This window comes from Rhizobium anhuiense, assembly GCF_003985145.1.
GTDB classification, from domain to species: Bacteria; Pseudomonadota; Alphaproteobacteria; order Rhizobiales; family Rhizobiaceae; genus Rhizobium; species Rhizobium anhuiense.
The window spans coordinates 223,823-281,017 of the sequence record NZ_ML133524.1; the positions used below are offsets into that span (position 1 = coordinate 223,823).

Below are 57,195 nucleotides of genomic sequence, written 5' to 3' on the forward strand. Positions count from 1 at the left end.
ACGGCATGACCGGCGTCATCGTCGTCGAGGACCCAGCCGATCCGGGGTTCGATGCCGAAGTGGTGCTGAACCTGCGTGACTGGCGGCTCGGCGGCGACGGGCAATTCATCGCTCCCTTCCGGCCGCGCGACGCGGCCAAGACCGGCACCTACGGCACGGTGCGCACGGCCAACTGGCACCAGGAACCGCAATATGACGCGCCGGCCGGCGGGCTGGTGCGGCTGCGCATCGCGATCACCGACGTGACGCGGATCTTCTCGCTGAAGATGGAAGGCGCCGATGCGACGGTGATTGCGATCGACGGCAACCCGGTGCCGAAGCGCTTTCCCCTAGACCTCCTGCAGATCGGGCCGGGTCAACGGCTCGATCTCGCCGTGCGCATGCCAGATAGCGAAGGCGTGGTCGCGACGCTGGAAGATATCCGCGGCACGACGCCGAAGACGATCGCCAGCCTGCGCGCGGTCGGATCATCATTGAAGCGCGATATCGGCGATCTCGGGCCGCTTGTCGAAAATCCGGTGCCGAAGGCCGATCTTTCCACCGCCGAACAGATCCCGCTGGTGCTGAGCGCCACCGCCGAGAATGCCGCCGTCGAAAGCATCTGCGGCACGCTCGGCTACAGTTTCTGGGCCATCAACAAGGTGCCGTGGCCGGGCGACACGCCCGATCCGACGGCGCCGCTTGCGGAATTGAAGCTCGGCAGGAGCTATGTCTTCAATCTGGAGAACACCACGCCGCATACGCATCCGATCCATCTGCACGGGATGAGCTTCACGGTGATCTCCTCCTCGACGCGGGAGGTGATGCCGCTCACCTCCGATACCTATCTCATCCAACCGGACGAGAAGGTGCAGCTCGCCTTCGTCGCCGACAATCCCGGCGACTGGCTGCTGCATTGCCATATCATCGAGCATCAGAAGACGGGGATGACGAGTTATCTCAGGGTGAGCTGAGACCGCGCGCCTTCACGATCGTGGTCGCGCGTCGCGCCGTGGTTCGCCCTTGCCTCAGTTTGGACGTGATTCTTCGCCAGCAATGCTCGAAGCGTATGCTGTTGTATTGACATATCGAACCGAAAGGAGAAGGAAGGTTCAACCGACCTTTTCCTTGCGAATGAAATGATATGATCGAAACCACCGCCGATTTGGCGGCCGCCTGCAAAGAGCTGGCCAAGTCCGACTTCATCACCATCGACACCGAATTCCTGCGCGAGACGACCTTCTGGCCGGAGCTCTGCCTGATCCAGATGGCAAGCCCGACGACCGAAGTTCTCGTCGATCCGCTGGCCAAGGGCATCGATCTCGCCCCCTTCTTCGAGCTGATGGCCGATACGAAGGTGCTGAAGGTCTTTCATGCGGCGCGCCAGGACATTGAAATCATCTTCAATCGCGGCAATCTCATTCCGCATCCGATCTTCGACACGCAGGTCGCCGCCATGGTCTGCGGCTTCGGCGACAGCGTCTCCTACGATCAACTGGTCAGCCGCATCAAGAGTGTCCATATCGACAAGTCGTCGCGCTTCACCGACTGGAGCCGCCGGCCGCTCTCCGACAAGCAGCTGGAATATGCGCTGGCCGACGTCACCCACCTGCGCGACGTCTACCTGTCGCTGAAGGCGGAGCTCGATCGCGAAGGCCGCACCTCCTGGCTCTCGGAGGAAATGGATATTCTCGAGGCGCGCGAAACCTACGACATGCATCCCGACGATGCCTGGCAGCGCTTGAAGATGCGTCTGCGCAAGCCGCAGGAGCTGGCGATCCTGAAATATGTCGCCGCCTGGCGCGAACGCGAGGCCCGCGCCCGCAACGTGCCGCGGTCGCGCGTGCTGAAGGATGATGCGATCTACGAGATCGCCCAGCAGCAGCCCAAGGATACCGAGGCGCTGGGCCGGTTGCGCACCATTCCGAAAGGCTGGGAGCGCTCGACCTCCGGCGCCGCTGTCATCGAGGCCGTCAACACGGCACTTGCTATTCCGAAGGCCGATATGCCGCACGCACCACGCCAGGCGCAGGCGCCCGAAGGGGCCGCTGCCGCCGTCGAACTGCTCAAGGTGCTGTTGAAGCTGATTTCGGAAAAACACGGCGTGGCGCCGAAGGTGATCGCCAACAGCGAGGATCTCGACAGGATCGCCGCCGAGGGCGAAAAGGCCGATGTCGCGGCCCTCAGCGGCTGGCGGCGCGATCTTTTCGGCGAGCCGGCGCTGCGGCTGATCCAGGGCGACATCGCTCTGCGCTTCGTCGACCGGAAGGTCGAAACCGTCAGCCTCTGAGGTTGGATAGATTATGCAGCACTTCCAAGTGCTGCATCGTGCTTCACGCGTCCGAACGACGCGGCGCCGTCCTTTCGAATTCGCTTGACGGTTGGTTCCGGCCGGAAACAATGGCTGGGTGAAACATCACGGCGCAGAGGCGGCATGCGGGAAATATCTCCGACGCAGAATTGGATCCTGATCGCGATCGTCCTCGCGGCCAGCGGCGTCATCTATGATTCCATGTTCTATTCCAACCAGACGCCCGTCATCGGAGCGATCTTCGCGCTTTTCATCGGCATGCCGATCATCGCTTTCGAGCGTAAGGTGCTGTTGCGCACGCTCTACAGGCGCATCCAAAAGCTGCCGACTTTCGCCTTCATCATCACCGAGCTGGTGATCTATGAGATCCTGATGAGCATCGGCTTTGCCTGCGCGGGCCTGCTGCTCTGGTCGGTCGGCATGCTGAAGCCGCCGTCGCTCCTCGATCTCGTCATCATGCCGTTCGAGGTCTTCCTCTATGCGCTGGCGGTCTGCGCCTTGATGATCTTCGTCCTGCGTGTGCGAGAACTGCTCGGCCGCGACGTTTTCCTCAGCATGCTCGTCAGCCGCTACCGCAATCCGGTCCGGGAAGAACGTGTCTTCCTGTTCATCGATCTGGTCGATTCGACGGCCTTTGCCGAAAAGCACGGTGACCTCAGGGCGCAGCAGCTGCTGAGCTCGCTGTTTGCGACCTTCGCCGAGCCCGTCAGGCGTCACAAGGGCATGATCAACGACTATGTCGGGGATGCCGCGATCATCACCTGGCCGCTTGCCCGTGGTGTCAAGAATGCGCGCTGCGTGCGCTGCATCTTCGACATTCTCGCCGATATCGACGCCAATGCCGCCGGCTGGCGGAAAAATTACGGCCAGGTGCCGAAGCTGCGCGCCGCCCTTCACGGCGGCGAGATCATCACCGCCGAAGTCGGCGTCGACCATCACAAAATCAGCTATTTCGGCGATACGGTGAACACCACCGCTCGGCTGGAAACCCTCTGCCGCAGTCTGAACCGGCCGGTGCTGATCTCCGCCGAGCTTGCCCGGCGCATGGAGTTTCCCGACAACATCTCCTGCGAAGATCTCGGCACCCATGCCGTCAGGGGCCGCGGCCAGGCGCTTGGCGTCATGGCGCTTTCCTCACGCGCGGTGACCGTCCTGAACACGCCCGCCGTCATTCTGCACGGCTGAGCAGCGGTTCGGCCGCACGTCACCAAAGCTTCACCCAACCGTCAATTCGCTGACATCAAAGCCCTGCTAAGCGGAAAGCATTCGCATCCGTTCCACGGGGATATTATGAAGACCGTCCTTTTTGCTTCCGTATCGCTTTTCATCCTGGTCGCGACCTCCGCTGCGGCCGACCAGCAGCAGTTTCCGGCCAAGCTCGCCGGCCAGGCGATCCTGCCTGCCAACACCATGGTTCCGGCACCGGCCGATGCCCCCGAATTCCTCAAGCATTCCGGCAAGTTCACGACGGCGGACCGCAAGCGCACCGAAGCGCTCGGCACCGTTCCCGGCAAGGACGGCGCCCGCATCACCGATCTGAAGCTTCACTTCAACGGCCAGCCGATCCAGGGTTTTTCCGGCATCAAGACGATGACCGACGGCACCTTCTGGACGCTCTCCGACAACGGCTTCGGCTCGAAGGCCAACTCGTCCGACTCCATGCTCTTCCTGCACCAGATGAAGTTCGACTGGGCCGGCAACAAGGCTGATGTCGTCAAGAACCTCTTCCTCTCCGACCCCAACAAGATCGCTCCGTTCCCGATCGTGCTCGAAGGCACCGACACGCGCTACCTCACCGGCGCCGACTTCGATATCGAATCGATCCAGCCGGTTGCCGACGGCTTCTGGCTCGGCGACGAATTCGGTCCCTACATCCTGAAATTCGACCCGTCAGGCCGCCTAACCGACGTCATCCCGACGACGCTCGACGGCAAGCCGGTGTTTTCGCCCGACAATCCGCTGATCCAGCTGCCGGGCAACCCGGCCGCGAAGATGCCGGTCTTCAACCTGAAGCGCTCCGGCGGCTTCGAAGGCCTCGCCATGTCGAAGGATGGTTCCAAGCTCTACGGCCTACTCGAAGGCGCCATCTACAAGGATGACGGCACGATGGAAACGGTCGATGGCCACACCGCCATCCGCGTTATCGAATTCGACGTCGCCGCCAAGAAGTGGACCGGCCGCAGCTGGCTCTATCCGTTCGAAGACAAGGGCGTGTCGATCGGCGACTTCAACATGCTCGACGACACGACCGCTCTCGTCATCGAGCGCGACAGCGGCGCCGGCGCCAAGGACAAGGCCTGCGCCGACCCCAAGCAGCCGAAGCCGGATTGCTTCGAGGCTCCGGCCGAACTGAAGCGCGTCTACAAGATCGAGTTCAACGATGCCAATGTCGGCAAGGCCGTCCGCAAGATCGGCTATATCGACCTCCTCAATATCCAGGACCCCGACAACAAGAAGAAGGCCGGCAGCAAGGACGGCGTCTACGACATGCCGTTCGTGACGATCGAAAACGTCGACCGCGTCGACGCCACGCACATCATCATCGGCAACGACAACAACCTGCCCTTCTCGGCCGGCCGCGCCGTCGACAAGGCCGACAATAACGAGTTCAGCCTGCTTGAGGTCGGCGAGTTTTTGAACGCGAAGTAATTCGGGTTTGATGTGAGATAGAGAGGGCGGTACGTAAGCGCCGCCCTTTTTTATCTGGTCGTGGGCATCTAAGTTTCTCCCTCATTCCTGTGCTCGTCACAGGAATGCAGTGCGCCCAAGTCGTTGGGCGCAAGAGACTTTTTCAACCCTCGCACTGAGTCGTTCACCGAGCGGACGCGCGGTGGCTGGATTCCTGTGACGAGCACAGGAATGAGGGAAGGCGGAGGGACGGCACGGTCAAAACAGCCCGCCGTAAAGATGCCTACCCTACTCGAACAGAAACGCCAGCCGCTTGTTGGTCAGTCTCGACAGCTGCTGCAGGCGACCGTCCAGGCGTTCGCCGGCGAAATCGCGGTACTCGGGAGGCACGACGAATTCGAGGTCGAGGTCCGGGTTCGGCGATTTGCGGAAGGTCAGGTTCTTGACGATGCCGGGCATCGAGGCCGAGAAGAGGTAGACGACACGCAGCATGCCGCCGAGCAGCTTGGCGCGCTCGATGAGCTGAGGCGTGGCGATCTGGGCCAGCGGGCCGGTGGCGCCGTCGTCATGCAGGCCTTCGAAACGGTAATAGTTGGAAAGCGCGATAAAGGCGCGGCCGGGATGACTGATGCCGACGAAGGAAGAGTGAGCGATGACGTTCAGCGCCTGCAGCCCTCGATAGTCAGGATGGGCGCGCCAGCTGATATCGGCAAGCAGACAGGCGGCCTGACGGTAGCGGCTTTCCTCTTCGGTTTCCTGGATGCCGAAGAGGGGCATCATGCGGCCGGTCCATTCGGCCAGCTCGCGAGCATGCTCCGGCGAGCGGGCACGCAGGATCGCCAGCTCGCCGGCAGCGGCAAGCAGCGGATCGGCGCGGCGCTCGGCCTCCGACAGCAGCGAATAGAGATATCCCTCGCGCACACCTTGCGCGGAGAAGGAAATCATCGACGGCTTCATCGCGCTCAGCACTTCCTTCATGGCGACGGCGCCGAAGGGCAGCAGCGACCGACGGTGCTTGGAAACGGCCTGCAGCGCCGGCTCCCTGGAGTCGCGCGCGGCCACCACCTGGTCGAGGAACTGCATCATCGCTTCGAGCGACACCTCATAGCCCTGCATCATGTGCAGCGGATAATGGGTGATTTCCATGTGCAGCTTGGCGATGTTTCGCCAGGTGCCGCCCACGGCGTAGAAGGTACGCCCCTCGCCTTTCGACAGCAGCTTTGCCGTCTTCAACTGCTTGCGGGCAAAGCTCTGGGCCTTGGAGAGCGAACCGCCGGCATATTCCGACAGGCGCAGGCCGCCGAGCGGCAGAGTGATGCCCTTGCCGAATTCCTTACCCTTGATATCGATCAGCTCCAGCGAGCCGCCGCCAAGGTCGCCGGCAATGCCGTCAGGATTGTAGAAACCGCTGATGATGCCGAGCGAGGCGAATTTCGCCTCTTCCTCGCCCGAAAGCACGCGGACTTTGCGGTTCAGGATGGTTTCTGCCTGGTGGATGAAATCGGGACCGTTGCTCGCCTCGCGCGCGGCTGCCGTTGCCAGCACATACATGGTGGCGGCGCGCGCCTGGTCGGACAGAGCCTTGAAACGATGCAGCGCCGCCAAAGCCCGCGCGACGCTGTCTTCATCCATCTTGCCGGTAAGGGCGACGCCCTTGCCAAGGCCGCAGAGGACCTTTTCGTTGAACAGGACGGTCGGCGAACGGGACATGCCTTCGTAGACGACTAGACGAATGGAATTCGATCCAATATCGACGACGGAGACCGGAGCGATCCCCGGAAGGCGCCCCTGGGCTTCAGATTCAACCATTTAGGTCCAGTTTTACTTGTTGTTGCGGCCTTCGAGCAGGCCGGCGATCAGCTTCGGCGCACTGGACTTCAGAGCTTCACCACGGCCCGACAGGCTCGGATTGGTCATGAAATACTGCTGCGCATTGAACGGTTCTTCGCCCCTGCGCACTTCCATGCGTCGCGACGTACCGTCGGGCAATATCTCGTAGCTTTGTTGATTGTCAATCACGTTGCCGAGCATAATCTGTGACAAGACTTGCTCGTGAACGGTCGGATTCGTCAGCGGAACCATGGTTTCGACGCGGCGATCGAGGTTTCGTGGCATCATGTCGGCCGAACCGATGTAAACCAGCGCCTTATCGGACGGCAGGCCGTGGCCGTTGCCGAAGCAGAAGATGCGGCTGTGTTCGAGGAAGCGGCCGACGATCGACTTGACGCGGATCTTCTCCGAAAGGCCGGGCACCTGCGGGCGCAGGCAGCAGATGCCGCGCACCACCAGATCGATCTCGACGCCGGCATGGCTGGCGCGATAGAGCGCATCGATGATGTCGGGATCGACAAGCGCGTTCATCTTCATCCAGATCGCGGCCGGCGCGCCGTTCCTGGCATGCTGGATCTCCTCCTCGATGTGGCGCAGGATGCGCGGGCGCATCGTATAGGGCGAGATGGCGAGCTGCATGCCCTGTTCGGGCTCGCCGTAGCCGGTGATGAAGTTGAAGATATTCGCCATGTCATGGGCGATGACGGGATTGCAGGTAAAATAGGAAAGGTCGGTATAAATCTTCGCGGTGATCGGGTGGTAGTTGCCCGTTCCGAGGTGGCAATAGGTGCGCAGCTTGCCTTCCTCGCGCCGGACGACCATCGACATCTTGGCGTGGGTCTTGAGCTCGATGAAACCGAAGACGACCTGCACGCCGGCGCGTTCGAGATCGCGCGCCCAGCGGATGTTCGCCTCTTCGTCGAAGCGGGCCTTGAGCTCGACCAGCGCCGTCACCGACTTGCCGGCTTCGGCGGCGTCGATCAGGGCGCGGACGATCGGGCTGTCGTTGGAGGTACGGTAAAGCGTCTGCTTTATCGCCAGGACGTCAGGATCGCGCGCAGCCTGGAGAAGAAACTGGACCACCACGTCGAAAGATTCGTAGGGGTGATGGACGACCATGTCCTTTTCGCGGATGGCGGCAAAGCAGTCGCCGGCATGTTCGCGGACGCGCTCGGGAAATCGCGCATTGTAGGGGGCAAACCTGAGATCCTCGCGCGGCGCCTTGGTGATCTCGGACAGGGTGTTCAACGCCAAAAGACCCGGCAGAACGGCGACGCGATTGTCCGGGATATTGAGGGCCTGAACGACGAACTGGCGCAGCGAGGCCGGCATTTCCGAGTCGGTCTCGATGCGGATGACCTTACCGCGGCGGCGGCGCTTCAGCGCCGTTTCGAAAAAGCGGACGAGATCCTCGGCCTCTTCCTCGACTTCGATATCGCTGTCGCGGATGACGCGGAACGTACCGGAACCCTGCACCTCGTAACCCGGGTAGAGCCGATGGATGAAGATGTTGGCGACATCTTCCAGCGTGATGTAGCGGATCGTGTTTCCATCATCCGGCAGACGAACGAAGCGGTCGAGCGCCACCGGCAGGCGCAGCAGCGCCGTCATCGGCTCGCGGCCGTTCTTGCTGACGAGCTGCAGGCCGATCGAGAAGCCGAGATTCGGAATGAAGGGGAACGGATGGGCCGGATCGATCGACAGCGGCGTCAGGACCGGGAAGATCGCCTGTTCGAATTCGGCGGCCAGCCACTGGCGGTCGGCATCGCTCAAGGCGCCGGGGCGCACGATCAGGATGTCTTCCTTGGCGAGATATTGCTGCAGGACGGCGAGCGAGGCCTGCTGCTCCATCTGCAGATGGTCGATCTCCTGCAGGATCGAGTCGAGCTGCTCGGCCGGCGTCTTGCCGTCGGGGCTGCGGATGGCGATGTTCTGGCGCACCTGGCCCTCGAGGCCGGCGACACGCACCATGAAGAATTCATCGAGATTGGCGGCCGAGATCGACAGGAAGCGGACGCGCTCGAGCAGCGGATGCTCGGTATTCAGCGTTTCTTCGAGGACTCGGCGGTTGAACTGCAGCCAGGAGAATTCCCGGTTGATGAAGCGCTCGGGGCTCTTGAGCAGCTCTTCCAGCGGGGGAGTGTTGTCGTTGATCTCGGGAGCGAGTTCTTGATGTTCTGCGACTGCACTATCCATTGTCCGCTTACCCCGTTCTCAATCGCCAAAGGCAATTATATCAGTTTGACGACGGAACTGTGACAGTCAATCGGCCGGTTCTGAATTTCCCAATTCATTCAATACTTCGGCCGCAAGAGACCGGGTGATTTTCGTACCCCGCGACAGGGCCAGCCGGTCAAGCCTTTCGACGATCGTCTGGGCCGCGTTCAGCGACCGCTCCATCCGGTTGACGATATAGAGCACGAGTTTGTCATCTATATAAAGCTGCCGGTCGGCGAAGAGCTTGACGATCACCTGCGACAACAGCGCCTCATCGGGTTCGCCGATCTCGACGACGGTTGCCGCTTTCAGGCGTGAGCGCAGATCGGGCAGCGAAACCGGCCATGACATCGGCCAGAGACGGCTGGTGATCAACAGGCTGGTGCCGTTTTCGCGCACGCTGTTGATGACGTGGAATAGCGCGTTGTCATCGAAGCCGAGGCGATCGGCGTCCTCGAACAGCACCGGGCCGGCGGCGGCGGCAACGGCGGCATCCGAGCCGAGCTCGGGATGGATGTCGACGGCGCCGCTCAAGTCCCGCCAGATGCGGGCAAGATGCGATTTACCCGAGCCGACCGGGCCGGCGAGCACGACGACCGGCGATGGCCATGCGGGCCAGGCATCGACGATCGAAACGGCGGCGGCGAGACGCTCCGAGATCAGGAGGTCGTCGCGCCCGCTTGCGGCATCGTGCGAAAAGACCAGCGGCAACTGCTCTCCGGCCTTGCGCTTCGGATCAGCGTTCTTGACGTCATTCATTGGGAACTGATTTCGTCTTCCTGGCGCGGCCGCTTGATGACCCGCCAAAATAAAGATCGCTCTGAAGGTAGCGTGAAAGCGCGAAGCGAACAAGGACGCCGACGGCTGCGGCGGCCGGCACGGCGACCAAAAGACCGACGAAACCGAAGAGCGCGCCGAAGGCAAAAAGCGCAAACATCAGCCAGACCGGATGCAGGCCGACGCTGGAACCGACGAGCTTCGGCTGCAGAATGTTGCCTTCCAGGAACTGACCACTGAAGAAGACGACGAGCACCAGCCCGATCCAGGGATAATCCGGCCAGAACTGCACGAGCGCCACGCCGATGGCGAGGACGAGGCCAACCATCGAGCCGACATAGGGAATGAAACTGATCATGCCGGCGAAGAGGCCGATCAGCAGGCCGAAATTCAACCCGACGAGAGAAAGGCCGACGGCATAATAGATGCCGAGGATAAGGCAGAGCGAGCCCTGGCCGCGGATGAAGCCCGCGATCGCCTGGTCGATCTCCTTGGCGATCTGGCGGACATCGCTGACATAATCGCGCGGGATCCACTGATCGACCTTGGCAACCATGCGGTCCCAGTCGAGCAGGATATAGAAGGCGACGACGGGGGTGACGACGAGCAGCGATATGACGTCGACGATCGCCTTGCCGGAATTCCAGATCTGCGCGAAGAGCCCGGTGAGGAACCCCATACCCTCCGACAGGATGCCGGAGAGATTGTCCTTGATCGCGCCCATCTGGTTCTCGACCCAGTCCGGCAGCAGCGAATTCTGCGCCTGCGTGATGAACTGCTGCAACTGGCTGATATAACCCGGCAGACGCTCGGCAAAATCGTTGAACTGGCTGATGAGCACCGGAATGAGGATCATCAGCGCTAAGGCGAAGACGATGACGAAGGCGACCAGAATGCCGATGGTCGCCATCATGCGGCTCAGGCCCAGGCGTTCAAGCCGGTCGGCCACCGGATCGAGGAAATAGGCGATCGCCATGCCGGCGATGAAAGGCAGCAGGATCGAGCTGAAGACATAGAGAAAGACGATGAAGAAGACGAGCACTGCCAGCCAGAAGAAGATCTGACGCTTGAGACTGTTGCCGCTGACATGCTGTGGCATCGCTTCCCCGTTGATTGCTCGCCGCCGCCAAACGCCGCATCCGATCCGAAGCGGCCATTCAGCACATAGGATGCAGGCGCAAAGATGGTCAACCCTGTCGCGTCAAATCCCGGAAAGGGTGGAGGGAGACGCGGGAAATTGGGGGCTTTTGCCATGCAACGCTTGCATAAACGCCCCTGTCATGCAATTGCGACCGGCAGATGACGCGGCACGTTTGCCGCCTGAAATAGCCATCGGAGACCAGCATGAGCCAGTCTGGGAAAAACGGCCTGACATATAGCGATGCAGGCGTCGATATCGATGCCGGCAACCTCCTCGTCGAGAAGATCAAGCCGGCAGTGCGTTCGACGCGCCGTCCCGGCGCCGATGGCGAGATCGGCGGCTTCGGCGGGCTCTTCGACCTCAAGGCGGCGGGCTTCAGCGATCCGGTTCTGGTCGCCGCCAATGACGGCGTCGGCACCAAGCTGAAGATCGCCATCGATGCCGACTATCACGACACCGTCGGCATCGACCTCGTCGCCATGTGCGTCAACGATCTCGTGGTGCAGGGCGCCGAGCCGCTGTTCTTCCTCGATTATTTCGCGACCGGCAAGCTCGACCCCGACCAGGGCGCAGCCATCGTCGGCGGCATTGCCGCCGGCTGCCGCGAGGCCGGCTGCGCGCTGATCGGCGGCGAGACCGCCGAGATGCCCGGCATGTATTCCTCCGGCGACTACGATCTCGCCGGTTTTGCCGTGGGTGCTGCCGAACGCGGCAAGCTGCTGCCCTCGGGCGATATCGCCGAGGGTGACGTGATCCTCGGCCTCGCCTCCTCCGGCGTCCATTCCAACGGCTTTTCGCTGGTACGCAAGATCGTGGAACTGTCCGGCCTCGACTGGAGCGCCGCCGCACCTTTTGCCGAAGGCAGGCTGCTCGGCGAAGCGCTGCTCGAGCCGACCCGCATCTATGTGAAGCCGCTTCTGAAGGCGATCCGCGAGACCGGCGCCATCAAGGCGCTGGCGCACATCACCGGCGGCGGTTTCCCGGAAAACATTCCGCGCGTCTTGCCGAAACACCTAGCCGCCGAGATCGATCTTGATGCCGTCAAGGTTCCAGCGGTGTTTTCGTGGCTCGCCAAGACGGGCGGCGTCGAATCCAGGGAAATGCTGCGCACCTTCAATTGCGGCGTCGGCATGATCGCCGTCGTTGCCGTCGAGAACGTCGCGGCCGTTTCGGCCGCCCTCGAAGCCGAGGGCGAGACTGTGATCACGCTCGGCCGCATGATCGCCCGCAACGAAGGCGCTGCCGGCACGGTCTACAAGGGCACGCTTGCGATATGAGCGCACCGCGCAAACGCGTCGTCGTCTTCATATCAGGCAGCGGCTCCAACATGATGGCGTTGGTTGCGGCGGCGAAGGCCGCCGACTATCCGGCCGAGATCGTCGGGGTGATCTCCGACAAGGCGGATGCCGGCGGGCTTGCCAAGGCTGATGCCGAAGGCATCGCCACCTTCGCTTTCCCCCGCAAGGACTACGCCAGCAAGGACGCGCATGAGGCGGCGATCTTTTCGGCGCTCGACGAGCTTTCGCCCGACATTCTGTGCCTGGCAGGCTACATGCGGCTACTGACGGCAACTTTCATCCAGCGTTACGAAGGCCGGATGCTCAACATCCACCCTTCCCTGCTGCCGCTGTTTCCCGGCCTGCATACGCATCAGCGGGCGATCGACGCCGGGATGCGGATCGCGGGCTGCACGGTGCATTTCGTCACCGAGGGCATGGATGAAGGGCCGGTGATCGGCCAGGCGGCCGTACCGGTTCTCTCGGGCGACACAGCCGAAAGCCTTGCCGCGCGTGTGCTCACCATCGAACATCAAATCTATCCGCAGGCGCTGCGGCTGTTTGCCGAAGGCCGGGTGACGATGGAAGGCGGCAAGGCCGTCGGCGCGGAGGCCTCGACCGCCGCACCCAAGGCACAGCTGATTTCGCTGATCGGCGACCGCGCTTAGATTGCTGCGCTATTTTCTGAAAGCCGGTAACTTTATCAGGTCTTCCCTACTGATCTGAACACCGGAGCTTTCGGAAAGAATTGAGCAGCGCCCGCCGCTATGACCCCAAAATAATCACAGAGGTCAGCCAACTGATTCCATCCTGTGGTATCAGGTATTCTTGATTCTCCTTCTGAGCCATCGCTTGGCCACCAGAACAATATTTCCAATGATTACGTAAGAGGACAAAAACAATAGAGGAAGGTGAATCGCGACCGAGCCGTAACCTCCCCTCTCACACAGCGTCTCTACCGAAGCTTGACTTAAAACAATCTTGGATCCGCTCAATATCGTAGCAAATGGATAGTTGAATATTGCAAAATATATTACAACAAAAACAAATATTCCCCTGTCGTATATATAACAAAAAACAACAGAAATCAAAGAAATAAATATCAAAACAAATCCTGGATACTTATATACAAATATAATCGCATTCAATAAGGAAGCAGCCGATTTTTTGCATTGTATATATTTGCCACCTATATAGACGTTCGGGATACCATATTGGTTATCGTAGTAAATTGACACAACAATTACACATATTGTCGCGATTCCACTTAAAACGAACGGCAGCAGCCCCCACTCCTTGTGCAGCAATCTCGGCTCAGATGACATCTTGACTCCGCATCGTTGGCGTCTTGTTCCGGAGTTATGTGATAGTCGGGGTACCGTCGACGAGAAAGCCAGCTTAGCCGGGATCTCGTCATTCTGTGGTGGAGGGATTATTTCGACGCTCAGACGTGCAGCTAAGCCGCCAAAGCCCGCAGCGGATGCAGCGTGCCGTCGCTGTAGACGAAGCGGCCGGCGCGGAAAGTGGCGCGGATGCGGTTGATATCGCCCGGTTCGACCACGACGAGATCGGCGCGCTGACCAAGGGCGATCTCGCCACGATCCGACAGACCGGCCGAGCGGGCCGCATTGCCGGTCGCCATGGCAACGGCTGCCGGCAGGCCGCCTTCCACCATGTCGGCAAGCTTGAAGATGCCGGGCACGAAGGCGGCCGGATGATAATCGGCGGCGATGACGCTGAGCAGGCCGGCCCTTGCGGCATCGAGGGCGCTGAGATTGCCCGACATCGACTGGCCGCGCAGCGCGTTCGGCGCGCCCATCAGCGTCCAGAGGCCACGGCGGCGCGCCTCTTCCGCCGCAGGCGCCGTGACCGGAAACTCGCTGATGGTCACGCCGAGATCATGCATTTCGGCGACCTTTTCGACGCTGTCATCGTCATGCGAGGCAAGCGACAGCTTGTGCTTCAGCGACAGCGCGACAATCTCCTTCAGCTTGGCCTCGATGTCAGGATTGTTGCGCATGGCGATGCGCTTGGCGACGATCTCCGCCGCCATGTCCTCTGAGATGGCGCGGCGCTCGGAAATGCTGAGGATGTAGCTCTGCAGATTGTTGTATTGGCCCTGGCCCGGCGTGTGGTCGGTCAGCGACACCATGTCGATCTGGTCGGCATTCAGCAGACGCTCGAGTGCCGGGGCTGCACCGACATTGGTGATTTCGTAGCGGGCATGGACGCGGTGGTCGATCAGCAGATCATCGCGCAGACGGTTGATGCCCTCGATCACTGCCGAGGTCGTCTCCAGCGAACGGACATGGCCGTAGACGCTCTCGGTCGCAAAAGAGACGGCGGCAAAGGCGGTCGTGACACCGGCGGCGGCAAGCTTCTTGTCGAGTTCGTGGATGCCGAAATCGATCGGCATCGTCGCGTTCGGCCGCGGGGCGATCTCGCGCTCGATCATGTCGCCGTGCAGATCGACGAATCCGGGCATCAGCAGCCGTCCGCCGCCATCGACGGCAGCGGCGGCGACCGGCTCCGGCCTGATCTCAGCGATGACGCCATCCTCAACACGCACGGCACCTTCACTCACCACCTCGTTTGGGAGAACGAGGGTGAAATTGCTGAGCCACATGGGCTTTCTCCTGACCGCATCCGATGATTGACAAGCCGCAGCGGATAAAACCGCTTCGTGACAGTCGTATGAAATTTCGAGCGCGATCACCTTAAAGCGGAAACTTGCGCTTTGGAATTGGTTGAATGCGCTCGCCGCGCGGATTCACGACCATCGATTCAACCAGCGCGAGTCTCGAATCCAGCGACCGGAGCCTTCGAATTGACTAGTTATAAATTAACTAGTAGTATTATTACTATGCCATCTATCAAACGCTCTCCAGTCGCGCTCGCCGTCCTTGCAATGCTCATGGAAGAGCCAATGCATCCTTACCGAATGCAGCGGCTCATCAAGGAGCGCGGCAAGGACGAAGTGATCAATGTCACGCAGAGGGCGAGCCTTTATCAAACAATCCAGCGGCTCGAACGCGAGGGCTTGATCATCCCGCGGAAAACAGTCCGGGACGACAAGCGTCCAGAGCGAACCGTGTACGAGATAACTGAGAAGGGCCGCGAAATCGCGCTTGAATGGATGCGGGCGATATTGTCGACCCTGACGCGAGAATATCCGGAATTCCCCGCGGCGATGTCATCTCTTCCGCTGCTTACGCCTGATGATGTGGCGAGCCAGCTTGAGCTCAGAGCAAAAGCCATCGAGTCGGAACTTCGCAGGATCGACGACGTCTTGCAGGAAGCTCAGGCTGTTCCAAGGCTCTTCCTTCTCGAGATGGAATATCTCCGAGCGATCCACGCAGCCGAATTATCCTGGGTCAGTGGCATTGTCGGGGACCTCAGCGCCCAGCGTATCACCTGGACAGAGGAGTGGCTGAGACAGATCGCCGCCAAATTCTCAATCGCCCCCAAACTCGACTAGGACCAACACCATGAAGGTTTTGATTATCGGCGCCGGGACCGGCGGTTTGGCACTCGCACATCTGCTTAAGCAGGCTGGGGTTTGCATAGCGGTATATGAGCGCGACTTTGCGCCGAGCACCGACAGTGGTGGTTATCGCGTCGGCATCAGCCCGGCTGGAAGCCGCGCGCTAAAAGCCTGTGTCCCCGGCGAACTCTACGATCTCTATGTCGCCACCTGCGCGAGGTCGCCACGCTATTTCAACATGCTCACTGAACAACTGGGCGAAGTCCTGAGCTTCGATATCGATGATGCAGGCCCGAACACTCTCGACGGTGAAAAGAACGTCATTCGAAAGACGCTGAGGCGGGTTCTGCTCAGAGGACTTGAAGACGACGTCTTCTTCGGGAAGACGCTTCAAAGTTACATAAACAGCGCCGACGGGTCGGTCATAGCTTGCTTTCAGGATGGAAGTCTCGCGACGGGAGATGTGCTGGTGGGCGCTGACGGCACGAATTCGACTGTACGCAAGCAACGTCTGCCGGAAGCGCGTCTGGAAGACACGGGGATCGTGTCGGTCGGGGGCAAAATTCCGATGACGGACGCGACGAAAGCTCTGCTGTCGGACAAAATGTTTCAAGGCATGTCGCTGATCATGGCGCCGATGGGCTTCGGCGCAATCATTCACTCGCTCGAGTTCGCCGGCACTAGAAGCGACCCAGGTTTTATTGCTCGTTGGCCGGACTTCGTCGAAGCACTCGACGAGGACAGCGTCGGTTGGGGGGTATGGGGAGCTCGGCAGAACTGGCCGCGGGACCCGACCGGTCTGAGCGGCGAACAATTGAGAGAACTGGGCTTGAAACTCACCCGGGACTGGCATCCGCACTTACATGCGCTCATTCAGATGACGGAGCCCTCGACGATCCACGATATCAGGATGAGAACCGCCGTCCCGCTGACGCCTTGGGCGAGTTCGAATGTCACTCTGCTCGGTGACGCCGTCCATACGATGACACCAGGACGAGGCGCGGGCGCCAATACCGCGCTTCGCGATGCCGCACTGCTCGGACGCATGCTGGTTGAAGCGAACCAAGGGCGAAAACCGCTTGTCGAAGCCATACATGCCTACGAAGTCGAGATGCTTCGCTACAGTACCGAAGCAATCCGAGAATCGAAAAAGCAGATGGATGCCCGCGACCTGGTCCATCGGCCAATTGTCGGCAGACTTCAACTCGCTGTCACGCGCGGCGTAATGCGCATCATCAATGCGGTACCTGCACTGAAGCAGCGCGCCTTTCAGCAGATGATGCGAGTTCGCGGGGAAAACTAAACGGGTCGCGGATCATGTCGATCCGCCCGAAGTAACTTGACGAACCAGGTCTCGATCGCCTTACCGCTAATGAAATTTGCCCCTGTTCAAAAGCGCCCATTGCAAGAGCACGATCGTCTTGGCATCGAAGATCTCGCCAGTTTCGATCATTGCCGCGGCGGCGTCGAGCGGGACTTCGAGGACCTCGATATCCTCGTGCTCTTCGTCCAGGCCGCCGCCTTCCGCCACGCGGTCGGCGGTGTCGATGAGGGCTGCGAAGAAGTGGACGACCTCGGTGACGGCGCCCGGCGAGGTATAGGATTTGAACAGGAAGCGCGCGTCGCGCAGGCGATAGCCGGTCTCCTCCATCGCCTCGCGGCGGATCGCCGCCTCGGGATGATCATCGTCGAGAAGGCCGGCCGGCACCTCGATTGTCCAGGCGGGATCGCCGTTGAGATGAACAGGGAGGCGGAACTGGCGGACGAGCACGACAAGGTCGCGCCTGGGATCATAAAGCAGGATGCAGGCGGCGGGCGTGCGGTGATAGACTTCCCGCTTCAACCGCTGGGTTGCGCCCTTGCGGTCGATATAATCGAGCAGGTAGCTGGCGAGCCGCGTCCACCCATTCGACAAAATTTCCCCGCTGACGATCTTCACGCGTGATGTCGGCTGCATCATGCTGCGTCCCTGCGAAGCCAGACCTTGTTGTCGTGAACGGCCGCCCCGCCATAGGGTGCGACGGGGTCGGCGCCGGTCAAGACATTGATGCCCTCGCCATCGACATGCGCCTTGTTCGGCCAAAGCCCCTCGGCGATCAGCACGCCGGATTTCACTTCGGTGGTGATGCGGGCGTGGATGCGCAGATCGCCGCGGCTATTGCCAATGCGAACGAGATCGCCATGGGCGATGCCATTGGCTTCGGCGTCGGCGGGATTGATCATCACCTCGGGGCGCCCTTCCTTTTGGCGAGAGGTCTTGGTCTCGGAGAAGCTCGAATTCAGGAAGTTGCGGGCGGGCGACGTGGCCAGCCGGAAAGGATGCTCGGGATCGGCGACTTCGATGACATCGACCTGATCGGGGAAGGCCGGAAGCTCGGCATGCGGCCCGAGCACGCCGATAGCGGCCGGCGGCTTGTTCGGCGCCGGCTGATTGATCCAGTCCGGGCGAAAGTGGAACTTGCCATCCGGATGGGCAAAGCCGTTCAGATAATGCGCCTCCTCGAAGGCGGGCTGGCGATCGAACCATTTGTGTTCGAGGAAATGCTCATAATCCGGCAGGCCGCTCGATTCGAGGATGCGGTCGACCATCTCGCGGGCGGTGAAGCCGAAGCCGGGACGATCGGCGACGCCGAGGCGTTTGGCCAGTTCCTCGATGACGAAGAGATTGGTGCGCACGGTCGGCGGCGGCTCGACCAGCTTCGGCCCCAGCAGGATATGGTTCTGGCCGCCGGCCCGGTAGATATCGTCATGCTCGACGAACATCGTCGCCGGAATGACGATATCGGCGATCTCAGCCGTTTCGGTCATGAACTGCTCGTGGACGGCGACGAAGAGGTCGTTGCGGGCAAAGCCGCGTCTGACGAGGCGCTGCTCGGGGGCGATGTTGGCGGGATTGGTGTTCTGGATCAGCATCGCCGTCACCGGGCCGCGATGACGGAGCGCCACCGCATCACCGGTCAGCACCCGGCCGATCTGCGACTGGTCGAGCATGCGGATATCGGCATCCTTCATCGACCGGCCGGTCAGTTCGGCGCTGTTCATGCGGAAAATATCGCTGTTCGAATGGAAGGCGCCGCCGCCTTCATATTGCCAGGAGCCGAGAACGGTGGCGATCGAGGCGGCCGCATGCATGGCGACCGCGCCGTTGCGCTGGCGGGTGAAGCCATAGCCCAGGCGGAAGAAGGTCTTCTTCGTGGTGCCGACGAGGCTGGCGAAAGCTTCGATCTCCTCGACCGAAAGACCGGTGATGGCGGCGGCCCATTGCGGCGTCCTGGTTTTCAGATGCGCTTCGAGACCCTCGGGATCGTCGGCATACCGCGCCATATAATCACGGTCGGCATGGCCGTCGCGGAAGGCGATGTGCATGACAGCGCAGGCGAGTGCTGCATCGGTACCCGGCCTGACGATCAACGCCATGTCGGCCTGCTTCATCGTCGGATTGTCGTAAATGTCGATGACGACGATCTTGGCGCCGCGCTCCTTGCGCGACTTGATGGCGTGGGTCATCACATTGACCTGCGTCGAGACCGCGTTGGTGCCCCAGATGACGACGCAATCGGTGCGGCTCATCTCGCGCGGATCGGGACCACGCAGCGTGCCGGTCGCCATGGTGAAGCCGGTCCAGGCGGGGTTGGTGCAGATCGAGGAGAAGAAGCCGGAGTAACGCTTGGCATGACGCAGACGATCGATCGAATCGCGCTGCACCCAGCCCATGGTGCCAGCGTAGAAATAGGGCCAGATCGCCTCGCTGCCGTCCCTCGCCTCGGCCTTCACAAAGGCTTCGGCGATCTCATCCAGCGCATCGTCCCAGGAAATCTGCTGCCACTGCCCTGCGCCCTTGGCGCCGGCGCGGCGCAAGGGATGCATCAGGCGGTCGGGATGGTAGAGCCGCTCGACATAACGGGCGACCTTGGCGCAGATGACGCCTGACGTGTAGGAATGGTCATTGGCGCCGCGCACACGGCCGATGCGGCCATCCTCTGATATATCGACCTCCAGCGCACAGGTGGAGGGACAGTCATGCGGACAGGCGGTGTGGCCCACCCTATTGGCCGGCTTTTCTGATTTGGCGTGGATGGGGGTCGCAATGTTCATGGCATTTGTATATTCCAAGGCTTGCACGGCCAAAAGCCACAAAAGCTCGCCATGACGCGAATTCATACGGACATCAGCGAAAATGAACTACCGCCATATCTACCACGCGGGCAACTTTGCCGATGTGCTGAAACATGCCGTGCTGGCGCGGCTGATCCGCTACATGCAGAAGAAGGATGGGGCGTTCCGCGTGCTCGACACGCATGCCGGCATCGGCCTCTACGACCTCTCCTCCGAGGAAACGCAGAAAACCGGCGAATGGCTCGAGGGCATCGGCAAGCTGATGGAGGCCGAGCTCGGACCTCAGGTTTCCGAACTGCTCGAGCCCTACCTCTGGGCAATCCGCGAACTCAACCCAGAGGGCGGCGTCCGCTTCTATCCTGGATCGCCGAAACTTGCGCGCATGCTGTTCCGCCCGCAGGACCGGCTGTCGGCCATGGAACTGCACCCCGAGGACTTTATCAGGCTGCACCGGCTGTTCGAGGGCGATCACCATGCCCGCATCACCGAGCTCGACGGCTGGCTGGCGCTCGGCGCGCATCTGCCGCCGAAGGAGAAGCGCGGCATCGTGCTCGTCGATCCGCCCTTCGAGGAAGAGGATGAATATCAGCGTCTGGCCGAAGGGTTGGAAAAGGCCTATCGGCGTTTTCCCGGCGGCACCTATTGCCTGTGGTATCCACTGAAGAAGGGCGCGCCGATCAAGGAATTCCACGAGAGCCTGCAGGCGCTCGACATCCCGAAAATGCTCTGCGCCGAGCTCGTGGTTCGCAGCGACCGCGGCACTACCGGATTGACGGGCTCAGGCCTCGTCATCGTCAACCCGCCCTTCACGCTGAAGGACGAGTTGCACCAATTGCTGCCCGCATTGAAGGACCATCTGGCGCAGGATCGTTTCGCCTCGCACCGCGCCTTCTGGCTGCGCGGCGAGAACAAGGCCATAAAGGACGATAGCTAACTACAGCACCGCGCGTCTTTTCAGACGCGCAAAGACGCCGTAGCACTTTGAATTTGCGCATAATCCTTTCCGAAAATCGATTTCGATTTTCGGGGTTATGCGCTAGCTTCGCGGATAGTCCGCGCCGCAATCCACAATCTCATCAGGTGTCCCATGAAGCTCCTTTGTTCGCCCGCCTCGCCCTATTCCAACAAGGTGCGGATGGCCGCGCATTTTCTGGAGCTGGAGTTGAACGCCATCCGGGTCGACACCAATACCGGACCGGCGATCCTGGTGGATAACAATCCGCTCGGCAAGATTCCGACGCTTCTGACCGATGACGGGCTTTCGATCTATGACAGCGTGGCGATCATGCATTATTTCGACCGGCTGACGAAGGGTGGGCTCTACCCCTCCAAGAAGGGCAAGCGCACGGATGCGGAAATCCTCGAGGCGCTCTGCGACGGCATCTGCGACTGCCTGCTGGCGATCGTCTATGAGCGGCGCTTCCGCGACGAGGACAAGGTTCACCAGCCGTGGATCGACCGGCAATGGAAGAAGGCGACGAGCGGGCTCGCTCATCTGAGCGCCAATCCGCCGAAGCTCGGCAAGAAGCTCAGCGGCGGGCATTTCGCGCTGGCCGCGACGCTCGATTATCTCGAACTGCGCTTCAAGGACCAGTGGGAGGCCGATCATGCGCCGCTGACCGACTGGCTGCGGCAGTTCGGCAAGAAATTCCCTGCCCATAACGAGCTCAAATCCCAGGGCTGAGTGTGCTCAAAGCGCACGGCTGAACGACCGGACCAACAAGCGGACAGCAAAAAGCCGGGCGATGAGCCCGGCTTTTCATGCTTGAACAGTTTGTCCGGCTTAGAACTTGACGCCGATACCGAGCTTGACGCTGTTCTCGTCGTAACCGCGCGAGAAGCTGCCGGAGTCGAGGTCGTAGTCCTTGCTCTGGTAGTCGGTGTAACGATATTCCAGGCGCGTCGTGATGTTGTTGGTCACGAAGGCTTCGACGCCGGCGCCGACCGTATAGCCGAAGTTCGTCTTGCTTTCGTCCGAGGTGTCGTCGGAAACCTTGACGTCGCCGATCGCCAGACCGGCCGTGCCGTAGAGCAGGAAGGGGTTCATGTCGTAGCCGACGCGGCCACGGACGGAGCCGTTCCAGCCATACTTGTTCTTGACGCCGCCCGAGGAGACGTCGTCGCCGCTGTAGCCGAGGTCGGATTCAACGCCGTAGACGATCTGGCCCGCCTGCCAGTTGTAGCCGGTGAAGACCTGGCCGCCGAAACCATAGGTGTGGCGGTCGGAACCGAAGTCACCCATGTTGTAGGTGCCGGCGCCGCCGAGGTAGAAGCCTTCCCAGTTTCCTGCCGGCTTGACCGGAGCGTCCTGGGCAACCGGCGCTTCCGGAACCTGGTCGACGGCATCGGCCGCCTGAGCTGCCGAGACGCCCGCAATTGCAAAAACGGAGGCCATGAGGCCAGCAATGAGTACACGCATACTTAGTCTCCTTTCAGTCCCGCGCCGCTTGTCATCTGTCTATCAGTGAAGCATTGGCGGGATATTGCCAGATGTCCCTTCCGGATCGAGACTGAAATTGGAACTCAAATGCGGATTTGAAAGAGCCAAATTGTGATATCATTGTGGCAGCCGCATGGCTGAAATTCGATGTTGCTTTGACGCAACATACACTTCATTAACCCTATCGAAGAGTTAAACTTAAAATACTTATTTTAGTAAATCGCATTCTTAAATAATACATAGAATATCTCGCTCGGGGACGCAACCGCAACGGCCTATTTATATAATCTCCGCCGGCCCCTATATAGTCTGCAGGCAGACTCGCGGGATCAGAAAGCAAGATTTTGAACGACGAAAGACTTCGCACGGCCCTTATAACAGGGTCAGCTAAGAGAATAGGACGGGCAATCGCCGAAGACCTTGCTGCAAATGGCTTTTCCGTCGCGATCCACGCGAACGGCTCCGTTGGTGAAGCCGAAGAGCTGGTGGCGGAATTGCGGCGGAAGGGATATCGGGCAGCCGCCTTGCAGGCCGACCTGACCGATATCGGCGAAACCGGCGCGTTGGTCGCGAAGGCGTCGGAAGCACTCGGGCCGCTCGATCTGCTCGTCAACAATGCGTCGGTCTTCCAGCATGATTCAGCGCGTAGTTTCAATGCCGCCACCTGGGCATTGCACTTCGACCTGCATGTACGTGCGCCCTCTATCCTTGCGGCGGCCTTCGCGCAGCAGATGCCCGTTGCGGCATCGGGGCTGATCGTCAATATCATCGACCAGCGGGTTTGGGCGCTGAGGCCCAGCTTCTATTCCTATACCCTCTCCAAATCCGCGCTGTGGACGGCGACGCAGACGCTTGCACAGGCATTGGCGCCACGCATCCGCGTCAATGCCGTCGGCCCCGGTCCCTCGATGCCGAGCGAGCGGCAGGCGATGGAGGACTTCCAAGCGCAGGTCTCAGCCCTTATCTTGCAGCGAGGGCCGGCGCTCGAGGAATTCGGACAAACGATTCGCTTCCTTTACGACACGCCCTCGATCACCGGCCAGATGATTGCCCTCGACGGCGGCCAGCACCTCGCCTGGCAGACGCCCGATGTGGCGGAGATTACGGAATGAACGGACGAAAGCTGCCGGATGGCGGCGTTCTCTACGACGAGACGGATGAGAGCGAAGACGATATCGAGGTGGAAGGCGATGTTTCCGCCGCCGCCCCGCTTGCCGCAGCCGTCGACTGGAACGCCGGCAGCCTCAATGAAACCGGGCTCATCGGCGCGGAACTGATCGGTGAATTCGTCAAGCGGCTGCCGAACAGCCCCGGCGTCTACCGCATGTTCAATGCCGAGGGCGACGTACTTTATGTCGGCAAGGCGCGCAGTCTGAAGAAGCGCGTCGGCAATTACGCCGTCGGCCGCGTGCATTCCAACCGCATCGCCCAGATGGTACGCCAGACGGCGAACATGGAATTCGTGACGACGCGCACGGAAACCGAAGCGCTGCTTCTGGAAGCGAATCTGATCAAACGCTTGCGGCCGCGCTTTAACGTATTGCTGCGCGACGACAAGTCCTTCCCCTACATCCTCATCACCGGCGACCACCGGGCGCCTGCGATTTTCAAGCATCGCGGTGCGAGAGCGCGAAAGGGCGACTATTTTGGACCTTTCGCTTCGGCCGGCGCTGTCGGGCGGACGATCAATTCGCTGCAGCGCGCCTTCCTGATTCGCACCTGCACCGACAGCGTCTTCGAAACGCGGACGCGACCCTGCCTGCTCTACCAGATCAAGCGCTGTTCCGGGCCCTGCACGCATGAGGTCAGCGACGAGGGTTATGGCGAACTGGTGCAGGAGGCGAAGGACTTCCTGTCCGGCAAGAGCCAGAAGGTGAAGTCGCATATGGCCGAGGCCATGAACCAGGCGGCCGAGGACCTCGATTTCGAGCGGGCGGCGATATATCGTGATCGCCTGGCGGCACTTTCGCATGTGCAGAGCCACCAGGGCATCAATCCGGCCGGCGTCGAAGAGGCTGATGTTTTCGCCATCCACCATGAGGGCGGCGTTTCCTGCATCCAGGTGTTCTTCTTCCGCACCGGACAGAACTGGGGCAATCGCGCCTATTTCCCAAAGGCCGATCCGCAGCTTTCGAGCGCCGAAGTGCTGAACTCCTTCATGGCGCAGTTCTACGACGACAAGCCGGTGCCGAAGCAGATCATGCTGTCGGAAACGGTCGAGGAGTTGGAACTGCTCGCTGCCGCACTCAGCGAAAAGGCCGGCCACAAGGTTTCCATCCTCGTGCCGCAGCGCGGCGAGAAGCGCGATCTGGTCGATCATGTCGTCGGCAATGCACGCGAGGCGCATGGGAGAAAGCTCGCCGAAACGGCGTCGCAGTCGCGGCTGCTCGAGGGTTTCAAGGAAACGTTCGGGCTTTCCTATGCGCCGCAGCGCATCGAGATCTACGACAACTCGCATATCATGGGCACCAATGCCGTCGGCGGCATGGTGGTCGCGGGGCCGGAAGGCTTCGTCAAGAACCAGTACCGCAAGTTCAACATCAAATCGACCGACATCACGCCCGGAGACGACTTCGGCATGATGAAGGAGGTGATGACACGGCGTTTCTCGCGGTTGATCAAGGAGGAAGGCATTCCAGACCGGACGGTGCAGGCGGCCACACCCGACGCCGCCGACATGCCCTTCCCCACCTGGCCCGATGTGATCCTGATCGACGGCGGCCAGGGGCAAATGACGGCGGTGCGCGCCATCCTTGCCGAACTCGGCATCACCGACAGCGTCACGGCGATCGGCATCGCCAAGGGCGTCGACCGCGACGCCGGGCGCGAACGTTTCTTTCCGCCGGGGCGCGAGAGCTTCACGCTGCCGCCGCGCGATCCGGTGCTCTACTTCATCCAGCGCCTGCGCGACGAAGCGCATCGTTTCGCGATCGGCTCACACCGGGCGCGGCGCAAGAAGGAAATGATCAAGAACCCGCTCGACGAGATCGGCGGCATCGGCCCATCCCGCAAACGGGCGCTGCTCCAGCATTTCGGGACGGCGAAGGCGGTTTCGCGCGCCGCCCTGTCCGACCTGATGGCGGTGGAAGGCATATCCGAAGCGGTCGCCAAGCAGGTCTATAATCATTTCCACGACGACGCCGCGAAATAACCGGCCTCCGTCGCAAATTCCACGCAAAGGCGGTGAAAAGACAGAAAGAATGTTGACGGTCCGCGGCCAAAGCCGTCATCTACCGCATCGGCCCGAAAATCGGACTCGATTTTCGGAAAGCACGATGCGCAGGTTCAAAATGTTACAGCGTCCTTTGCGCGCCTCAGAAAGACGCGCGGCGCTGTAACGGCGCATCAATTCAGAGAAACGATCCCATGGCATCGCGTGCGTACAGCATTCCCAATCTTCTGACCTACGGCCGCATCCTCGCCGTGCCGCTGATCGTTCTCTGCTTCTTCATCGAGGGCAGGCTGTCGATCAGCAACACGGCGCGCTGGGTGGCGCTGTGGATCTTCGTCATCGCTTCGCTCACCGATTTCCTCGACGGCTATCTCGCACGCATCTGGAACCAGACGTCGAATATCGGCCGCATGCTCGATCCGATCGCCGACAAGCTGCTGGTCGCCTCGATCCTGCTGCTGGTCGCGGCCGACCAGACGATTGCCGGCTGGTCGATCTGGGCGGCGATCACCATTCTTTGCCGCGAGATCCTGGTGTCGGGACTGCGCGAATATCTGGCGGCGCTGAAGGTCAGCGTACCGGTGACACGGATCGCCAAATGGAAGACGACGCTGCAGCTGGTCGCCATCGCCTTCCTCCTCGCCGGCCCGGCCGGTGACGAGATCTTCCCCTATACGACGCAGACCGGCATTGCGCTGCTGTGGATCGCCGCACTGCTGACCATCTATACTGGCTATGATTATTTCCGCGCCGGGCTGAAACATATCGTGGATGACGAGGAATGACGCGGCTTGTCTATTTCGCATGGGTGCGCGAGCGCATCGGCAAGGGAGAAGAGGAGATCGACCTCCCCTCCTCCGTCGTCACCGTCGCCGATCTTCTGAATCATTTGAAGACGCTCGGCGAAGAATATGAGACCGCACTTCAATATCCCGAGGTGATCCGCGTGGCGCTCGACATGGAGCATGTCGAGCATGACGAACCGATCGGCGCCGCACGGGAGATCGGGATATTTCCGCCGATGACGGGGGGATGAAGCGGTGATGGTGGTGTCGTGTCGATACCCCCCTCCGCCCTCTCCATACCTCCCGCTACGGCATCAAAACAGTCGGGGATGTTATCATGACCGTTACCCCCACCATCCGCGTTCAACACGAAGACTTCGACCTGCAGACCGAGGTCGATCTGCTCTCCAAAGATAAAGCCGGTATCGGCGCCGTCGTCACTTTTTCCGGTCTCTGCCGCGATGAAAGCGGTACGCTGGCGGCCCTCGAACTGGAGCATTATCCCGGCATGGCGGAGGCGGAGATACGGCGCATCGGCGATCTTGCCATAACGCGTTTCGGACTTCTCGGCCTGACCGCCATCCACCGCTACGGCAAGATCGCGGCCGGCGAGAATATCGTCCTGGTCGTCGCAGCCGCACCGCACCGGCAGGCGGCGTTCGACGGCGCCAATTTCGTCATGGATTTCCTGAAGACCGCCGCCCCCTTCTGGAAGAAGGAACATGGCAAGGATGGCGCTACGGGCAACTGGGTCGCGGCGAAAGACGCCGACGATACGGCGCGCGACAAGTGGAAATGATCAGAGCACGACGCGCTCCCTGCGGCTCATGACCAGGAGCAGGACAAGCAGCGAGAAGATGACGAGATCCCGCCAGACGAAGGGGCCGTAGGCGCCCCACAAGGTTTCGACGACGGCAAGCCCGGCAGCGCCACCGGCCGAGCGCAGCGGATCGGAGTAGCCGCCGACGGCAGCGATCAGCAGCACCTTCAGCCCGAACATCAGGCCGGCGCCAAAATCCATCGAGCCGTAATAGAAGGTGGCGAGGATGCCGCAGAGGGTGGCGACGAGGGCCGCGGCAGCATAGGCGCCGAGAAAGACGCGATCGGCGCTGGTGCCGCAGAGTTCGGCGGCCAAGGGATCGTCGGTGACGGCGCGCCAGACGCGGCCCCAGGCCGTGCGCCTGAGGATCAGCGCACCCACCGCGACGATGGCGCACATCAGCGCGCTGTCGATCAGCTGGATATAGGTGAGCGTCACCTTGAACAGGCCGTCGCTCCAGAAGACGACCGTGTCGTTCAGGAACGGCGGCAGCCAGATGCCGTGGCTATTGGCGGCAAGCCGGGCTGTCTCCATCAGCACGATCATCATGCCGAGGGCGGCGACGATGACCGTATTCGGCGATTTGCTGACCAGCGGCAGCATGATCGAGCGGCCGATCCAGAGGCCCGCCGCCAGCGAATAGACGATGGAAGCGCCGGCGCCGATGGCAAGAGCCGCCGGCAGCACCAGCCAGAACCTGACATAGGCGAGTTCGGTGAAGAGCAGCAGAATCTGGCCGGCGAAGGCAAAGATCGCCCCATAGGTGATGTCGGCCCGCTTCGTCACGCCGAAGGCCACGGCATAACCGAAGGCGAGCGCGGCATAGAGGGCAGCGAGCGGAACCGCATTCGCCAGCTGCTGCAGAAGATAGGCCATTCCAGACACTCCGCGTCCGCAAAATTATAACTGGTAAAACCTATTTTGCCAGTTATAATTTCAATATGAGCTTTTCCTGGACCCCTCACCGCTTTGCCGGCGGCGCACTGGCGCTCGATGTCGCCAACAGCGTCGTTCTGCGCCACGATGCTGCGCGGCGGATCGATCGCTTCGCAGTCAGCGATCAGATGCGGAGTTTTCCGCGCGCGGCCGCCGAATTCTGCGCCGAACGCGCCCTCTTCGGCGACATCGCGCCGGTGGCGGCGGAAAACGAGCCGGATTTCATCGCGCTGCGGGAAGAGATCGACCTCTATTTCCGCAAGCGTATACTCGATGGCGGCAACGACCAACTGCTGGCCGGGCTGTTGGAAGCCTTGGCGAAGACATTGCGCGACCCAAGCCCCGGCAGCCTGGCCTCGGCTACTGCCCATTCGGTGCTACGGCTGATCGCCATGCCGGATCCGGAGCGGATGAAGATCTGCGGAAATTGCGGCTGGCTGTTCATCGATCGCAGCAAGAACCGGAGCCGGGCCTGGTGCGACATGGCGGTCTGCGGCAACCGCGCCAAGGCCAATCGGCACTATCGCCGCAAGAAGGAGGAGACGCCATGAGGAATTATTGGATCGTGATGGCGGTCACTGTCGGGCTGCTGTCCGCCTGCCAGCGCCAGGCGGAAAATCTGGTCGAGGTCACCGGCCATCTCTTCGTCTTCAACTATCGGGTGGCGAGCGCCACCTATCTGCTGACGCTGAAGAAGACAGGACCCATTCCCGACGGTTCGGTGATCATCGCCGAATTCGAAAATCCTGAAGGTGGCGATCCGCTGGTACTGAATCAGAAGATCTACCCGATCGACGACAAGATCGCGCTGCAGAGCGAGAACCTGCACTGTGTGCGCAAGGACCGCCCCTATTCCGTGAGTGTCCGGCTGGTCGACAAGGACGGCAAGGTGCTGCAGGAATTGAAAACGCAGTTCCGTTCCGACCTCGACCAGACAGTGCTGCCGAGCAAACCGCTCGTTATCGGCGCGCTTTATGAAAAGAATCCTGAGGTCTTCAAGCCTGACGGCAGCGTCGATTTCTCCAATACCGATAAATGCCCGGCATAGAAACAAGGGCACATAGAAAAAGCCGGAGCAGAGCCCCCGGCTTTCAAGAGTCAATTCAAGGTGTTCGGCACGAATGCCGACGTCAGGCCTCAGCCGACGATTTCGGTGTCGGAGAACCAGTACTTGATTTCCTGGGCGGCCGTTTCCGGAGCATCCGAGCCGTGAACGGAGTTTTCGCCGATCGACAGGGCGTGAACCTTGCGGATCGTGCCTTCGTCAGCGTTTGCCGGGTTGGTCGCGCCCATGATCTCGCGGTTCTTGAGGATCGCGCCTTCGCCTTCCAGCACCTGGACGACGGTCGGGCCGGAGGTCATGCCTTCGACCAGTTCGCCGAAGAAGGGACGGTCCTTGTGAACGGCGTAGAAGCCTTCGGCTTCGCGACGGCTCATCCAGACGCGCTTGGAGGCGACGACGCGCAGACCGGCATCTTCGAGCATCTTGGTGATGGCGCCCGTCAGGTTGCGCTTGGTTGCATCCGGCTTGATCATCGAGAAGGTGCGTTCAATCGCCATAGTCAAATCCTCTGTTTTCTCGGGAAAAGTGGGCGGTCTTTACCCGCCCCAACGCCCGAAAACAAGGGGTCGGCGGCAATTTCACGCCGCTGTCACAGTCCTGCCGCGGCTTTGGTGAAGATCGAGGCAGCGTTCGAACCAGCCCATGACCGGATCGGCGGCGGCCAGCATGGCGAGACCGGCGGAGACACGCAGCCATTGCAGCGCGCCGAAGACGATATAGTCGGCAAACAGCGGCGTCTGCCCGCCGATGAAGGGCTGGAACTTCAGCATGTGGCGGAGCGGCTCCAGCTTGGCGCCGAAGGAAGCCTTCTCCGCTTCGCTATCGGCGGCAACCACTTCCAGCGGCTTGCCCAGCCTGACCTCACGGCTTTCGCGGAAATAGGCCTTGTCGCCCTCGTCGAGGTTCGCGTGGATATCGAGAAGGGCAATGCGCATGATCGCCGGATGGATGATCATCTGCGAATAGCCTTCGACCATGCGCGATAGCGCCTTGCCGCCCTCGCCGCCAAACAGCGACGGCCGCTCGGGATAGGCCTCCTCCAGATAGAGGGCGATGTCGAAACTGTCGGGGATCAGCCGGCCGTTGTCATCGAGCACCGGCACGGTCGGCGACACGCCGCCGCCGATCGCGCGGATGCGGGCGTAGGTCGTCGGAATCTCCTCGAAATCGAGCCCTTTATGCGCCAGCGCCATCACCGCCTTCCAGCAATGGGGAGAAAAGAAGCGCCGCTCGTCGGCACCGCAGAGGGAATAGAGGGCTCTGGTCATGACAGTCCTTTCGAGATCACGGCTGCATCCATTCCACGACAGAAAGCGCCGGCGATCAAATCAGGAAATTTCATGGGCATATCACTGCGATTTCGGGGAAACCGGGCTAGACTGCAGCGACCAATCCGGGAGGGAGTGAATGCTCAGACATTACAGGATGTTCGCCGCCTATAATCGCTGGGCCAACACGCAAGTCTACGCGGCCGCGGCCGAACTCAGCGATGCAGACTTCCGCAGCAATCGCGGCGCCTTCTTCGGCTCGCTCCATCGTACGCTCAATCATCTGCTCGTCGCCGACCGGATATGGATGAAGCGCTTCACCGGCACCGGCAATGCGCCGACGACACTCGATGCCGTGCTCTTCGAAGAGCTGGATGCGCTGGCCGCCGCCCGCAAAGCGGAGGATGAGCGGATCATTGCCTGGACGAGCATGCTGGACGAGAAAACCCTCGCCGGCGACTTCACTTATGTCACGGTGGTACAGCCGGTCGAGATCACCCAACCGCTGTCGGCAGCGGTCGCGCATTTCTTCAACCACCAGACCCATCATCGCGGCCAGTGCCATATGACGCTGACGGCACTCGGCAAGCCGAGTCTCACGCTGGATCTCATCTACTTCCTGCGCAACGAGGGCCGCGAGTGGATGTAAGATCCGATCCAAATTAAAAGCGAGGACATGATGTCATCCAAAACCGCTCGCACTTTCGGCATCATGCTCCGGCGATCAACACTGAATTAACCGCCTTTGCCGGTTCCGCCGCCGATCCATAGCTTTCCGATTGAAAATTCAGCCTCTTTTAAAAGCTTGCGGGCATAGCGGGATGTGAGAGATGTGGCCGGGCTGCGAGGGATCGTCATGCAGAATGCGAACGCAAACGCACTGGTGCCGCGCGAGACCGCGCGTCCGGCGCCGATGGCGGATATTCAGAAGATTGCCCAGCACATGGCGCGCCTCAACGTTGCCGCGCTGCCGCGCAACTATGAACTCTTCCATGAAGCGATCGTCGGGCTCAATGCCGGCCTTGCGCAGGATATCGCAGCACTCGGGCCGCAACCGCAGCAGCCGATGCTCGACGAACTCGGCCTGAAATACCGCCTCGTCGGCCATTGCGGACTGGCGGGGGAGACCTCACGCAACGAGGCGAGCCGGATGCTGCGCGAGGTGGCGGAAAGGCTTGCCGAAGGGCTGAAGCACAAGAACGCCTTTGCCCGCGCCTGCGGGACGATCCTGAAATCCGTTTCCGGCAACGACGACCAGAGCCTTGCCGCCTTCCTCGGCGAGATCGACTATCTCACCGCCTCGCTGACGACAGTGCTGTCGGCCGAGATGGAAATCGGCGTCAGGCTGCAGGATGACATCAGGGTGCTGGAAACGCTGGAACGCGGCATTTCGGCGATGCAATCGGCCACTGTGGCCGACAGGATCACCGGGCTTCCAAACCGCATCGCGCTGAACCGGACGATATCAGATCTCTACGCGCGCGAAGAGGGTGCCGCCGGCAGCGCGCTGATCATGGTCGATATCGACAATTTCAGCGATCTCAACGACAGATACGGGACCCAGGCGGGCAACAAGCTTCTGAAGAAGCTCGCCGGCCTCTTCCGCAAATGCGTCAAGAAGAACGATTTCATCGCCCGCACCGAGGCCGACGAATTCGCCCTGCTGTTTTCCCATGTCGGCATGCAGGATGCGATCACGATCGCCGAGCGCCTGCGCACCTCCGTCGAGGACAATCTCGTCTTCGCGACATCCGACAAGGCCGATCCCGGCCGGCTCACCATTTCGATCGGCGTGGCGCTCAGCACTGATGCGGCAACGCCCGGGCAGTTGCAGGCCAATGCCCGTGTGGCGCTTCTCGCCGCGCAGTCGAACCCCCGACAACCGGTGCAGGCTTTCGGCCGCTGAGGCGTACAAGTCTCTTGCGGCAGGCAAAGCACTCTTGCCTTGGCGAGCGCTTTCGGCCAAAACGCCGGCCATGATCACGCTCACCGACATTTCCGCCCGCATTGCAGGCCGCCTGCTTCTCGACAATGCCAGCATTTCGCTGCCTTCGGGCACGAAGGCAGGGCTGGTCGGGCGCAACGGCGCCGGCAAGTCCACGCTGTTTCGCGTCATTACCGGCGATCTCGGCTCGGAGACCGGATCGGTGTCGATCCCGAAGGCCGCACGCATCGGCCAGGTGGCGCAGGAGGCACCGGCGACCGAAGACGCGCTGATCGAGATCGTGCTTGCCGCCGACAAGGAACGCACGGCCCTGGTGACCGAGGCGGAGACGGCGACCGATCCGCACCGCATCGCCGAAATCCAGATGCGTCTCGTCGATATCGACGCGCATTCGGCCGAGGCGCGCGCAGCGAGCATTCTTGCCGGCCTCGGTTTCGACCAGGCGGCGCAGGCCCGCCCCGCCTCCTCCTTCTCCGGCGGCTGGCGCATGCGCGTCGCCCTTGCCGCCGTGCTGTTTTCCGAGCCGGATCTGCTGCTGCTCGACGAGCCGACCAACTATCTCGACCTCGAAGGCACGCTGTGGCTGGAAGATTATGTCCGCCGCTATCCGCACACCGTCATCATCATCAGCCACGATCGCGACCTCCTGAACAATGCGGTCAATGCGATCGTCCATCTCGACCAGAAGAAGCTGACCTTCTATCGCGGCGGCTACGACCAGTTCGAGCGGCAGAAGGCCGAAGCCGACGAGCTGCAGACCAAGGCGAAGGCCAAGAACGACGCGGCCCGCAAACATCTGCAGAGCTTCATCGATCGCTTCAAGGCCAAGGCTTCCAAGGCACGGCAGGCGCAATCGCGCGTCAAGGCGCTTGAGCGCATGGGAACGGTCGCCGCGGTGATCGAGGACCACGTCCAGCCGATCACCTTTCCCGAGCCGGAAAAGCAGCCGGCCTCGCCGATCGTCGCGATCCAGAGCGGCGCCGTCGGCTACGAGCCCGGCAATCCGATCCTGAAGAACCTCAATCTGCGCATCGACAATGACGACCGCATCGCCCTGCTCGGCTCGAACGGCAACGGCAAATCGACCTTTGCCAAATTCATCTCGGGGCGACTTGCACCCGAGAGCGGCGAGGTGAAGCTGGCGCCGAGCCTGAAGATCGGCTTCTTCGCGCAGCACCAACTCGACGACCTCATTCCCGAGCAGTCGCCGGTGGAACATGTGCGCCGGCTGATGCCCGGCGCGCCGGAGGCCAAGGTGCGCGCCCGCGTCGCCCAGATGGGGCTTGCGACCGAGAAGATGGCGACGGCCGCCAAGGATCTTTCCGGCGGCGAAAAAGCCCGGTTGCTGATGGGGCTTGCCGCCTTCCATGCGCCGAACCTGCTGATCCTCGACGAGCCGACCAACCACCTCGACATCGACAGCCGCCGCGCGCTGATCGAGGCGCTGAACGATTACGAAGGCGCCGTCATCCTGATCTCGCATGATCGCCATCTGATCGAGGCGACGGTCGACCGGCTGTGGCTGGTCAATGGCGGTACGGTGACGACCTTCGAAGGCGATATGGACGAGTATCGCGACCTGATCGTCACATCCGGTAAAAAAAAAGAAGAAAAGCCGCAGCTAACTGAAGAGGCGACGTCGAAGGCCGACCAGCGCAAGCTCAATGCCGAACGTCGCGCCTCGCTGACCCCACTCAAGAAAAAGATCAACGAAATCGAATCCTTGACGGCGAAACTGGAGAAACAGATTCAGGCGCTTGACGCGGAACTTGCAGATCCCGCCCTTTATGAAAAGACACCGGCCAAGGCCGCCGAGAAGGCAAAACAGCGCGGCGAAGCGGCGGCAAAACTGGCTGCCGCCGAGGAAGACTGGCTGATGCTTTCGGCCGAATACGAAGAAGCGATGGCGGGATAGCCACAGGCCTTAGAACAGGATGTCGTCCGAAAACCGCGCACACTTTTCGGCATCATGCTCTGGCGAAAGCGTGGCGAAGTGCCGCGCATCGGCACAATTCCCGCCTGCATCAACCGATCGTTAACCATAATTCGAAAGGTTGTCTCAACATTCGTTACCGATTTGTTGAGCCCTTTCCATGTACCGTTTTTTCGTTCTGTCCTGCATGGCCCTCACGGCCACTCTTTCTGCCTGCAGCACCACCAGACAATCCGCGCCGGACACATCGATCAAGACCTCCTCGGTGATCGCACCCGAGGAGCGGAAGCTTGCCTATACCGGCGACGCTGCGGCGCCGCGCATGACCGGCTGGCATCATCTGGCCGGGCGGACGCTGGAGGTTTCCTCGCTCGCCGATCTCAAGCTGCAGGACAAGGAAGTGATCCTGAGCTTCGACGACGGCCCGATCCCAGGCCGGACGGACAAGGTGCTGGCGATCCTCGATCAGTTCGGCGTCAAGGGCGCCTTCATGATGGTCGGCGAAATGGCCGAGATGCATCCGGCGCTCGCCCGCAAGGTCGCCGAGGACGGCAACACGATCGGCAGTCACACCTATGACCACGCCAATTTGAGTTCGCTGGATTTCGACGCGGCGATGGCCGAGGTGATCAAGGGCGAATTGGCGGTGACCAAGGCGACCGGCACGGATGTCTCCTTCTTCCGCTTCCCCTATCTAGCCGAGAGCCACAGGCTGCGCGCCGCGATCGCCATGCGCGAGATGGTGGTCATGGATGTCGACATCGACAGCAAGGACTATTTCAACACGACGCCGGTCTCCGTGACGCAGCGGACGATGGACCTGCTGCACAAGCGCGGCCGCGGCATCATCCTGATGCATGACATCCACAAACGCACGGCGACGATGCTGCCAACCTTGCTTTCGGAACTCGAAACCGAAGGCTACAAGGTCGTGACGCTGAAATTCAAGAAGACGCCGATGCCGAACAACGTCCTTGCCTCGGCCGATTTCGTGACGATCCGCTAAGGCGGGTTGCCAAGTCGGGATTAGCCGCAAGACGGCAGGAATTCGGCCGAGCAAAATCCGTTTTTTGATGCCATTACCGGGCGGGAAGGTTGCCGATCAGCAACCCTCTCGTGCACAAGATTTTTCAACGAACGCGCCTATTTCAGAAAATAAAATCTACAAAATCCATCACAATGATGATTTTCTCTGAGACAGAACGTTCCTTCTCTCTCATCGGTTCCCTATGCCTTTCAAAGCCGTCCAGTTGCCGATTCGCGCAGGAAAGCGATGCGGTCAGCGTCCTTTTCTATCAGCGCGGAGAAGCATGGCCAATATTGCGCGGGAAGCCGACGTCCATCTCATCACCAGCCTTTCGGCCTCACCTCGAAGTGGCGCACATCCACGCCATAGCAGTCGAGCCAAAGAGCGCTGCAATTGCTCGAGGACCTGAACCGGTCCCTCCACCTTCCCAAGACGGAGCTCAAACATGTCACGCAAATTTCTCCCGAAGGCGCTCCTCGCCATGTCGATTGCCTTGCTGGCGGCAACGCAGGCATCGGCGGATGCCACGCTCGACCGCATCAAAGCCCGCGGCACCCTTACCGTTGGCGTCATCCTCTCGGGGGCGCCCTTCGGCTATATCGATCCGACATCGCAAACGCAGAAGGGATACAATCTCGATATTGCAAAAGCGCTCGCGGACGATCTTGGCGTCAAGCTGGAAACAGTCACCGTCACGCCCCCGAACCGGGTGCAATTTCTCCAGCAGGGCAAGGTCGATATCCTGATTGCGAACATGCAATATACCGAGGACCGCGCCAAAGTTCTTGATTGGGTGGCGACGCCGTATGATCGCAGCGGCGGTGCTGCCGTCGGACGCAAGGACAGCGGCCTGAAGGACTGGGCAGATCTCAAGGGAAAGCCGGTCTGCGTTTCGCAAGGGTCGAACTTCACGCAGCCGCTCATCGAACAATACGGCGCCGAGGTAAAGGGCTTGCCGAGCCAGCCGGAATCGCTGCTGGCGCTGCAGGGCGGCAATTGTGTCGCCGCCGTCCATGTCGGCGCAACCGTCGGCCTTCTGCTGGAGGACCGGCCCGAGGAGTGGAAGGACTACACTATTCTCTTCCCGACCGAACTGCTCCCTTCCGACTCGGTGATCTGGGTGCGAAAAGGCGAAAAGGAGACGGCCGAGGCACTCGATAAGTCGATCCGGCAGCTCCATACGTCAGGAAAGCTCCTGGAATTTGCGAAGGCAAACCGGCTCCGCAATACCGACTATCTCGAACAAGAGCGCAAGACCCTGTCGGCTGGCAAGTAAGACAGGCTACACTGGCGGATCGACATGCAGGACACCAGCATGACCAGCCTGTTCGTCAACCTGACGAACAGGCTTGGCCTTAACTACGAGTTCCTGGCGACGGGGTACGAGGCTCAGATATGGCGTGATGGTTTCATCACCACGCTCTATCTGATTGCCCTCTTGATCCCCGTCAGCCTGATTGCCGGGCTGCTGTTTGCCGCCTGCCTGACATCCGGCAAGCCCTGGCTATCGACGCCGGTCCGCGCTTTCGTGGAAATTACCCGAAACACGCCGACGCTGGTACAGTTGATGTTCAGCTTCCTCGTTCTCAATACATTCGTATCGAACCTGGTCGGCGGGACGCAGAACAATCCGCTCACACCCTTCTTCTGGGTGGTGGCGGTGGTCGGACTGCACATCGCCGCCTTGCATGCCGAGGCGATCCGCGCAGGTATCGAGGCGGTGCCGTCGGCCACGGTGGAAGCGGCGCGCGGCATCGGCTTCAGCGCGCTGCAGATCCTGCGTTACGTCGAAGTTCCCCTGGCATTGAGGGCATCGCTGCCCGCGATCGTCAACAATCTCATCAATCTCGTGAAGTTGACGACGGTGGGCAATGCGATCGCAGTCAGCGAGATTACCTATGCCTCGATCATGGTCTGGACGCAGCGCGACAACGTGGTGTCACTGATGATCGTCATTCTGCTGTTCTTCAGCATCATCAACCTTGCCGTTGCCCGCATCGGCCTGTGGGTGGAGCGCAAGCTCGCCATTCCGGGGTATGGCCTATGACGACTGCGGTACTTTCCGAGCAGCGCAGGAATGGTCGCCTGCTGCGCAATATCGGCTTTACGGCACTCCCGCTTGTTATCGTCCTGTGGTCGCTGACCGACCTGACGCTGGGGCGCGAACTGGTGACGTGGCTTCCCTATCTCGGCTCGGGCTTCATGATGAACGTCATCATCAGCCTGTGCGCGATGACGCTTGGAACGACCGTCGGAGCCGTGTTCGGCATACTGGAACTGGTTCCCTTCAAGCTGGTGCGCTACCCGGTCGTGGCCTATGTGCAAGTCTTCCGCAATGCCCCGCATCTCGTGCTGATCTTCGCGACGACTTACATCTTTCCCTTCGAAATCGTGGTGGCCGGCAACTATCTGCCCTTCCCGGATTGGCTGAAGGCGGTGATCGGCCTTGCCATACCGGCCAGCGCCTATGTGGCCGAGATCACCCGCGGCGCCGTCCTTTCGATCCCGACCACGCAATGGGAAGCGGCAAAGGGGCTCGGTTTTTCGCGCGGCCAGGCCTTGCGCTGGATCATCCTGCCGCAATGCCTGCGGCGCTCGCTGCCGCCATGGATGAACATATTGGCCTCCATTACCATGGGCACGTCGCTCGCCTCGCTGGTTGGCGTGCACGAACTATTGCATGCCGCAACCGATGCCAGCACATCCGTGCGCCGCCTCGATTTCACGATCATCGCCTATATCGTGGTGATGGCCGCCTTCTTCACGCTTTGCTACCCGATCGCCCGCCTGACCCGACGCCTCGAGCGGCGTTTCAAGACGGCCTGAGGATTTGAATGATGAACGCAAAAACGGACGAAACGATCGTGCGACTGGAAGAAGTGCACCTGTCCTTCGGCCAGACGGAGGTGCTGAAGGGCATAGACCTCACCGTCAACAAGGGCAATGCGGTTTCCATTATCGGCCCGTCCGGTTCGGGAAAGTCGACGATCCTGCGCTGCATCAACGCATTGGTGGCGCCGCAGCGCGGCCGCATCACGGTCGACGGCACCCGCGTCGATCAACTGGCCAAGGAGAGCGAACGCATCGCGCTGCGCAAGCGTATCGGCATCGTCTTCCAGCAGTACAATCTCTTTCCCCACCTGAGCGTGCTGGACAATATCATGCTGGCCCCGACCCGCATCCTCGGCGTCGAACGGCGCGAAGCGGAAAAACTCGCACGCGAACTGCTCGACAAGGTCAGGCTTTCGGAAAAAGCCGGCGCCTATCCCGGCCAGCTTTCCGGTGGTCAGCAGCAGCGCGTCGCGATCGCCCGCGCGCTGGCGATGAAGCCGGAACTGGTGCTGTTCGACGAAGTCACCTCGGCGCTTGACCCCGAGACGGTGGGCGAAGTGCTGTGGGTGATCCGCGACCTCATCCGCGACGGCATGACTAGCATCCTCGTGACCCACGAAATGCGGTTCGCCGAGGAGATCAGCGACATCGTCGTCTTCACCGAGAACGGCCGCATCGTCGACCAAGGCTCGCCTGAACAGATTTTCCACACCTTCGACAATCCCCGTATCCGCCAATTCGTCGGCGGTCTCGCCGGAGGGCGCGGGCCAGTGCGCGAAGGCATCTAGGATTTTTTCATGACGAGCACATTCGCGCCCCTGACGTCGGCATTCGCCCAGGCGATCATCTCCTCGGATCCATCGAAAGATCCCGTGGCATTGGACGCGGCACGCAAGGCGATCATCGATTTTCTCGCCTGTGCGATCGCAGGCGCCGGCGACCGCACGACCGGCATTCTGGCAGATACCGTCGGCGCCAATTTGCCGGGCGAAGCGATCCTGCTCGGCAGCTCGCGCCGAACCGATCCGCTGGTCGCGGCGCTCGTCAACGGTCATGCCGGCCATGTGCTCGATTATGACGACGTGCATGCAAGCGTGCGCGGCCATCCGACGACCGTGATCATCCCGGCCCTGCTGGCGTTCGCCGCCGAGCGCGAATTTTCCGCAGATGCGCTGATCGCCTCCTATATCGTCGGGCTCGAAGCCATGGCGCGGCTGGGGTTGTCGCTCGGCTCAAATCACTACGAGAACGGTTTCCACGCCACGGCGACGCTCGGGACGATCGGCGCGGTGGCGGCAATCGCCCATTTGACCCGCGCCTCCATCGACGAGACCGCCGTCGCGCTGGGCCTTGCGGCAACGCAATCGTCCGGGCTGCGGCTGCAATTCGGCACGGACGCCAAACCTTTCCACGCCGGCATGGCGGCGCGATCCGGACTCCTTTCGGCGAGAATGGCAGCTGCGGGTTTCGGCGGCGCTCCCGATTTCCTCGACAATCCGGTCGGCTTCCATTCGGTCTATGCCTTCGGCGCGGAACGCCCGTCCGCCGTGACCGAGAACTGGGGTTCGCCATGGCAGATCGTGGCGCCCGGGCTGACGCTGAAGGCCTATCCCTGCTGCACCGCCAGCCATCCGGTCGCGTCTCTCGGCATCGGCCTCAACCGGGAAGGTCTGGAGGCTGATGCGATCGAGCATATCACCTTCACCTACCCGCCCGGCGCCGATGCCGCCCTGGTGGTGAACAAGCCCGGCAACGGGATCGAGGCGCGCTTCAGTCCCGAATACGTGTTCGCCGCCGCCCTCATCGACGGGGCTCTGCGGCTCGACCATTTCGACGAGCGGCCTGTCTTGCCGCGCCTGATGGACCTTGCCCGGCGCGCCGGCCGCCGCCACGACGAGACTGCGCCCCGCATGTCGAGCGATCCACGCACCCGCTTCGTGATCGTCGATATCGTGCTTCGCGACGGCAGCGCGATACAGCGCCGCTTCGACGGCCTGCCGGGGCTGAGCGATCCGGCCGAAAAATTTCGCGACGCAACTGCGCGCAATCCCGCCTTCGCGGATGTCCCGTCGCTCGTCCGGACAATGAGCAGCACGGCCGACCTTCGCCAACTTCTGGCGCTGCTCAACCAGGATGCCGCCCGAAATCCAGAATGACGAAGGATATTGTCATGACTCGCAAAAGAGAAATCCACCTGGGCCTGTTTCTGCAAGGGGCGGGCCACCACGTATCCGGCTGGCGTCATCCTCACGCCGAGGCGGGAAGCGAGAATTTCGACTTGCTGAGACGCGTGTCCCAGATCGCCGAAGCAGCGAAATTCGACATGGTCTTTCTGGCCGACGGATTGACCAGCGGCATCGACGCTCATCCCTCGACGATCGCGCGTTTCGAGCCTTTGACGCTGCTTTCGGCGCTCGCCGTGGTGACAGACAAGATCGGCCTCGCGGCAACCGCATCCACGACTTATGGCGAGCCCTATCACACTGCCCGCGCCTTCGCCTCGATCGACCACCTGAGCCACGGCCGGGCCGCCTGGAACGTGGTCACGACATCCTATGCCCGCACGGCGAACAATTTCTCCAAGGCGCACCCGGAGCACGATGAGCGTTACGCCGTGGCCGAGGAATTCGTCGACGTCGTGCGCGGACTGTGGGACAGCTGGGATGACGACGCCTTCGTCAAGGACAAGCAGAGCGGCGTCTATGCCGACCCTGCCAAGCTCCATGTGCTCGATCACAAGGGCAAGTATTTCTCAGTCAAGGGGCCGCTGAACATTCCGCGCGCACCGCAGGGCCATCCGATCCTGATCCAGGCCGGCTCATCCGGCCCCGGCCAGGATCTTGCCGCCCGCACCGCCGACGTGGTGTTCACCGCGCAGCAGAGCCTCGAAGAGGCGCAGGCCTTCTACAAGAGCGTCAAGGAGCGCGTCGCGCGCTTCGGACGTCAGCCGGACGAGGTCGCCATCATGCCGGGCTTCCTGCCGGTGATTGGCCGCACCGCCAGGGAAGCCGAGGACAAACTTGCAGAACTCGACAAGTGGACTGACATCAAAAGCGCCATGCCGCTTCTGGAAGAACGCATCGGCCACAGCCTTGCCGATTACGATGTCGATGGCCCTCTGCCGGACCTTCCGATCTCCGACCAGTTGCGCAGCCGTGCCGAATTGCTGACCGCGCTTGCAAGGCGCGAGAACCTGACCATCCGTCAGTTGGCGCTGCGCGTTGCCGCCGGTCGCGGCCACCATATCGTGCTTGGCACGCCGGTCGAGATCGCCGACCGGATGCAGCAATGGTTTGAAAGCCGCGCCGCCGACGGCTTCAACGTCATGCCGCCGTTTTTTCCCGAAGGGCTCGAAGACTTCACGCAGATGGTCGTGCCGATCCTGCAGGAACGCGGCCTGTTCCGCACCCAATATGATGGCTCGACACTGCGCGAGCATCTCGGCCTTGCGCGGCCGGCACTAATTTCGCCCTAACTGTGCGAAATATTGGCTAGACATACGACGTCAACGGAATCAGGCAGGTCGAACATGAACCTTCATCTCGAAACGGACGACGATCCGCGTACCCGCCAATTCATCGACGAGCATAACGGGCTTTCCGACAAGGAACTGAGAACACCGGAATTCGTTAGGGATCGCGATGCGATAAAAGCATTGATCGAACGGCAGGACAGGCTGATCGTCCCGATGCGCCGAGGCGGGTGGTTGTTCGATTTCCGGCAGAGCAAGGACAATCCTCTCGGCGTCTGGCTCCGCCTGCCGGCCGATCAGCAGCCCTTGCCCGATGCCGGCTGGGAACCGGTCTTCGATCTCGATGCCTTCTGCGTGAGCGAAGGCAAGCGTTGGAACTGGCGCGGCGCCGTCACCTGCCCATGGGAACCGACGCGAGTGCTGCTCACACTTTCGGACGGCGGCTCCGATCTTCTCCGGCTGCTCGAATTCGACGCCGAGAGCAAGCAGATCGTCGAGGGCGGCTTCGATACGCCAGCCGCGCGATCGCATGCCAATTGGCTGAGCCGTGACGAGATCTGCTATTTCGGCTCCATCGACCGATTTTCGGCGACCCGTTCGGGATGGCCGCGGGTCGGGCGGCGATTGAAGCGCGGGCAGCGGCCGGAAGAGGCCGCCGTCATGTTCGAAGCCGCCGACGAGGACGTCTACGGCTTCAATCTCGTCATCGACCCGGCCCTGTCAGGCGCTTCGGCCGATGCCGGATTGATCGACATTTTCGTCGCCGCCCATGAGATCGGCGTCGCCAGCGCGTTCCTGATCGCCAATGACGGCACGCAGCGGCGCATCGATCTGCCTCAGGAGGCCGATTTCCAGTTCAATCACGATCATTGCCTTTGGCGGGCAAAGACCGATGAGCGCGTTGCGTCCGGCAGCCTCGTGCTGCAACGTTTCAACCCCAACTCGGAGACGGCTCTGCTCGGGCCGGAGCGGATTCTGTTTCAGCCTGCCGAGGGCCAGTCCATCTCGCAAATGATGCTGATGCGGGAGTGGTGCGTCTTCATCATCTCCGATCGGCTGCGTCCGCGTCTCATGGTGCTGGACCTGACAAGGCCCGATGCCGAACAGCGCGAAATCGCGCTGCCGGCGGACATGCAGACGGCCCATTTCAGGCCGATGCATGCCGATCTGCATCTTGGCGACGATACGCTCTGCATCGTCGGCCAAGGCTTCCTGCAGCCTCCGGCCTGTTATCGGCTCGAGCTGTCGGATCGCAGCAGAGAGGCCGAACCGATTTTCGTCGCCGCGGCGCCAAGCTATTTCGATGCGACCGATATGTCATCCGAACTGCTGGAGGCTGTTTCCGAGGACGGGACGAAGGTTGCCTATCGGCTGATCCTGCCGAAGCAGTGGACCAAAGGCGCGCTGCCGGTGCTGCTTTACGGCTATGGCGGCTTCGATGTTTCGCTGTCGCCGAACTATTCCGGCGTGACGGGACGCTGGCTGGAGCAAGGCGGCGCCTATGTGCAGGCCTATATCCGCGGCGGCGGCGAATTCGGACCCGACTGGTATCGCAGCGCCAAGCGGCAGGGGCGAGACCGGGCCTTTGCCGATTTCGTCGCCATTGCCCGCGATCTCGTCGCCCGCGGCTACACCGTGCCGTCGCGGATCGCCTGCCAGGGCGGCAGCAATGGCGGCCTGCTGACCGGCGTGATGCTGACGCGCTACCCGGAGGATTTCGGCGCCGTCTGGTGCCAGGTGCCGGTCCTCGACATGACACGCTTCCACCTGTTCAGCGCAGGACAAGCCTGGATGGACGAATACGGCGATCCGGAGACGCCGGCGGACCGGGATTTCATGCTCGGTTATTCGCCGCTGCACAATGTCGGGCCGGCGACCGAGGTCAGCTATCCGCCGATCTATATCGAAAGCTCCGCCAATGACGACCGCGTGCATCCCTCGCATGCGCGCCGCTTTGCCGCGCGGCTGGAGGAAGCGGGACACCGTTCGCTCTTCCATGAATTCGGCTCCGGCGGGCATGGTGGCGACGGCAATTCCGAAGAGCGCGCCGCCCGCGCGGCGATGGGTTACAGCTTCCTTCGCCAAACCATCATGCGCTAAAGCTCTTTGTTTTATACATGTCGTTATCCCGGAACCGCTGCGACATGTATTAGGATACAACAGAATTGGAGGAGGAGAGCTTGTCGGCGCGCCTCTTTCTGCTACAAACAGGCTCAATAAATCATACTTTTTAACAGGCTCGAGCGAAACACCATGTCCCCTATCAACCTCGCCATCGTCGGCGTCGGCAAGATCGTCCGCGACCAGCATCTTCCCTCCATCGCCAAGACCCCGGATTTTAAGCTCGTCGCCACGGCGAGCCGCCACGGCACGGTCGAAGGCGTCACGAGCTACACCACGATCGAGGCGATGCTCGACGCCGAGCCGTCGATCGATGCGGTTTCGCTCTGCATGCCGCCGCAATATCGCTATGAGGCAGCCTACAAGGCACTCGTCGCCGGCAAGCATGTCTTCCTGGAAAAGCCGCCCGGCGCAACGCTCAGCGAAGTGGCCGATCTCGAGGCGCTTGCGAGCAAGCAGGGCGCGTCGCTCTTTGCCAGCTGGCATTCCCGCTATGCGCCGGGCGTCGAGGCCGCGAAGGCGTTTCTTGCCTCGACGACGATTGAAAGCGTGCATGTGATCTGGAAGGAGGATGTCCGCCACTGGCATCCGAACCAGGATTGGATCTGGCAGGCCGGCGGCCTCGGCGTCTTCGATCCCGGCATCAATGCGCTGTCGATCGTCACCCATATCCTGCCGCGGCCGATCTTCATCACCGAGGCCGTTCTCGAGTTTCCCGAGAATCGCGATGCGCCGATCGCGGCCGACATCCACTTCCGCAATGCCGACGGCCTGCCGGTTCATGCCGAATTCGACTGGCGCCAGACCGGCAAGCAGAGCTGGGACATCGTCGCGGAGACGGCCGCCGGCCAGATGGTGCTTTCCGAGGGCGGCGCCAAGCTTTCCATCAACGGTGCGCTGACATTCGCCGAACCGGAGCAGGAATATCCTTCGCTCTACCGTCGCTTCGCCGAAATCGTCAAAGCCGGCAGATCGGATGTCGACCTCGCGCCGCTGCGCCACGTCGCCGACGCCTTCATGCTCGGCAAGCGGAAGTTCGTCGACGCATTCCACGACTGAGGGTCGCAATAACGTCATAGAAACCGGCAAGATTTGCCGGCCTATGTGCAATAGTGTTCGGGGGCAGCCGCTCATGAGCAACAAATTCCGCCGCAAGGGCCGATTTTTCCGCGTGTTGAAGATTGGCATCCTTGTGGTGCCGCTTCTCGGCCTTGCAGCATGTTCGGGCGAACAGGTCGTCATGCCTCCTGATGCACCGGGCGTTTCCCGATCCGAGGAATATTCCTTCGGATCTGCGACCCAGGCCCAGGATTGGCAGGCCACCAAAAAGGTACTGGACCAACTGGAAGGGCGGTTCGGAGAGAAATTCGTGCGTGTCCTGGCGCGCAATCTCGCCAGCACCACCAGCCCGCAAAGCATCAAGGCCTATTATGCCGAACGCCTTGTCCATCAAGCCGGCTGGGCGGAAATGCCGGTCAGCACTTTTGCCGACAGCGCGTGGGCATTCGCTTTTGTCAGTCCGAGCGGAAAGCGGGTTTTGGCAGTGGAGGCGCTCAATCCGTCGGAAGATGCGGGAGGGATCGTCCCCCTCAACATCCTGACGAACCTCGACGAGGACAAAGGGTCGAAAGGATAACGGCTTCCGACGGCCGCTGAGAACGACGTCGGAAGACTTCATACAGCAATTCAAAATCTTACAGCGTCAGGCCTTCTTCTCCCACCGCCCCTCCGGCGTCTGCTGCCAATAGGTGAGGTTATGCCCCTCACCTTTCAGCTTCTTCCATTGCGCACGGGCGGCTTCCAGTTGCTCCTGGTCATGACCGTCGAACATGAAGACGATGCGCTCATAGGCATCGGCCGGCGGCGGCTCGGCGCCGTCGACGATGAAACGCACGGTCGCCGCATTGGCATTGTCTGACGTCACCGTCAAAAGCACAGGCTGGCTTTCGGCGAAATCGGCCTCGTCGGTGCCGTGCGGCAGGAAGCTCTCCTCGCGGAACGTCCAAAGATGCTGATCGAGAGCATCGCGCCGCGCCGGCTCACGCGTCTGGACGGCAACGCGCCAGCCGCGCTCGACGCTTTTGTCGATGAGCGGCGGAAGCGCGTCCTCCAGCCGGCTTTCGGTCAGATGATAGAAGAGAACGTCCGTCATCAGGATTCATAATGGGCGCGGACGAACTCATCGAGCAGGCGCACACCGAAACCGGAACCCCAGGACTGGTTGATCTCGTCCTGCGGCGAGCCCATCGCCGTGCCGGCAATGTCGAGATGCGCCCAGGGCGTGTCCTGCACGAAGCGCTTGAGGAAATGCGCCGCCGTGATCGAGCCGGCCTGCCGGCCGCCGGTATTCTTCATGTCGGCGAACTTGCTGTCGATCAGCTTGTCGTAGTCCCGGCCGAGCGGCATGCGCCAGAGCTTCTCATTGCTCGAAAGGCCGGCTGCCGTCAGCTGGGCGGAAAGCTGGTCGTCATTGGAGAACAGCCCGGCATGCACGTTGCCGAGCGCCACGACGATCGCGCCGGTCAGCGTGGCGAGATTGATCATGAACTGCGGCTTGAAACGATCGTTGCAGTACCAGAGCGCATCGCAGAGCACGAGGCGGCCCTCGGCATCGGTGTTGATCACCTCGATCGTCTGGCCGGACATCGAGGTGACGATGTCGCCCGGACGCTGGGCGTTGCCGTCGGGCATGTTCTCGACCAGGCCGATGATACCGACGGCGTTGACGGCGGCCTTGCGCGAGGCGAGCACATGCATGAGGCCGGTGACGGCTGCCGCCCCGCCCATATCACCCTTCATGTCCTCCATGCCGGCGGCCGGCTTGATCGAAATGCCGCCGGTATCGAAGACCACGCCTTTGCCGACGAAGGCGACGGGACGATCCTTGGCCTTGCCGCCCTTCCACTGCATGACCGCCAGGCGCGGCGGGCGCACGGAGCCCTGGGCGACGCCGAGAAGGGCGCCCATGCCGAGACGGCGCATCTCCTTCTCGGTCAGGATTTCCACTTCGACGCCGAGCTTTTCCAGCTCTCTCGCCTTGGCGGCGAACTCGACGGGCCCGAGCACATTCGGCGGTTCGTTGACGAGGTCACGGGCCAGATTGACGCCGCCGGCAACCGCTTCGGAATCGGAAAACGCCTTCTTGGCACCAGCCGCATCGGCGGTGACGATCGTCACCTTGACAGATTTCGCCGGCTTCTCCTCCTCGTCGCCCTTCTTCGTCTTGTAGGTATCGAAGCTATAGGCGCGCAGCAGAATGCCGAGCGCGAAGTCGGCGGCGGCCCGCGCGCTCGTCTCGAGCCCAGGCACGTCGATGAAGACAGCGGCCTTGTCGGTATTCTTGATTCTCGATGCCGCGGCACCGCCGGCCTTCAGCCAGTCATGGGCGGTGAGTTCGGCGGCCTTGCCAAGCCCGATGACGACGATGCGCTCGACGGGCGCGCCTTCGGGGGCGACGATATCGAGAGCGCTCATGGATTTCGCGGAGAATCGGGCGATCCTGGCAGCCTTGACGATCACGCCTGCCGGGTCGACCGTTTCGGCGCCGGCAGCGCTGTCGGCCTCCACGGTCTTCAACAGGATCGACAGGCCGCCATTGAGCTTTGCCGACTTTGCGAATGAAATTTCCAACTTTGCTGACATGTCTTCTCCGCTGGGATTCTTTGAAATCCGTCCCTGGCGGATAATTTCGCGTTTGGCGGGTCTGTCAATGGCTTGCGACAATTGTTATGGTCGCCCGCGGCCATCACGGCCCTCATGTTTTCGTCAGTTTCGTAGATATTCGCGTTGACAGTTTTTTCGAAAAATCGATGGCGGGGGCTCGCAATCCGCCTGCCGAAAACGACTTTCGGCGCATTCATGCTGCTGTTCTGGACGTGGTGGGCGCTGCTTGCCGTCTTCCGCGCATTCCCCGGAATAGACATCTATTTTTCCCAGCTTTTTTTCGTGGCCACAGATTGCGGTGCGACTGCCGCCGCCGGGAGCATCTGCGGCGGCTTTCCCTATCGCGACGTCGCGACCTTCGATCTGCTACGCACCATCTTTTTCCGCCTACCCTATGTCGTCGCGATCGTGATGGTGTGGAAAATCATCGAATGCTACCAGCAGCATGGCGCGACCTTCAACGCAGATCGGGCCCGCAAGCTCAAGGTCGCACTCGGAACGCTGCTGATCGGACCGGTGCTGCTCGTCAATGTCGTGCTGAAAGAACATTGGGGCCGGCCGCGGCCGATACAGACGGATATTTTCGGCGGTGCGCTGCATTTCGCCGAGGCGGGTTCGCTTGCCGGAAAATGCGTTTCGAATTGCTCGTTCATATCAGGCGAGGCAGCAAGCGCCGGCTGGCTCTTCTGCCTTCTGATCTTCGTTCCGAAATCCCTGCGTTACGCGCTGGTGCCGCCGGTGGCGGCGATCTCCATCCTCACGCCGGCGATGCGGCTATCCTTCGGCGCGCACTACCTCTCCGACGTCGTTCTTGGATGGCTTTCCTCGCTGGTCGTCTTCGCCGCACTGCTGGCGTTAACTGAGTCGCAACAGCATCAAAAAAATTCTGAAATTTGAATGAATTTTTGACACCAGCTTGTCGCAAAAGCGCGACAAAGAGCGTAGAGGGATTCTCCTGCAAAGCCGTTTGGGCGTGCAGGTGCTTTCAAGGGCAGGCATGAAACTACTCGAGACATACATATTGCGGCGCGTCGGCCAGATGTTTCTCGTGGCGCTCCTGCCCGTTCTGGCGATCATTTGGACGACACAGGTTCTGCAGCGCATCAACCTGGTCACCGACAGCGGCCAGTCGATCGGCTCGTTCGCCAAGCTCGCGACGATGATTCTGCCGTCGATCATTCCCGTCGTGCTGCCCTTCGCACTCGTCATCGCGGTCACCCAGACGCTGACGACGATGAACAACGATTCCGAGCTCACCGTCATCGACGCGGCCGGGGCGCGGCGCAGTGTGCTGATCCGCCCGATCCTGCTGCTTGCCGCCGTCATCAGCGTCTTTTCCTTCTTCGTCGACAACGTCGTCGAGCCGCGTGCAAAGACCGTCGTGCGCCAGATGATCGCCGAGACCTATGCCGACCTGCTGTCTTCGGTGATCGAAGAAAAGACCTTCCGCAAGCTTGATGAAGGTCTTTATGTGCAGATCTCGAAGCGGATGGCGGGCCGCATGCTGAAGGGCCTGTTCGTCGCCGACGAGCGCGATCCGGCCTACGAACTGATCTATTATGCGAAGGAAGGCGCCGTCGACGATACGGGCACGACGCTGATCATGCATGAGGGCGAAGTGCACCGCAAAACGCCCGATGGCAATGTCTCGGTGATCAACTTCGATTCCTATTCCTTCGACCTCTCCGACATGACCGAGAATCGCGGCCAGGCGACGCTGCGTGCCAGCGACCGTGACCTGTGGTTCCTGTTCAACCCGGATCCGGCCGACAAGGACTATACGATCCGGCCGCAGAGCTACCGCGCCGAACTGCACCGCCGGCTGACGGACTGGATCCTGCCGGTCGTCTTTGCCCTGTTTTCGCTGGCGATCGCCGGCGACGCGCGCTCGCACCGCGAAGCGCGGCTGCATCCGATGGTGAGCGCGCTTGCCTATGCCTTCGCGATGCGATGGGCGGCCTTCTACGCGGCCAATCAGATCGACACCGACCCTGAATATATTGCCGTCCTCTACGCCATCCCGATCGTCAGCAGCATCATCTCGATCGTCTTCCTCGGCCTGCACAAACGACTGGTCATGCCGTCGTTCGTTCGGGACCGGATGTCGTCCTTCTGGAGACGAACGCAGGAAAGACTGCTTGCCGCCACCGGCAGGACCGGCGGGGGCACTGCCCAATGATGTTCGGGACATTGTCGCGTTATTTCTTTCGCCGCTACCTGGCGACGACGGGCTGGTTCCTGATCGGCGTCTCGGCGATTTCTTTCCTGCTCGATTTCAGCGAGACGGCGGGCCGCATGTCCGGCCTGCCCGGCTACACGATCAGCGGCGGCATCCTGATGACCGCCGTGCGCCTGCCGCTCATCCTGCAGCAGACCGTGCCGTTCATCGCGCTGTTCGTCGGCATGACGGTGCTGATCGGGCTCAACCGCAAATATGAGCTGGTCGTCACGCGCGCAGCCGGCATTTCGGTCTGGCAGTTCATGTTCCCCTTCATCGCCGGCTCGCTGGCGCTCGGCCTGCTGACGATGACGGCGCTCAATCCGCTCGCGGCCTGGGGACAGCGCCAGGCGCTGCTGGTCGAATCCGACTGGCGCGGCGAGAACGCGGTCCTGCGCAAGGCGCCGCAGATTCCGTGGCTGCGCCAGATCAGTGGCCGAGACGATGTCATCATCGGCGCTCAGACGGTTCAGGAGAACGGAACCAAGCTGATCGACGCCGTGCTGATCCATTTCGATTCAGGTGGTCAGGTCATTCTGAGACAGGATGCCGCCACGGCAAAATTGGAAGATGGTTACTGGCAACTTAACAACGTCGTCGAGCGTAAGCCTGGCGAAATCCCCCTGCGTAAAGCTTCGGTTCAACTTCGCACCAATCTGAAACAGGATTTCGTCCAGGAGCGGCTGACAGCGCCGGAAACAATTGGTTTCTTTGACCTTTCCAACCGGATTGCGGCTGCCAAATCCTTCGGTATTTCAACCAAGGCGTTGGAGACGCAATTCAACTCCCTGTTGTCCCAGCCATTGCTGCTGGTGGCCATGACTCTCATTGCTGCAACAGTGTCCCTAAAATTTAGCCGGTTCAACCAATCCCGCTCCGTGATTCTGGGTGGCATCCTCTCGGGCTTCATGCTTTATGTCATCACCGTGCTTGTAAAGGCATTCGGAAGCAGTGGAGTCGTGCCTCCCTTCGTGGCGACGTGGATACCGGTGGTCGTCGCGCTGGCCTTGGGTGCGACTATTCTGCTTCATCAGGAGGACGGCTAGTGGCGGCAGGCGACCGCAAGTATTTTAGTAAACAGCTGGTTGCCCTGCTTGTCGGCGCGACTGTATCTTCCTATTTCGGCAGTGCCCCGGCCTCTTACGGCCAGGCCAGCGCGCCCGAACAAACGATAAAGAATAAGATTCCTGAAGGGGCGAAGCTTCTGCTTTCGGCCAACGAACTCCTCTACAATCGCGACGCCCAGTTGGTGTCGGCGGTCGGCGGCGTTCAGATCAATTATGGCGGCTACAAAATGGTCGCACAGAAGGTCGAGTACAATCAGAAGACCGGCCGGATGATGGCGCTCGGCAATGTCGAGCTGGTCAGCCCCGACGGCAACCGCATCTATGCAGACAACCTTGACGTGACCGACAATTTCGCGGACGGGTTCCTGAACGAACTGCGCATCGAAACGGCTGACAATACGCGTATCGTCGCCGAGAGCGGCGAGCGTGTCGGCGGCACGCAGATGATTCTGAACAAGGGTGTCTACACGGCCTGCCTTCCCTGCGCCGAAGATCCGAAACGCGCGCCCTTCTGGCAGGTCAAGGCCAAGCGCGTGATCCAGAACGGCGTGACGCACACGATCCGCCTGGAGCGCGCGCGCTTCGAACTGCTCGGTTATCCGATCGCCTTCGTGCCGGTCATGGAAGTTCCCGACAATACGGTGAAGCGCAAGTCCGGCTTTCTCTTCCCGACGATGAGCCTGTCGCAGAATCTCGGCTTCGGGCTTTCCGTTCCCTATTATTACGTGATCTCGCCGAGCATGGACGCGACGGTCACCGCCACCGGCTACACGGCCCAGGGCTTCCTCGTCGAAGGCGAATTCCGCCAGCGCTTCGAAAATGGCACGCATATCCTGCGCGTCGCCGGCATCGACCAGGCAAAGCCGGACAATTTCAGCTCCGGCACCAGCGATGCCGAAGCCGGCCAGCGTGGCATGGTGGCGTCGAAGGCCGAATTCCGCATCAATCCGCGCTGGACGTTCGGCTGGGACGTCATGATGCAGAGCGACAACAATTTTTCACGCACCTACAAGCTGCGCGGTCTGAGCAGCACGGATCGGACCAACCAGATCTACCTGACGGGGCTTGGAAAACGCAATTATTTCGATATGCGGGCGTTCTATTTCGACGTCCAGGATGCCGACCGGACGAACACGGCCGAGAAAAAGCAGGCGATCGTCTATCCCGCGATGGACTATCACTATGTGGCGCCGCAGCCGCTTGCCGGCGGCGAGCTTTCGGCCGATGTCAACCTGACGAATATTTCGCGCACCCATGACGACTTCTATACCGTCGACGGCTTCGACCGCTTCCGCGGCCTGAAGGGCCAGACCTCGCGGCTGACTGCCGAGCTGCAGTGGAAACGCACCTACGTCACGCCGACCGGCCTGGTGATCACGCCGCTGCTGGCTGCGCGCGGCGACGCCTTCGCGCTGAACATGGACGATCCCACGGGCTACACCGGCAACTATGTCGACGGCAATTCCGCCACCCGTTCGATGTTCACGGCCGGGCTGGAGATGCGTTATCCGATCCTGATGACGACGGATAACAGCACGCATATTCTCGAGCCGATCGCACAGATCTATGCCCGCCCCGACGAGCAGCTGGCAGGCCGCCTGCCGAACGAGGATGCGCAAAGCTTCGTCTTCGACGCCACCTCACTGTTCGACCGCGACAAATTCTCGGGCTATGACCGCGTCGAAGGCGGGACCCGCGCCAATGTCGGCGTCCAGTACACCGGTACGTTCGACAGCGGCTACAAGCTGCACGGCATTTTTGGCCAGTCCTACCAGATCGCCGGTCAGAATTCGTTTGCGACCGATGATCTCGTCAATGTCGGCGCGGATTCCGGCCTTGAAACCACGCGTTCCGACTATGTCGGCCTCGGCGGCGTCGAGACACCGTTCGGCCTTTCAGTGACCGCCTCCTACCGCCTCGACGAGAAGGATTTCGATTTCCGCCGCGGCGACCTGACGACGGCTTACCAGAACGACACCTTCTCGACGCAGGTGACCTTCACCCATCTCAGCGCCCAGCCGGAATATGGCTTCGACGAAGACAATGACGAGATCCAGACCAGCAGCAGAATCAAGTTCAAGGATTACTGGGCGATTTTCGGCGGCATCGCCTGGGATCTGAATAATGATGTGATCAGCCGCCGGACGCTTGGTCTCTCCTATGACGACGAGTGCACGATCTTCACGATCGCCTACACCGACAGCAGGGATTCCGACGACGAGACGGCAAGCGACTGGACGATCGGCGCACGGCTGACCTTCCGCACGCTCGGCGACATCAAGATCGGCACCGACAGCCTGGAGTGACGGCAGGCGGGCGCAAACATCGCCTGAAGCCATTCTTTCGCCGTAAGCCTGTGCAGGACATTGCCGCCAGTCGATATCTGAGGCATAGGGGTTTCGCGCCGTGACGGGAGCGATTTCTGCATGTCTCGCACTGTGGTAAGGACGCCGCGAACACGTCTCGCGGCGCTATTGGGAGGTCAACAGATGATTGACGCGAAAAAAGCCATAACCACGTTCCTCGCCGGGGCGGCGCTTGCATTGCTGACAAGTCTCGCCGGTCCCGCGCTTGCGGCAAGCGAAGTCAAGGCCGTGGTCAACGGCACCGCCATCACCAGCGGCGATGTCGCCAAGCGCCAGGCCTTCCTGCGCCTGCAGCACACGAAGGCCGATGCGAAGACTGCGCAGGAGCAATTGGTCGACGAAACGCTCAAGCGGCAGGAGGTCTCCCGCGTCCATATGTCGGTTTCGCAGCAGGACGTCGATGCGTCTTTCGCGCGCTTTTCGAGCGGCAACAAGCTTTCCGTCGAGCAAATGTCGCAGATCCTCGATCGCGCCGGCGTCGGCGTCGATCATTTCAAGGCTTTCATCGCCGTACAGATGAGCTGGCCGCGCGTCGTCAACGCGCGCTACGGCTCGACCTCGCGGCTGTCGAACTATGATCTCGTCTCGCGCATGATGCAGAACAACAAACAGAAGCCGGTGACGACGGAATATATGCTGCAGCAGATCATCTTCGTCATTCCGCAAGCCAAGCGCAGCGCCATCACCGGCAAGCGTAAGGGCGAGGCCGAGGCGTCGCGCTCGAAATTTCCGGGCTGTGATCAGGCAAAGGTCTTTGCCGCGACGATGCGCGACGTGTCTGTGCGCGATCTCGGCCGCATGCTCGCCCCCGAGATCCCGCCGGATTGGAAACCGCTGGTCGAGCAGGCCAAGGGCAATACGACGGGCACCCGCGTCACCGACAAGGGCGTCGAATATCTGGCGATCTGCAGCCAGCGCCAGGTCTCCGACGACCAGGCCGCCGAAATGGTCTTCCGCCAGGAGGATCTCGACAAGTCCAAGGCCGGTAAAAAAGATGCCGGCCCGGAAAATGAAAACAGCAAGAAATACCTGGATGAACTGCGCAAAAAGGCGCAGATCGCCTACCGCTGACCGACGATGGCGACACCGTTTTCGCGACCGCTTGCGCTGAGCCAGGGCGACCCCGCCGGCATCGGGCCGGATATTACGCTGATGGCGTGGCTGCGGCGGCGCGAACTCGGGCTGCCGCCTTTCTTCCTGATCGGCGATCCTGATGTCCTGGCGCTGAGAGCCCGCCAGCTCAATCTGGCGGTTTCGATCCGCGAGACGCACACGGCCAGCGAGGCTGCCGGCCTATTTGCCGACGCGCTGCCGGTCATGACCGTCCCGGCCGGCATCGAAGTGGTGGCCGGCGAGCCGCATGCGGCTACGGCGAAGGGCACGATCGCATCGATCGAGAAAGCCGTGTCGCTCGTCATCAGCGGCGAGGCGCTCGCGGTCGTGACCAACCCGATCGCTAAGGCCGTGCTCTACGAGGCGGGTTTCCGGTTTCCCGGCCATACCGAATTTCTCGCCGATCTCGCCGCCAGGGCGACGGGCCTGCCGGTGACGCCTGTCATGATGCTGTCCGGTCCGAAACTCCGGGCCATTCCCGTCACCATCCACATTCCGGTCCGGGACGTGCCGCAGGCGCTGACCGGCGAACTGATCGTGGAAACCTGCCGCGTTGCCCATGAAGACCTCAGGCACCGCTTCGGCATCGAGGCGCCGCGGCTCGCCGTTGCCGGCCTCAACCCGCATGCGGGCGAAGGCGGGACGATGGGCCGGGAGGACGAGGACATTATCCGTCCGGCGATCGAGCGCCTGCGCGACGAGGGCATCGATGCGATCGGCCCCCTGCCCGCCGATACGATGTTCCATGACGAGGCGCGGGCGCGTTACGACGTCGCCGTCTGCATGTATCACGATCAGGCGCTGATCCCGGCCAAGGCACTCGGTTTCGACGACAGCGTCAACGTGACGCTCGGGCTTCCCTTCGTGCGCACCTCGCCGGATCACGGCACCGCTTTCGGCATCGCCGGCAAGGGACTGGCGCGCGAGCAGAGCCTCATTGCCGCGCTGAAGCTCGCCGCCCAGCTTGGCCGCAGCGCCGAAAGCCGCCGCTGATGGCTGCACTCGACGGTCTGCCACCGCTTCGTGACGTCATCCAACGCCACGGCCTCGATGCGCGCAAGGCGCTCGGGCAGAACTTCCTGCTCGATCTCAACCTCACCCAGAAGATCGCCCGCACGGCGGGGACGCTCGACGAGGCAACCGTCATCGAGGTCGGCCCCGGCCCCGGCGGGTTGACCCGCGCGATCCTGGCGCTCGGCGCCAGGAAGGTTATCGCCATCGAGCGGGATACACGCTGCCTGCCGGCGCTCGCCGAGATCGCCGATCATTATCCCGGCCGGCTCGAGGTGATCGAAGGCGACGCGCTGAAGACGGATTTCGAGACATTGGCGCCGGAAGGCCCGATCAAGATCATCGCCAACCTGCCCTACAACGTCGGCACGCAGCTTTTGGTCAATTGGCTGCTGCCGAAAGCCTGGCCGCCGTTCTGGCAGTCGCTGACGCTGATGTTTCAGAAGGAAGTCGGCGAGCGTATCGTCGCTGGCGAAGACGATGATCACTACGGCCGTCTCGGCGTGCTCTGCGGCTGGCGGACAGAGGCCCGCATGGCTTTCGACGTGCCGCCGCAAGCCTTCACACCGCCGCCGAAGGTGACGTCGACGGTCGTGCATCTCACACCCCGCGAAAATCCCATCCCCTGCGCTGTCGCCGATCTGGAAAAGGTGACGCAGGCCGCCTTCGGGCAGCGCCGCAAGATGCTGCGCCAAAGCCTGAAACCGCTCGGCGGTGAGCGCCTGCTCATCAAGGCCGGGATCGATCCGGCGCGGCGAGCCGAGACCCTTTCCGTCGAAGAGTTCTGCCTGTTGGCGAACAGCCTCTAAAGCTCGGCGAAAAGCCAGCAGTTCTAGAGCATTTCCGTTTTTCTTCGAATCACGAAAATGCTCTATCTCTTTGTTTTCACGCAATTCCGGACGCAAAACCGCCGTGCACTTTTGCTGGAATTGCTCTAAAGCGACGGCGTTTCTTCCAGCAGTCCGCGGACGAAGTCGAACATGCCATGGCGGCGGTCGCGGCGCAGGCGTTCGGCCTTGACGATCGACTGAACGGCGTCAAAGGCGGTGTCGAGGTCGTCGTTTACGATGACATAGTCATATTCGCGCCAGTGGGCGATCTCGGCGCGGCTGTTGGCGAGGCGCGTCTGGATGACCTCTTCGGAATCCTCGGCGCGGCGATGCAGCCGCGACTGCAGTTCGGTCATGGTCGGCGGCAGCACAAAGATCGAGACGACGTCGGCCGACATTTTCTCCTGCAATTGCTGGGCGCCCTGCCAGTCGATATCGAAGAGCATGTCGCGGCCTTCGGCCATGGCCTGCTCCACCGGCTCGCGCGGCGTGCCATAGAAATTGCCGTGCACCTCGGCCCATTCGAGCAGCGCATCGCTGTCACGCAGCCGCTCGAACTCACGCACGCTCTTGAAGTGGTAATGCACGCCCTCAACCTCGCTCGGGCGGCGCGGGCGCGTGGTAACGCTGACGGAAAGGCCGATATTCTTGTCGATCCCCAGCAGCGTGCGCGCGATGGTGGACTTGCCGGCGCCCGACGGCGACGAAATGACAAGCATCAGACCGCGGCGGGCGATCTGCACGGGCGAAGTTTTCGCCGGTTTCATGTCTTACTCCAAATTCTGGACCTGCTCGCGGAACTGGTCGATCACGACTTTCAGCTCGATGCCGGCAGCGGTGACCGCCGAGGCATTCGACTTCGAGCAGATGGTATTCGATTCGCGGTTAAATTCCTGTGCAAGGAAGTCCAACCGGCGCCCTGCAGGGCCACCTTTCACCAGAAGATCGCGCGCGGCGGCGATATGGGCCTTCAGACGATCGATTTCCTCGCGCAGATCGGCCTTGGTCGCCAGCAGCGCGGCTTCGGCATGCAGCCTGTCGCGGTCGAGCGCGGCCATGCCGTCCATCAGCAAGGCGACCTGCCCGGCAAGCCGCGCAGCGATCTCCTGCGGCGAGCGCGACGGATCGGCCTCGATCGTCCGTGCCAGGCCATCGATCGTCGCGACATGGTCGAGAAGAATGCGGGTCAGCGCCGCCCCTTCCTGTTCGCGCATCGCCCTCAGATCGGCAAGCGCGGCCAACAGACCGGCAGCGATATCGGCGTCACGGGCGGCAAGCGCCTCCTCGCCGTCCTCGCCTTCGCGGAATTCCACGATGCCGCGCACCAGGAGCAGCGTATCGAGCTTCAGCGGC

At 61.5% G+C, this 57,195-nt stretch carries 52 protein-coding genes (2 of these 52 only partly in view); 37 read left to right on the forward strand and 15 right to left on the reverse strand.

Annotated features, from left to right (window positions below; translation table 11 throughout):
- The 4 genes from EEQ99_RS14385 to EEQ99_RS14400 form a co-directional block, all read left to right on the forward strand.
- A protein-coding gene (locus tag EEQ99_RS14385) for a multicopper oxidase family protein (protein ID WP_127430647.1) crosses the window boundary here: on the forward strand, positions 1-953 show its 3' portion. Its footprint begins 439 nt before the window's first position; the window shows 953 of its 1,392 coding nt (coding positions 440-1,392); its start codon lies beyond the left edge, outside the window; it ends in the stop codon at positions 951-953.
- A gap of 170 nt (positions 954-1,123) precedes the next feature.
- Positions 1,124-2,269, forward strand: coding sequence for a ribonuclease D (gene rnd / locus EEQ99_RS14390; protein ID WP_127430648.1), 1,146 nt, complete (start codon positions 1,124-1,126; stop codon positions 2,267-2,269).
- Between the two features lie 144 nt (positions 2,270-2,413).
- The gene (locus EEQ99_RS14395) at positions 2,414-3,475 is read left to right on the forward strand and encodes an adenylate/guanylate cyclase domain-containing protein (RefSeq protein ID WP_025570680.1); all 1,062 of its coding nucleotides are present in this window, start codon (positions 2,414-2,416) and stop codon (positions 3,473-3,475) included.
- A 105-nt stretch (positions 3,476-3,580) separates the two neighbouring features.
- Complete coding sequence (locus EEQ99_RS14400) at positions 3,581-4,939, forward strand: esterase-like activity of phytase family protein (protein WP_127430649.1); 1,359 nt, start codon at positions 3,581-3,583, stop codon at positions 4,937-4,939.
- A 267-nt stretch (positions 4,940-5,206) separates the two neighbouring features.
- Here EEQ99_RS14400 and ppx read toward each other — a convergent pair whose 3' ends face one another.
- The 4 genes from ppx to EEQ99_RS14420 form a co-directional block, all read right to left on the reverse strand.
- The gene (gene ppx, locus EEQ99_RS14405) at positions 5,207-6,727 is read right to left on the reverse strand and encodes an exopolyphosphatase (protein WP_063474263.1); all 1,521 of its coding nucleotides are present in this window, start codon (positions 6,725-6,727) and stop codon (positions 5,207-5,209) included.
- A gap of 12 nt (positions 6,728-6,739) precedes the next feature.
- Positions 6,740-8,944 (reverse strand): RNA degradosome polyphosphate kinase, encoded by a 2,205-nt coding sequence (locus EEQ99_RS14410; protein ID WP_047616369.1) that lies wholly within the window; start codon positions 8,942-8,944, stop codon positions 6,740-6,742.
- 66 nt (positions 8,945-9,010) lie between these two features.
- Positions 9,011-9,724, reverse strand: a complete 714-nt coding sequence (gene hdaA, locus EEQ99_RS14415; protein WP_025570229.1) for a DnaA regulatory inactivator HdaA — start codon at positions 9,722-9,724, stop codon at positions 9,011-9,013.
- On the reverse strand, positions 9,717-10,841 hold the full coding sequence (locus tag EEQ99_RS14420) for an AI-2E family transporter (protein WP_097542988.1): 1,125 nt from the start codon (positions 10,839-10,841) through the stop codon (positions 9,717-9,719). Before EEQ99_RS14420 ends, hdaA begins: the two co-directional genes overlap by 8 nt.
- 245 nt (positions 10,842-11,086) lie before the next feature.
- Between EEQ99_RS14420 and purM the strand changes: the two genes are divergently transcribed.
- Positions 11,087-12,160 carry a phosphoribosylformylglycinamidine cyclo-ligase gene (gene purM, locus EEQ99_RS14425; RefSeq protein WP_127430650.1) on the forward strand — a complete coding sequence of 358 codons (1,074 nt, stop codon included), beginning with the start codon at positions 11,087-11,089 and terminating at the stop codon, positions 12,158-12,160.
- Positions 12,157-12,828, forward strand: a complete 672-nt coding sequence (gene purN / locus EEQ99_RS14430) for a phosphoribosylglycinamide formyltransferase (protein ID WP_025570223.1) — start codon at positions 12,157-12,159, stop codon at positions 12,826-12,828. Before purM ends, purN begins: the two co-directional genes overlap by 4 nt.
- 788 nt (positions 12,829-13,616) lie before the next feature.
- Here purN and EEQ99_RS14435 read toward each other — a convergent pair.
- Entirely contained in the window at positions 13,617-14,786 is a 1,170-nt protein-coding gene (locus EEQ99_RS14435) for an alpha-D-ribose 1-methylphosphonate 5-triphosphate diphosphatase (protein ID WP_025570221.1), read from the reverse strand.
- A 237-nt stretch (positions 14,787-15,023) separates the two neighbouring features.
- On the opposite strand from EEQ99_RS14435, the gene EEQ99_RS14440 reads away from it, so the two are divergent.
- Positions 15,024-15,638: a PadR family transcriptional regulator gene (locus EEQ99_RS14440; protein ID WP_174824457.1), complete on the forward strand. Its 615-nt coding sequence runs from the start codon at positions 15,024-15,026 to the stop codon at positions 15,636-15,638.
- Positions 15,639-15,648: 10 nt separating this feature from the next.
- On the forward strand, positions 15,649-16,947 hold the full coding sequence (locus EEQ99_RS14445) for an FAD-dependent oxidoreductase (RefSeq protein ID WP_127430651.1): 1,299 nt from the start codon (positions 15,649-15,651) through the stop codon (positions 16,945-16,947).
- A 66-nt stretch (positions 16,948-17,013) separates the two neighbouring features.
- Here EEQ99_RS14445 and EEQ99_RS14450 read toward each other — a convergent pair whose 3' ends face one another.
- Positions 17,014-17,604 carry an NUDIX domain-containing protein gene (locus EEQ99_RS14450; protein WP_127430652.1) on the reverse strand — a complete coding sequence of 197 codons (591 nt, stop codon included), beginning with the start codon at positions 17,602-17,604 and terminating at the stop codon, positions 17,014-17,016.
- Positions 17,601-19,805 carry a molybdopterin oxidoreductase family protein gene (locus tag EEQ99_RS14455; protein WP_127430653.1) on the reverse strand — a complete coding sequence of 735 codons (2,205 nt, stop codon included), beginning with the start codon at positions 19,803-19,805 and terminating at the stop codon, positions 17,601-17,603. The genes EEQ99_RS14450 and EEQ99_RS14455 overlap by 4 nt, the downstream gene beginning before the upstream one ends.
- A gap of 16 nt (positions 19,806-19,821) precedes the next feature.
- On the opposite strand from EEQ99_RS14455, the gene EEQ99_RS14460 reads away from it, so the two are divergent.
- Both EEQ99_RS14460 and EEQ99_RS14465 read left to right on the forward strand, forming a co-directional pair.
- Entirely contained in the window at positions 19,822-20,694 is an 873-nt protein-coding gene (locus tag EEQ99_RS14460) for a 23S rRNA (adenine(2030)-N(6))-methyltransferase RlmJ (RefSeq protein WP_127430654.1), read from the forward strand.
- A gap of 153 nt (positions 20,695-20,847) precedes the next feature.
- Positions 20,848-21,444, forward strand: coding sequence for a glutathione S-transferase (locus tag EEQ99_RS14465; RefSeq protein WP_097631064.1), 597 nt, complete (start codon positions 20,848-20,850; stop codon positions 21,442-21,444).
- A 99-nt stretch (positions 21,445-21,543) separates the two neighbouring features.
- Here EEQ99_RS14465 and EEQ99_RS14470 read toward each other — a convergent pair whose 3' ends face one another.
- Positions 21,544-22,179: an outer membrane protein gene (locus tag EEQ99_RS14470; protein WP_025570209.1), complete on the reverse strand. Its 636-nt coding sequence runs from the start codon at positions 22,177-22,179 to the stop codon at positions 21,544-21,546.
- A 365-nt stretch (positions 22,180-22,544) separates the two neighbouring features.
- Between EEQ99_RS14470 and EEQ99_RS14475 the strand changes: the two genes are divergently transcribed.
- From EEQ99_RS14475 to EEQ99_RS14495, 5 genes are all read left to right on the forward strand, one after another.
- Complete coding sequence (locus EEQ99_RS14475; protein WP_127430655.1) at positions 22,545-23,312, forward strand: SDR family oxidoreductase; 768 nt, start codon at positions 22,545-22,547, stop codon at positions 23,310-23,312.
- Positions 23,309-25,351, forward strand: a complete 2,043-nt coding sequence (gene uvrC, locus EEQ99_RS14480; RefSeq protein ID WP_025570206.1) for an excinuclease ABC subunit UvrC — start codon at positions 23,309-23,311, stop codon at positions 25,349-25,351. The genes EEQ99_RS14475 and uvrC overlap by 4 nt, the downstream gene beginning before the upstream one ends.
- A gap of 215 nt (positions 25,352-25,566) precedes the next feature.
- A complete protein-coding gene (pgsA, locus tag EEQ99_RS14485; RefSeq protein WP_003574129.1) occupies positions 25,567-26,157 on the forward strand; it encodes a CDP-diacylglycerol--glycerol-3-phosphate 3-phosphatidyltransferase in 591 nt (196 codons plus the stop codon).
- Positions 26,154-26,408: a molybdopterin converting factor subunit 1 gene (gene moaD, locus EEQ99_RS14490; protein ID WP_025570203.1), complete on the forward strand. Its 255-nt coding sequence runs from the start codon at positions 26,154-26,156 to the stop codon at positions 26,406-26,408. Before pgsA ends, moaD begins: the two co-directional genes overlap by 4 nt.
- A gap of 86 nt (positions 26,409-26,494) precedes the next feature.
- The gene (locus EEQ99_RS14495) at positions 26,495-26,956 is read left to right on the forward strand and encodes a molybdenum cofactor biosynthesis protein MoaE (RefSeq protein WP_025570201.1); all 462 of its coding nucleotides are present in this window, start codon (positions 26,495-26,497) and stop codon (positions 26,954-26,956) included.
- Here EEQ99_RS14495 and EEQ99_RS14500 read toward each other — a convergent pair whose 3' ends face one another.
- Complete coding sequence (locus EEQ99_RS14500) at positions 26,957-27,853, reverse strand: branched-chain amino acid ABC transporter permease (protein ID WP_025570200.1); 897 nt, start codon at positions 27,851-27,853, stop codon at positions 26,957-26,959.
- A gap of 65 nt (positions 27,854-27,918) precedes the next feature.
- Between EEQ99_RS14500 and EEQ99_RS14505 the strand changes: the two genes are divergently transcribed.
- Positions 27,919-28,464: a CGNR zinc finger domain-containing protein gene (locus tag EEQ99_RS14505; RefSeq protein ID WP_127430656.1), complete on the forward strand. Its 546-nt coding sequence runs from the start codon at positions 27,919-27,921 to the stop codon at positions 28,462-28,464.
- Positions 28,461-28,961 carry a hypothetical protein gene (locus EEQ99_RS14510; RefSeq protein WP_048338664.1) on the forward strand — a complete coding sequence of 167 codons (501 nt, stop codon included), beginning with the start codon at positions 28,461-28,463 and terminating at the stop codon, positions 28,959-28,961. Before EEQ99_RS14505 ends, EEQ99_RS14510 begins: the two co-directional genes overlap by 4 nt.
- 89 nt (positions 28,962-29,050) lie before the next feature.
- Here the strand turns inward: EEQ99_RS14510 and ndk are convergent, their stop codons facing one another.
- Positions 29,051-29,473, reverse strand: a complete 423-nt coding sequence (gene ndk, locus EEQ99_RS14515) for a nucleoside-diphosphate kinase (RefSeq protein WP_004680549.1) — start codon at positions 29,471-29,473, stop codon at positions 29,051-29,053.
- A gap of 81 nt (positions 29,474-29,554) precedes the next feature.
- The gene (locus tag EEQ99_RS14520) at positions 29,555-30,244 is read right to left on the reverse strand and encodes a glutathione S-transferase family protein (protein WP_025570192.1); all 690 of its coding nucleotides are present in this window, start codon (positions 30,242-30,244) and stop codon (positions 29,555-29,557) included.
- 139 nt (positions 30,245-30,383) lie between these two features.
- Between EEQ99_RS14520 and EEQ99_RS14525 the strand changes: the two genes are divergently transcribed.
- From EEQ99_RS14525 to EEQ99_RS14585, 13 genes are all read left to right on the forward strand, one after another.
- The gene (locus tag EEQ99_RS14525; RefSeq protein ID WP_127430657.1) at positions 30,384-30,893 is read left to right on the forward strand and encodes a DinB family protein; all 510 of its coding nucleotides are present in this window, start codon (positions 30,384-30,386) and stop codon (positions 30,891-30,893) included.
- A 207-nt stretch (positions 30,894-31,100) separates the two neighbouring features.
- Complete coding sequence (locus EEQ99_RS14530) at positions 31,101-32,150, forward strand: GGDEF domain-containing protein (RefSeq protein WP_029875843.1); 1,050 nt, start codon at positions 31,101-31,103, stop codon at positions 32,148-32,150.
- Positions 32,151-32,220: 70 nt separating this feature from the next.
- On the forward strand, positions 32,221-34,104 hold the full coding sequence (locus EEQ99_RS14535; RefSeq protein ID WP_025570187.1) for an ABC-F family ATP-binding cassette domain-containing protein: 1,884 nt from the start codon (positions 32,221-32,223) through the stop codon (positions 34,102-34,104).
- A gap of 178 nt (positions 34,105-34,282) precedes the next feature.
- Positions 34,283-35,128 carry a polysaccharide deacetylase family protein gene (locus tag EEQ99_RS14540; RefSeq protein WP_127430658.1) on the forward strand — a complete coding sequence of 282 codons (846 nt, stop codon included), beginning with the start codon at positions 34,283-34,285 and terminating at the stop codon, positions 35,126-35,128.
- A 466-nt stretch (positions 35,129-35,594) separates the two neighbouring features.
- A complete protein-coding gene (locus EEQ99_RS14545) occupies positions 35,595-36,425 on the forward strand; it encodes a transporter substrate-binding domain-containing protein (protein ID WP_047616335.1) in 831 nt (276 codons plus the stop codon).
- A gap of 24 nt (positions 36,426-36,449) precedes the next feature.
- Positions 36,450-37,196, forward strand: coding sequence for an amino acid ABC transporter permease (locus EEQ99_RS14550; RefSeq protein ID WP_048338668.1), 747 nt, complete (start codon positions 36,450-36,452; stop codon positions 37,194-37,196).
- Entirely contained in the window at positions 37,193-37,975 is a 783-nt protein-coding gene (locus tag EEQ99_RS14555) for an amino acid ABC transporter permease (protein ID WP_025570179.1), read from the forward strand. The genes EEQ99_RS14550 and EEQ99_RS14555 overlap by 4 nt, the downstream gene beginning before the upstream one ends.
- Before the next feature lie 11 nt (positions 37,976-37,986).
- Positions 37,987-38,769 (forward strand): amino acid ABC transporter ATP-binding protein, encoded by a 783-nt coding sequence (locus tag EEQ99_RS14560; protein ID WP_127430659.1) that lies wholly within the window; start codon positions 37,987-37,989, stop codon positions 38,767-38,769.
- 9 nt (positions 38,770-38,778) lie between these two features.
- Positions 38,779-40,137 (forward strand): MmgE/PrpD family protein, encoded by a 1,359-nt coding sequence (locus EEQ99_RS14565; protein WP_127430660.1) that lies wholly within the window; start codon positions 38,779-38,781, stop codon positions 40,135-40,137.
- A 14-nt stretch (positions 40,138-40,151) separates the two neighbouring features.
- A complete protein-coding gene (locus EEQ99_RS14570; RefSeq protein WP_080759975.1) occupies positions 40,152-41,456 on the forward strand; it encodes an LLM class flavin-dependent oxidoreductase in 1,305 nt (434 codons plus the stop codon).
- Between the two features lie 54 nt (positions 41,457-41,510).
- A complete protein-coding gene (locus tag EEQ99_RS14575; RefSeq protein WP_127430661.1) occupies positions 41,511-43,553 on the forward strand; it encodes a prolyl oligopeptidase family serine peptidase in 2,043 nt (680 codons plus the stop codon).
- Positions 43,554-43,706: 153 nt separating this feature from the next.
- Complete coding sequence (locus tag EEQ99_RS14580; protein ID WP_127430662.1) at positions 43,707-44,633, forward strand: Gfo/Idh/MocA family protein; 927 nt, start codon at positions 43,707-43,709, stop codon at positions 44,631-44,633.
- A 73-nt stretch (positions 44,634-44,706) separates the two neighbouring features.
- Positions 44,707-45,210: a hypothetical protein gene (locus EEQ99_RS14585; RefSeq protein WP_127430663.1), complete on the forward strand. Its 504-nt coding sequence runs from the start codon at positions 44,707-44,709 to the stop codon at positions 45,208-45,210.
- A gap of 66 nt (positions 45,211-45,276) precedes the next feature.
- Here the strand turns inward: EEQ99_RS14585 and EEQ99_RS14590 are convergent, their stop codons facing one another.
- Together EEQ99_RS14590 and EEQ99_RS14595 are read right to left on the reverse strand one after the other, a co-directional pair.
- Complete coding sequence (locus EEQ99_RS14590) at positions 45,277-45,726, reverse strand: DNA polymerase III subunit chi (protein ID WP_028758448.1); 450 nt, start codon at positions 45,724-45,726, stop codon at positions 45,277-45,279.
- On the reverse strand, positions 45,726-47,216 hold the full coding sequence (locus tag EEQ99_RS14595; RefSeq protein WP_047616326.1) for a leucyl aminopeptidase: 1,491 nt from the start codon (positions 47,214-47,216) through the stop codon (positions 45,726-45,728). The genes EEQ99_RS14590 and EEQ99_RS14595 overlap by 1 nt, the downstream gene beginning before the upstream one ends.
- A 144-nt stretch (positions 47,217-47,360) precedes the next feature.
- On the opposite strand from EEQ99_RS14595, the gene EEQ99_RS14600 reads away from it, so the two are divergent.
- From EEQ99_RS14600 to rsmA, 7 genes are all read left to right on the forward strand, one after another.
- Positions 47,361-48,134, forward strand: a complete 774-nt coding sequence (locus tag EEQ99_RS14600; protein WP_028758446.1) for a phosphatase PAP2 family protein — start codon at positions 47,361-47,363, stop codon at positions 48,132-48,134.
- A 100-nt stretch (positions 48,135-48,234) separates the two neighbouring features.
- On the forward strand, positions 48,235-49,416 hold the full coding sequence (gene lptF / locus EEQ99_RS14605; protein WP_028758445.1) for an LPS export ABC transporter permease LptF: 1,182 nt from the start codon (positions 48,235-48,237) through the stop codon (positions 49,414-49,416).
- A complete protein-coding gene (gene lptG / locus EEQ99_RS14610) occupies positions 49,413-50,501 on the forward strand; it encodes an LPS export ABC transporter permease LptG (protein WP_028756981.1) in 1,089 nt (362 codons plus the stop codon). Before lptF ends, lptG begins: the two co-directional genes overlap by 4 nt.
- The gene (locus EEQ99_RS14615; protein WP_028756980.1) at positions 50,501-52,828 is read left to right on the forward strand and encodes an LPS-assembly protein LptD; all 2,328 of its coding nucleotides are present in this window, start codon (positions 50,501-50,503) and stop codon (positions 52,826-52,828) included. The genes lptG and EEQ99_RS14615 overlap by 1 nt, the downstream gene beginning before the upstream one ends.
- Positions 52,829-53,011: 183 nt before the next feature.
- Complete coding sequence (locus EEQ99_RS14620; RefSeq protein ID WP_047616325.1) at positions 53,012-53,959, forward strand: SurA N-terminal domain-containing protein; 948 nt, start codon at positions 53,012-53,014, stop codon at positions 53,957-53,959.
- A gap of 6 nt (positions 53,960-53,965) precedes the next feature.
- Positions 53,966-54,994: a 4-hydroxythreonine-4-phosphate dehydrogenase PdxA gene (gene pdxA, locus EEQ99_RS14625; protein ID WP_047616323.1), complete on the forward strand. Its 1,029-nt coding sequence runs from the start codon at positions 53,966-53,968 to the stop codon at positions 54,992-54,994.
- On the forward strand, positions 54,994-55,821 hold the full coding sequence (gene rsmA, locus EEQ99_RS14630; protein WP_047616321.1) for a 16S rRNA (adenine(1518)-N(6)/adenine(1519)-N(6))-dimethyltransferase RsmA: 828 nt from the start codon (positions 54,994-54,996) through the stop codon (positions 55,819-55,821). Before pdxA ends, rsmA begins: the two co-directional genes overlap by 1 nt.
- Positions 55,822-55,946: 125 nt before the next feature.
- On the opposite strand, the gene gmk is transcribed toward rsmA, so the two are convergent.
- Together gmk and EEQ99_RS14640 are read right to left on the reverse strand one after the other, a co-directional pair.
- The gene (gene gmk, locus EEQ99_RS14635) at positions 55,947-56,609 is read right to left on the reverse strand and encodes a guanylate kinase (RefSeq protein WP_028756976.1); all 663 of its coding nucleotides are present in this window, start codon (positions 56,607-56,609) and stop codon (positions 55,947-55,949) included.
- A gap of 3 nt (positions 56,610-56,612) precedes the next feature.
- Positions 56,613-57,195: the 3' portion of a YicC/YloC family endoribonuclease gene (locus tag EEQ99_RS14640; RefSeq protein WP_028756975.1), read on the reverse strand. The gene runs 305 nt beyond the window's last position; 583 of the gene's 888 nt are visible here — the last part of the coding sequence; its start codon lies off the right edge, out of view — the gene reads right to left on this strand; the stop codon is at positions 56,613-56,615.

Coding starts and splice junctions, on each gene's coding strand:
- rnd (WP_127430648.1), top strand. CDS start 1,124: ATGATCGAAACCACCGCCGATTTGGCGGCCGCCTGCAAAGAGCTGGCC.
- EEQ99_RS14395 (WP_025570680.1), top strand. CDS start 2,414: ATGCGGGAAATATCTCCGACGCAGAATTGGATCCTGATCGCGATCGTC.
- EEQ99_RS14400 (WP_127430649.1), top strand. CDS start 3,581: ATGAAGACCGTCCTTTTTGCTTCCGTATCGCTTTTCATCCTGGTCGCG.
- ppx (WP_063474263.1), bottom strand. CDS start 6,727: ATGGTTGAATCTGAAGCCCAGGGGCGCCTTCCGGGGATCGCTCCGGTC.
- EEQ99_RS14410 (WP_047616369.1), bottom strand. CDS start 8,944: ATGGATAGTGCAGTCGCAGAACATCAAGAACTCGCTCCCGAGATCAAC.
- hdaA (WP_025570229.1), bottom strand. CDS start 9,724: ATGAATGACGTCAAGAACGCTGATCCGAAGCGCAAGGCCGGAGAGCAG.
- EEQ99_RS14420 (WP_097542988.1), bottom strand. CDS start 10,841: ATGCCACAGCATGTCAGCGGCAACAGTCTCAAGCGTCAGATCTTCTTC.
- purM (WP_127430650.1), top strand. CDS start 11,087: ATGAGCCAGTCTGGGAAAAACGGCCTGACATATAGCGATGCAGGCGTC.
- purN (WP_025570223.1), top strand. CDS start 12,157: ATGAGCGCACCGCGCAAACGCGTCGTCGTCTTCATATCAGGCAGCGGC.
- EEQ99_RS14435 (WP_025570221.1), bottom strand. CDS start 14,786: ATGTGGCTCAGCAATTTCACCCTCGTTCTCCCAAACGAGGTGGTGAGT.
- EEQ99_RS14440 (WP_174824457.1), top strand. CDS start 15,024: ATGCCATCTATCAAACGCTCTCCAGTCGCGCTCGCCGTCCTTGCAATG.
- EEQ99_RS14445 (WP_127430651.1), top strand. CDS start 15,649: ATGAAGGTTTTGATTATCGGCGCCGGGACCGGCGGTTTGGCACTCGCA.
- EEQ99_RS14450 (WP_127430652.1), bottom strand. CDS start 17,604: ATGATGCAGCCGACATCACGCGTGAAGATCGTCAGCGGGGAAATTTTG.
- EEQ99_RS14455 (WP_127430653.1), bottom strand. CDS start 19,805: ATGAATTCGCGTCATGGCGAGCTTTTGTGGCTTTTGGCCGTGCAAGCC.
- EEQ99_RS14460 (WP_127430654.1), top strand. CDS start 19,822: ATGAACTACCGCCATATCTACCACGCGGGCAACTTTGCCGATGTGCTG.
- EEQ99_RS14465 (WP_097631064.1), top strand. CDS start 20,848: ATGAAGCTCCTTTGTTCGCCCGCCTCGCCCTATTCCAACAAGGTGCGG.
- EEQ99_RS14470 (WP_025570209.1), bottom strand. CDS start 22,179: ATGCGTGTACTCATTGCTGGCCTCATGGCCTCCGTTTTTGCAATTGCG.
- uvrC (WP_025570206.1), top strand. CDS start 23,309: ATGAACGGACGAAAGCTGCCGGATGGCGGCGTTCTCTACGACGAGACG.
- pgsA (WP_003574129.1), top strand. CDS start 25,567: ATGGCATCGCGTGCGTACAGCATTCCCAATCTTCTGACCTACGGCCGC.
- moaD (WP_025570203.1), top strand. CDS start 26,154: ATGACGCGGCTTGTCTATTTCGCATGGGTGCGCGAGCGCATCGGCAAG.
- EEQ99_RS14495 (WP_025570201.1), top strand. CDS start 26,495: ATGACCGTTACCCCCACCATCCGCGTTCAACACGAAGACTTCGACCTG.
- EEQ99_RS14500 (WP_025570200.1), bottom strand. CDS start 27,853: ATGGCCTATCTTCTGCAGCAGCTGGCGAATGCGGTTCCGCTCGCTGCC.
- EEQ99_RS14505 (WP_127430656.1), top strand. CDS start 27,919: ATGAGCTTTTCCTGGACCCCTCACCGCTTTGCCGGCGGCGCACTGGCG.
- EEQ99_RS14510 (WP_048338664.1), top strand. CDS start 28,461: ATGAGGAATTATTGGATCGTGATGGCGGTCACTGTCGGGCTGCTGTCC.
- ndk (WP_004680549.1), bottom strand. CDS start 29,473: ATGGCGATTGAACGCACCTTCTCGATGATCAAGCCGGATGCAACCAAG.
- EEQ99_RS14520 (WP_025570192.1), bottom strand. CDS start 30,244: ATGACCAGAGCCCTCTATTCCCTCTGCGGTGCCGACGAGCGGCGCTTC.
- EEQ99_RS14525 (WP_127430657.1), top strand. CDS start 30,384: ATGCTCAGACATTACAGGATGTTCGCCGCCTATAATCGCTGGGCCAAC.
- EEQ99_RS14530 (WP_029875843.1), top strand. CDS start 31,101: ATGCAGAATGCGAACGCAAACGCACTGGTGCCGCGCGAGACCGCGCGT.
- EEQ99_RS14535 (WP_025570187.1), top strand. CDS start 32,221: ATGATCACGCTCACCGACATTTCCGCCCGCATTGCAGGCCGCCTGCTT.
- EEQ99_RS14540 (WP_127430658.1), top strand. CDS start 34,283: ATGTACCGTTTTTTCGTTCTGTCCTGCATGGCCCTCACGGCCACTCTT.
- EEQ99_RS14545 (WP_047616335.1), top strand. CDS start 35,595: ATGTCACGCAAATTTCTCCCGAAGGCGCTCCTCGCCATGTCGATTGCC.
- EEQ99_RS14550 (WP_048338668.1), top strand. CDS start 36,450: ATGCAGGACACCAGCATGACCAGCCTGTTCGTCAACCTGACGAACAGG.
- EEQ99_RS14555 (WP_025570179.1), top strand. CDS start 37,193: ATGACGACTGCGGTACTTTCCGAGCAGCGCAGGAATGGTCGCCTGCTG.
- EEQ99_RS14560 (WP_127430659.1), top strand. CDS start 37,987: ATGAACGCAAAAACGGACGAAACGATCGTGCGACTGGAAGAAGTGCAC.
- EEQ99_RS14565 (WP_127430660.1), top strand. CDS start 38,779: ATGACGAGCACATTCGCGCCCCTGACGTCGGCATTCGCCCAGGCGATC.
- EEQ99_RS14570 (WP_080759975.1), top strand. CDS start 40,152: ATGACTCGCAAAAGAGAAATCCACCTGGGCCTGTTTCTGCAAGGGGCG.
- EEQ99_RS14575 (WP_127430661.1), top strand. CDS start 41,511: ATGAACCTTCATCTCGAAACGGACGACGATCCGCGTACCCGCCAATTC.
- EEQ99_RS14580 (WP_127430662.1), top strand. CDS start 43,707: ATGTCCCCTATCAACCTCGCCATCGTCGGCGTCGGCAAGATCGTCCGC.
- EEQ99_RS14585 (WP_127430663.1), top strand. CDS start 44,707: ATGAGCAACAAATTCCGCCGCAAGGGCCGATTTTTCCGCGTGTTGAAG.
- EEQ99_RS14590 (WP_028758448.1), bottom strand. CDS start 45,726: ATGACGGACGTTCTCTTCTATCATCTGACCGAAAGCCGGCTGGAGGAC.
- EEQ99_RS14595 (WP_047616326.1), bottom strand. CDS start 47,216: ATGTCAGCAAAGTTGGAAATTTCATTCGCAAAGTCGGCAAAGCTCAAT.
- lptF (WP_028758445.1), top strand. CDS start 48,235: ATGAAACTACTCGAGACATACATATTGCGGCGCGTCGGCCAGATGTTT.
- lptG (WP_028756981.1), top strand. CDS start 49,413: ATGATGTTCGGGACATTGTCGCGTTATTTCTTTCGCCGCTACCTGGCG.
- EEQ99_RS14620 (WP_047616325.1), top strand. CDS start 53,012: ATGATTGACGCGAAAAAAGCCATAACCACGTTCCTCGCCGGGGCGGCG.
- pdxA (WP_047616323.1), top strand. CDS start 53,966: ATGGCGACACCGTTTTCGCGACCGCTTGCGCTGAGCCAGGGCGACCCC.
- rsmA (WP_047616321.1), top strand. CDS start 54,994: ATGGCTGCACTCGACGGTCTGCCACCGCTTCGTGACGTCATCCAACGC.
- gmk (WP_028756976.1), bottom strand. CDS start 56,609: ATGAAACCGGCGAAAACTTCGCCCGTGCAGATCGCCCGCCGCGGTCTG.